General features: G+C 59.8%; 57 protein-coding genes and 1 pseudogene (2 of these 58 running past the window's edge). 38 read left to right on the top strand and 20 right to left on the bottom strand.

All coding sequences use genetic code 11. The annotated features are described in order from the left end of the window. Positions 1-417: the 3' portion of an ATP-dependent Clp protease proteolytic subunit gene (locus BR48_RS0104125; protein WP_027230141.1), read on the top strand. Its footprint begins 198 nt before the window's first position; 417 of the gene's 615 nt are visible here — the last part of the coding sequence; its start codon lies beyond the left edge, outside the window; the stop codon is at positions 415-417. Between the two features lie 210 nt (positions 418-627). Next, entirely contained in the window at positions 628-1,464 is an 837-nt protein-coding gene (locus BR48_RS0104120; protein ID WP_027230140.1) for a bifunctional allantoicase/(S)-ureidoglycine aminohydrolase, read from the top strand. 9 nt (positions 1,465-1,473) lie between these two features. Here the strand turns inward: BR48_RS0104120 and BR48_RS0104115 are convergent, their stop codons facing one another. The 3 genes and pseudogenes from BR48_RS0104115 to BR48_RS23760 all read right to left on the bottom strand — a co-directional run. Further along, a complete protein-coding gene (locus tag BR48_RS0104115; protein ID WP_027230139.1) occupies positions 1,474-1,995 on the bottom strand; it encodes a histidine phosphatase family protein in 522 nt (173 codons plus the stop codon). 14 nt (positions 1,996-2,009) lie between these two features. Continuing rightward, positions 2,010-2,294, bottom strand: coding sequence for an acylphosphatase (locus BR48_RS23765; protein WP_036813851.1), 285 nt, complete (start codon positions 2,292-2,294; stop codon positions 2,010-2,012). A gap of 30 nt (positions 2,295-2,324) precedes the next feature. Further along, positions 2,325-2,642: pseudogene (locus BR48_RS23760) on the bottom strand (hypothetical protein); the annotation flags it as partial. 148 nt (positions 2,643-2,790) lie between these two features. Here BR48_RS23760 and BR48_RS0104100 point away from each other — a divergent pair. The 8 genes from BR48_RS0104100 (at position 2,791) to BR48_RS0104065 (ending at position 12,637) form a co-directional block, all read left to right on the top strand. Beyond that, the gene (locus BR48_RS0104100; RefSeq protein WP_036813843.1) at positions 2,791-3,510 is read left to right on the top strand and encodes a GntR family transcriptional regulator; all 720 of its coding nucleotides are present in this window, start codon (positions 2,791-2,793) and stop codon (positions 3,508-3,510) included. Positions 3,511-3,559: 49 nt separating this feature from the next. After that, entirely contained in the window at positions 3,560-4,666 is a 1,107-nt protein-coding gene (locus BR48_RS0104095; RefSeq protein ID WP_027230137.1) for a mandelate racemase/muconate lactonizing enzyme family protein, read from the top strand. A 2-nt stretch (positions 4,667-4,668) separates the two neighbouring features. Beyond that, positions 4,669-5,853, top strand: coding sequence for a mandelate racemase/muconate lactonizing enzyme family protein (locus tag BR48_RS0104090; RefSeq protein ID WP_027230136.1), 1,185 nt, complete (start codon positions 4,669-4,671; stop codon positions 5,851-5,853). A gap of 173 nt (positions 5,854-6,026) precedes the next feature. After that, positions 6,027-7,688 (top strand): ABC transporter substrate-binding protein, encoded by a 1,662-nt coding sequence (locus BR48_RS0104085; RefSeq protein ID WP_027230135.1) that lies wholly within the window; start codon positions 6,027-6,029, stop codon positions 7,686-7,688. 54 nt (positions 7,689-7,742) lie between these two features. Next, complete coding sequence (locus BR48_RS0104080; RefSeq protein ID WP_197030329.1) at positions 7,743-8,711, top strand: ABC transporter permease; 969 nt, start codon at positions 7,743-7,745, stop codon at positions 8,709-8,711. Continuing rightward, entirely contained in the window at positions 8,708-9,589 is an 882-nt protein-coding gene (locus BR48_RS0104075; protein WP_081815751.1) for an ABC transporter permease, read from the top strand. The genes BR48_RS0104080 and BR48_RS0104075 overlap by 4 nt, the downstream gene beginning before the upstream one ends. Beyond that, positions 9,582-11,612, top strand: a complete 2,031-nt coding sequence (locus BR48_RS0104070; protein ID WP_027230132.1) for an ABC transporter ATP-binding protein — start codon at positions 9,582-9,584, stop codon at positions 11,610-11,612. The genes BR48_RS0104075 and BR48_RS0104070 overlap by 8 nt, the downstream gene beginning before the upstream one ends. After that, complete coding sequence (locus BR48_RS0104065; RefSeq protein WP_027230131.1) at positions 11,609-12,637, top strand: Ldh family oxidoreductase; 1,029 nt, start codon at positions 11,609-11,611, stop codon at positions 12,635-12,637. Before BR48_RS0104070 ends, BR48_RS0104065 begins: the two co-directional genes overlap by 4 nt. A 154-nt stretch (positions 12,638-12,791) precedes the next feature. On the opposite strand, the gene BR48_RS26585 is transcribed toward BR48_RS0104065, so the two are convergent. Continuing rightward, positions 12,792-12,878 carry a LysR family transcriptional regulator gene (locus tag BR48_RS26585; protein ID WP_245273378.1) on the bottom strand — a complete coding sequence of 29 codons (87 nt, stop codon included), beginning with the start codon at positions 12,876-12,878 and terminating at the stop codon, positions 12,792-12,794. Positions 12,879-13,101: 223 nt separating this feature from the next. Here BR48_RS26585 and BR48_RS0104055 point away from each other — a divergent pair, with 223 nt between their 5' ends. Continuing rightward, on the top strand, positions 13,102-13,839 hold the full coding sequence (locus BR48_RS0104055; RefSeq protein WP_036813836.1) for an isochorismatase family protein: 738 nt from the start codon (positions 13,102-13,104) through the stop codon (positions 13,837-13,839). Positions 13,840-13,932: 93 nt separating this feature from the next. Here the strand turns inward: BR48_RS0104055 and BR48_RS0104050 are convergent, their stop codons facing one another. Both BR48_RS0104050 and BR48_RS0104045 read right to left on the bottom strand, forming a co-directional pair. Further along, the gene (locus tag BR48_RS0104050) at positions 13,933-14,412 is read right to left on the bottom strand and encodes an SRPBCC family protein (RefSeq protein WP_027230128.1); all 480 of its coding nucleotides are present in this window, start codon (positions 14,410-14,412) and stop codon (positions 13,933-13,935) included. After that, positions 14,409-14,768 carry a metalloregulator ArsR/SmtB family transcription factor gene (locus BR48_RS0104045; RefSeq protein WP_051614523.1) on the bottom strand — a complete coding sequence of 120 codons (360 nt, stop codon included), beginning with the start codon at positions 14,766-14,768 and terminating at the stop codon, positions 14,409-14,411. The genes BR48_RS0104050 and BR48_RS0104045 overlap by 4 nt, the downstream gene beginning before the upstream one ends. A gap of 140 nt (positions 14,769-14,908) precedes the next feature. Here BR48_RS0104045 and BR48_RS0104040 point away from each other — a divergent pair, with 140 nt between their 5' ends. Continuing rightward, entirely contained in the window at positions 14,909-16,075 is a 1,167-nt protein-coding gene (locus BR48_RS0104040; protein WP_027230126.1) for a YbfB/YjiJ family MFS transporter, read from the top strand. On the opposite strand, the gene BR48_RS0104035 is transcribed toward BR48_RS0104040, so the two are convergent. After that, positions 16,072-16,485, bottom strand: coding sequence for an ACT domain-containing protein (locus BR48_RS0104035; RefSeq protein ID WP_027230125.1), 414 nt, complete (start codon positions 16,483-16,485; stop codon positions 16,072-16,074). The genes BR48_RS0104040 and BR48_RS0104035 overlap by 4 nt on opposite strands. Positions 16,486-16,648: 163 nt before the next feature. Between BR48_RS0104035 and sbmA (BR48_RS0104030) the strand changes: the two genes are divergently transcribed. After that, positions 16,649-17,902, top strand: coding sequence for a peptide antibiotic transporter SbmA (gene sbmA / locus BR48_RS0104030; RefSeq protein WP_027230124.1), 1,254 nt, complete (start codon positions 16,649-16,651; stop codon positions 17,900-17,902). A gap of 185 nt (positions 17,903-18,087) precedes the next feature. Beyond that, a complete protein-coding gene (sbmA, locus tag BR48_RS0104025) occupies positions 18,088-19,341 on the top strand; it encodes a peptide antibiotic transporter SbmA (RefSeq protein WP_027230123.1) in 1,254 nt (417 codons plus the stop codon). 22 nt (positions 19,342-19,363) lie between these two features. Here the strand turns inward: sbmA (BR48_RS0104025) and BR48_RS23755 are convergent, their stop codons facing one another. Further along, the gene (locus tag BR48_RS23755) at positions 19,364-20,401 is read right to left on the bottom strand and encodes a polysaccharide deacetylase (protein WP_081815750.1); all 1,038 of its coding nucleotides are present in this window, start codon (positions 20,399-20,401) and stop codon (positions 19,364-19,366) included. A 146-nt stretch (positions 20,402-20,547) separates the two neighbouring features. Between BR48_RS23755 and BR48_RS0104015 the strand changes: the two genes are divergently transcribed. The 9 genes from BR48_RS0104015 (at position 20,548) to BR48_RS0103975 (ending at position 28,119) form a co-directional block, all read left to right on the top strand. Beyond that, positions 20,548-21,132, top strand: a complete 585-nt coding sequence (locus BR48_RS0104015; protein WP_027230122.1) for an NnrU family protein — start codon at positions 20,548-20,550, stop codon at positions 21,130-21,132. 144 nt (positions 21,133-21,276) lie between these two features. After that, a complete protein-coding gene (locus BR48_RS0104010; protein ID WP_027230121.1) occupies positions 21,277-21,957 on the top strand; it encodes a tetratricopeptide repeat protein in 681 nt (226 codons plus the stop codon). Positions 21,958-21,974: 17 nt separating this feature from the next. After that, positions 21,975-23,444 (top strand): ribosome biogenesis GTPase Der, encoded by a 1,470-nt coding sequence (gene der, locus BR48_RS0104005; protein WP_027230120.1) that lies wholly within the window; start codon positions 21,975-21,977, stop codon positions 23,442-23,444. Between the two features lie 152 nt (positions 23,445-23,596). After that, the gene (locus BR48_RS0104000; protein WP_027230119.1) at positions 23,597-24,760 is read left to right on the top strand and encodes a cell wall hydrolase; all 1,164 of its coding nucleotides are present in this window, start codon (positions 23,597-23,599) and stop codon (positions 24,758-24,760) included. A 592-nt stretch (positions 24,761-25,352) separates the two neighbouring features. After that, positions 25,353-25,769 (top strand): AtpZ/AtpI family protein, encoded by a 417-nt coding sequence (locus tag BR48_RS23750; RefSeq protein WP_036813278.1) that lies wholly within the window; start codon positions 25,353-25,355, stop codon positions 25,767-25,769. 59 nt (positions 25,770-25,828) lie between these two features. After that, on the top strand, positions 25,829-26,581 hold the full coding sequence (locus tag BR48_RS0103990; RefSeq protein ID WP_027230118.1) for a F0F1 ATP synthase subunit A: 753 nt from the start codon (positions 25,829-25,831) through the stop codon (positions 26,579-26,581). Between the two features lie 69 nt (positions 26,582-26,650). Further along, positions 26,651-26,878: a F0F1 ATP synthase subunit C gene (locus tag BR48_RS0103985; protein WP_008125314.1), complete on the top strand. Its 228-nt coding sequence runs from the start codon at positions 26,651-26,653 to the stop codon at positions 26,876-26,878. A gap of 105 nt (positions 26,879-26,983) precedes the next feature. Further along, on the top strand, positions 26,984-27,622 hold the full coding sequence (locus BR48_RS0103980) for a F0F1 ATP synthase subunit B (protein WP_027230117.1): 639 nt from the start codon (positions 26,984-26,986) through the stop codon (positions 27,620-27,622). A gap of 17 nt (positions 27,623-27,639) precedes the next feature. Then, positions 27,640-28,119, top strand: a complete 480-nt coding sequence (locus tag BR48_RS0103975; protein WP_027230116.1) for a F0F1 ATP synthase subunit B — start codon at positions 27,640-27,642, stop codon at positions 28,117-28,119. A gap of 141 nt (positions 28,120-28,260) precedes the next feature. Here BR48_RS0103975 and BR48_RS0103970 read toward each other — a convergent pair whose 3' ends face one another. Next, positions 28,261-28,920: a ribonuclease HII gene (locus BR48_RS0103970; RefSeq protein ID WP_036813274.1), complete on the bottom strand. Its 660-nt coding sequence runs from the start codon at positions 28,918-28,920 to the stop codon at positions 28,261-28,263. A 116-nt stretch (positions 28,921-29,036) separates the two neighbouring features. Next, the gene (locus BR48_RS0103965) at positions 29,037-30,188 is read right to left on the bottom strand and encodes a PA0069 family radical SAM protein (protein WP_027230114.1); all 1,152 of its coding nucleotides are present in this window, start codon (positions 30,186-30,188) and stop codon (positions 29,037-29,039) included. A 173-nt stretch (positions 30,189-30,361) separates the two neighbouring features. Here BR48_RS0103965 and BR48_RS0103960 point away from each other — a divergent pair, with 173 nt between their 5' ends. Next, the gene (locus BR48_RS0103960; RefSeq protein ID WP_027230113.1) at positions 30,362-30,871 is read left to right on the top strand and encodes a glycosyltransferase; all 510 of its coding nucleotides are present in this window, start codon (positions 30,362-30,364) and stop codon (positions 30,869-30,871) included. Positions 30,872-30,891: 20 nt separating this feature from the next. Here the strand turns inward: BR48_RS0103960 and moaB are convergent, their stop codons facing one another. The 6 genes from moaB to BR48_RS0103930 all read right to left on the bottom strand — a co-directional run bounded on the left by moaB (position 30,892) and on the right by BR48_RS0103930 (position 34,528). Continuing rightward, entirely contained in the window at positions 30,892-31,443 is a 552-nt protein-coding gene (gene moaB / locus BR48_RS0103955; protein ID WP_027230112.1) for a molybdenum cofactor biosynthesis protein B, read from the bottom strand. Between the two features lie 2 nt (positions 31,444-31,445). After that, positions 31,446-32,330, bottom strand: coding sequence for a 4-(cytidine 5'-diphospho)-2-C-methyl-D-erythritol kinase (locus tag BR48_RS0103950; protein ID WP_027230111.1), 885 nt, complete (start codon positions 32,328-32,330; stop codon positions 31,446-31,448). A gap of 5 nt (positions 32,331-32,335) precedes the next feature. Beyond that, the gene (locus tag BR48_RS0103945) at positions 32,336-32,521 is read right to left on the bottom strand and encodes a hypothetical protein (protein ID WP_027230110.1); all 186 of its coding nucleotides are present in this window, start codon (positions 32,519-32,521) and stop codon (positions 32,336-32,338) included. Positions 32,522-32,602: 81 nt separating this feature from the next. After that, the gene (locus tag BR48_RS0103940; RefSeq protein ID WP_027230109.1) at positions 32,603-33,460 is read right to left on the bottom strand and encodes a S49 family peptidase; all 858 of its coding nucleotides are present in this window, start codon (positions 33,458-33,460) and stop codon (positions 32,603-32,605) included. Between the two features lie 69 nt (positions 33,461-33,529). After that, a complete protein-coding gene (locus tag BR48_RS0103935) occupies positions 33,530-34,303 on the bottom strand; it encodes a methyltransferase (RefSeq protein ID WP_027230108.1) in 774 nt (257 codons plus the stop codon). 3 nt (positions 34,304-34,306) lie between these two features. Next, positions 34,307-34,528 (bottom strand): DUF2007 domain-containing protein, encoded by a 222-nt coding sequence (locus tag BR48_RS0103930; protein ID WP_027230107.1) that lies wholly within the window; start codon positions 34,526-34,528, stop codon positions 34,307-34,309. 151 nt (positions 34,529-34,679) lie between these two features. On the opposite strand from BR48_RS0103930, the gene BR48_RS0103925 reads away from it, so the two are divergent. The 5 genes from BR48_RS0103925 (at position 34,680) to BR48_RS0103905 (ending at position 41,632) form a co-directional block, all read left to right on the top strand. Next, a complete protein-coding gene (locus tag BR48_RS0103925) occupies positions 34,680-35,696 on the top strand; it encodes a polyprenyl synthetase family protein (protein WP_027230106.1) in 1,017 nt (338 codons plus the stop codon). A gap of 134 nt (positions 35,697-35,830) precedes the next feature. Next, complete coding sequence (locus tag BR48_RS23745; RefSeq protein WP_081815749.1) at positions 35,831-37,651, top strand: tetratricopeptide repeat protein; 1,821 nt, start codon at positions 35,831-35,833, stop codon at positions 37,649-37,651. Positions 37,652-37,729: 78 nt separating this feature from the next. Then, positions 37,730-38,680 (top strand): glycine--tRNA ligase subunit alpha, encoded by a 951-nt coding sequence (locus tag BR48_RS0103915; RefSeq protein WP_081815748.1) that lies wholly within the window; start codon positions 37,730-37,732, stop codon positions 38,678-38,680. After that, positions 38,677-39,231, top strand: coding sequence for a DUF559 domain-containing protein (locus BR48_RS23740; RefSeq protein WP_081815747.1), 555 nt, complete (start codon positions 38,677-38,679; stop codon positions 39,229-39,231). Before BR48_RS0103915 ends, BR48_RS23740 begins: the two co-directional genes overlap by 4 nt. Next, the gene (locus tag BR48_RS0103905; protein WP_027230104.1) at positions 39,224-41,632 is read left to right on the top strand and encodes a glycine--tRNA ligase subunit beta; all 2,409 of its coding nucleotides are present in this window, start codon (positions 39,224-39,226) and stop codon (positions 41,630-41,632) included. The genes BR48_RS23740 and BR48_RS0103905 overlap by 8 nt, the downstream gene beginning before the upstream one ends. A 42-nt stretch (positions 41,633-41,674) precedes the next feature. Here BR48_RS0103905 and BR48_RS25405 read toward each other — a convergent pair whose 3' ends face one another. Continuing rightward, entirely contained in the window at positions 41,675-42,085 is a 411-nt protein-coding gene (locus BR48_RS25405) for a hypothetical protein (protein WP_051614517.1), read from the bottom strand. 186 nt (positions 42,086-42,271) lie between these two features. Here BR48_RS25405 and BR48_RS0103895 point away from each other — a divergent pair, with 186 nt between their 5' ends. From BR48_RS0103895 to BR48_RS0103885, 3 genes are all read left to right on the top strand, one after another. Further along, on the top strand, positions 42,272-43,255 hold the full coding sequence (locus BR48_RS0103895) for an L-threonylcarbamoyladenylate synthase (protein WP_245273377.1): 984 nt from the start codon (positions 42,272-42,274) through the stop codon (positions 43,253-43,255). Further along, complete coding sequence (locus BR48_RS0103890) at positions 43,252-44,667, top strand: FAD-binding oxidoreductase (protein WP_027230102.1); 1,416 nt, start codon at positions 43,252-43,254, stop codon at positions 44,665-44,667. The genes BR48_RS0103895 and BR48_RS0103890 overlap by 4 nt, the downstream gene beginning before the upstream one ends. A 349-nt stretch (positions 44,668-45,016) precedes the next feature. Then, complete coding sequence (locus tag BR48_RS0103885; RefSeq protein WP_027230101.1) at positions 45,017-45,589, top strand: DUF6101 family protein; 573 nt, start codon at positions 45,017-45,019, stop codon at positions 45,587-45,589. Between the two features lie 16 nt (positions 45,590-45,605). On the opposite strand, the gene ubiA is transcribed toward BR48_RS0103885, so the two are convergent. Continuing rightward, positions 45,606-46,601: a 4-hydroxybenzoate octaprenyltransferase gene (gene ubiA / locus BR48_RS0103880; RefSeq protein ID WP_027230100.1), complete on the bottom strand. Its 996-nt coding sequence runs from the start codon at positions 46,599-46,601 to the stop codon at positions 45,606-45,608. 138 nt (positions 46,602-46,739) lie between these two features. On the opposite strand from ubiA, the gene purD reads away from it, so the two are divergent. Beyond that, positions 46,740-48,026: a phosphoribosylamine--glycine ligase gene (gene purD / locus BR48_RS0103875; protein WP_027230099.1), complete on the top strand. Its 1,287-nt coding sequence runs from the start codon at positions 46,740-46,742 to the stop codon at positions 48,024-48,026. Here the strand turns inward: purD and BR48_RS23730 are convergent. After that, on the bottom strand, positions 48,021-49,292 hold the full coding sequence (locus BR48_RS23730) for a GH25 family lysozyme (protein ID WP_081815830.1): 1,272 nt from the start codon (positions 49,290-49,292) through the stop codon (positions 48,021-48,023). The genes purD and BR48_RS23730 overlap by 6 nt on opposite strands. A 221-nt stretch (positions 49,293-49,513) precedes the next feature. On the opposite strand from BR48_RS23730, the gene BR48_RS0103865 reads away from it, so the two are divergent. Together BR48_RS0103865 and BR48_RS0103860 are read left to right on the top strand one after the other, a co-directional pair. Further along, positions 49,514-51,286 (top strand): acyl-CoA dehydrogenase family protein, encoded by a 1,773-nt coding sequence (locus tag BR48_RS0103865; RefSeq protein ID WP_027230098.1) that lies wholly within the window; start codon positions 49,514-49,516, stop codon positions 51,284-51,286. Positions 51,287-51,298: 12 nt separating this feature from the next. Further along, complete coding sequence (locus BR48_RS0103860) at positions 51,299-52,051, top strand: crotonase/enoyl-CoA hydratase family protein (RefSeq protein ID WP_027230097.1); 753 nt, start codon at positions 51,299-51,301, stop codon at positions 52,049-52,051. Between the two features lie 21 nt (positions 52,052-52,072). On the opposite strand, the gene pdxH is transcribed toward BR48_RS0103860, so the two are convergent. Beyond that, positions 52,073-52,681 (bottom strand): pyridoxamine 5'-phosphate oxidase, encoded by a 609-nt coding sequence (gene pdxH, locus BR48_RS0103855; protein ID WP_027230096.1) that lies wholly within the window; start codon positions 52,679-52,681, stop codon positions 52,073-52,075. Positions 52,682-52,984: 303 nt separating this feature from the next. Between pdxH and BR48_RS23725 the strand changes: the two genes are divergently transcribed. The 3 genes from BR48_RS23725 to BR48_RS0103840 all read left to right on the top strand — a co-directional run. Beyond that, entirely contained in the window at positions 52,985-54,058 is a 1,074-nt protein-coding gene (locus tag BR48_RS23725) for a glycosyltransferase family 2 protein (protein ID WP_155810805.1), read from the top strand. A gap of 260 nt (positions 54,059-54,318) precedes the next feature. Then, complete coding sequence (locus BR48_RS0103845; RefSeq protein ID WP_051614516.1) at positions 54,319-54,789, top strand: RT0821/Lpp0805 family surface protein; 471 nt, start codon at positions 54,319-54,321, stop codon at positions 54,787-54,789. A gap of 123 nt (positions 54,790-54,912) precedes the next feature. Next, a protein-coding gene (locus BR48_RS0103840; protein ID WP_027230094.1) for a J domain-containing protein crosses the window boundary here: on the top strand, positions 54,913-55,305 show its start. The gene runs 543 nt beyond the window's last position; the window shows 393 of its 936 coding nt (coding positions 1-393); its start codon is at positions 54,913-54,915; its stop codon lies off the right edge, out of view.

The raw sequence follows: 55,305 nt of genomic DNA, 5'->3' as shown, positions 1-55,305 counted from the left end.
TACATCAATTCCTATGGCGGCGTGATTACCAGCGGGCTTGCCATGTATGACACCATGCAGTTCATCCGCGCTCCCGTACACACATTGTGCATGGGAACTGCGCGATCGATGGGGTCTTTTCTTCTCATGGGCGGCGAGCCGGGGCACAGGGTTGCCTTGCCGAATGCCAGCCTACATGTCCATCAGCCGCTCGGAGGATTTCAGGGCCAAGCGTCCGATGTCCTGATCCATGCCGAGGAAATGGCACAGGTTAAACATCGCATGATCACACTTTACGCCAAGCATTGCGGGCGAACCTACGAAGAGGTGGAACGGACACTTGACCGCGACAAGTTCATGAACGCCGAGCAGGCGGTGGAGTGGGGGTTGGTCGACCGGGTGCTGACGTCACGAAACAACGACATGGAGGCGCGCTAGGGAGGGACGCTCCTCCCTGATCGGCCGATAGGTAGGAGCCGCTGGCCTGCCCTGTCGCATCAACAAATTTTGACCGGCCGTGGCTCGCGTTAAACGTGCAAGCACTTTCAATTTTTTAAGGGGTATGAATCGGCCCTTGTTTGGCTATTGAGGAAGGCGTTATCTGGATTTCGAGGCCCGCCTTCGGCGGGAGACGCAGAGGAAATGGCCATGGCTCAACGAACTTATTCCGCTCCACACGGGGGCGCACCCGCGCAAACGCAGCTTCTGACAGACCGCGCGGTGTTTACCGAAGCCTATGCCTTGATCCCCAAGGGCGTGATGATGGATATCGTCACGAGCCTCCTGCCGTTCTGGGACGACACCCGGCTTTGGGTGCTTTCGCGTCCGCTCTCCGGCTTTGCCGAGACATTTTCGCAATATATCATGGAAGTCGCACCCGGCGGCGGCAGCGAGCGGCCCGAACTCGACGCTGGCGCCGAGGGCGTGCTTTTTATTCTCGAAGGCGAACTGAGCGTCACGCTCGATGGCAAGAAGCAGGTGATGCAGCCCGGCGGCTTTGCCTTCATCCCGCCGGCAAGCAACTGGAAAGTTCGCAACGAGAGCAGCGCCCCGGTCCGCTTCCAGTGGATCCGCAAGGCTTATGAAGCCGTCGAAGGCATCGACATGCCGGAAGCCTTTTTCGCGAATGAAGCGGATATTGCGCCGGCGCCGATGGCGGGCACAGAGGGCAAGTGGGCGACGACGCGTTTTGTCGATCCGTCTGATCTGCGCCACGACATGCACGTGACGATCGTGACTTTCGAGCCTGGCGCCGTCATTCCCTTTGCCGAAACCCACGTCATGGAACATGGTCTCTACGTACTCGAAGGCAAGGCCGTCTACCGGCTCAACCAGGATTGGGTTGAAGTGGAGGCGGGCGATTTCATGTGGCTCCGCGCCTTCTGTCCGCAGGCGTGCTATGCTGGCGGTCCGGGCAAGTTCCGCTATCTGCTCTATAAGGATGTCAACCGCCACATGAAGCTCAGCCTGACGCCGCGGCTCTAGGCTCGGTTTTTAGTTTGTATCTTCGAGCGACTTCGGCGTCCCGAACCGCTTGAGTTCGCCGCGGTCGGTTTCAACAGCTGTCCAGTCCTTGGCATTGAAATCGATCACGGCAATGCCGGCGGTCGGGAATTTTTCGCGCAGCCGCGAAAGATCGGGTTCGGGCCCACCCGCCACATGCTGGCGCGCGAACTCTTCAAGCCCGGGATTGTGGCCGACGAGCATCAGGGTCGAGATGGTGGCGGGTGCCTGCCTGACAACGTCGAGGAGTGCGTTGACGGGTGCATCGTAAAGGCGCGGCTCGGCTTTCCATTCGAGCTTTACTCCAAATTCGGCGGATGCCAGCTCAAACGTCTGCATGGCTCTTCTCGCGGTCGAAACGAGGGTAAGATCGGGAAGCAACTGCTGACGCGCTAGGAACGCACCCATCAATGGCGCCGTCCGCCGGCCACGTTTGGCGAGCGGCCGTTCATGGTCCTCGACGCCCGCCGGCCATTCCGATTTTGCATGCCGAAAGAGAATGAGCCTGCGCATCGAAGTCCTCGCATTTACGACGTTATCCGAAACTCCCCCGACAGATTTTCTGGCTCTGCAATCTCAGACACGACATCCTTTACCGACGCACCGGGCGGCCCCTGCCAGAACCGATCGAGCATCGAGGATACCGCGTTCTCCGGCCCCTCGATAAAGGCCAATACGCTCCCGTCCGGTTCGTTGCGGACCCAACCCCCCAATCCGAGCTTGCGCGCTTCCATGCGCGTCCAGACGCGGTAGCTTACGCCCTGTACGCGGCCCGATACGCGAACCAGCTTCGCCTGATGCTCCTCCGGCATCGCGTCTCCTGCCGATAATTCGGTGGCGGACCCGAATGTTATAAGTCCGACCGCAAGTATAGCAAAGATGATGCCGAAGGATTGAACAATCGACAGCTTCTCGCCAAAGAAAACCAGCGCGATGAGATTGACCGCAATAAGCTGGATGACAGCCGAGAGGCTGAAAGCCGATGCCATGCCGAACTCGCGTACCAGACGCAGCATGATGAGATTGCCGACGGAATAGAGAACAATGGTTAGAACCAGCTTCGCGTTGCTCGGCGCCAGCGCCCATGCCTTTGCGCACGTCGCGGCGAGCAGGAACGTGAATGTCGAAGCGGTGAGCTGCAAAAAGCCCGTCAAGGTCATGTCGATCTCCGGTGGATAGGTACGCGTTACGTCTCGGTCAGTCTGCTGTTAAAGCGGTCAGATCGACATGTCGATGCTAATGCTGCGAGTTCTCGATTGCAATATTGTCGACAATCTGATTTTCTTGCATCGGAACGAGGATCCATCCATGAACGCTACGGATTTTGACCCCATTGTCGATACGACCCGCAGGGCCGAAATCGTCAGCCTACTCAAACGGGCCATCCTCACCGGCAAGCTCGAACCTGGCCAGAAACTCAACGAACTGCGCATCTCCGAACAGATGCGGGTGAGCCGCGCGCCCTTGCGCGAAGCCATGCGCGAGTTGGTCCAGGAGGGCATTCTTACCAGCATTCCCTATGCGGGCACATTCGTGATCGAAGTGACGGCGAAGGATATCGAGGATGCCTATTCGCTCAACCAGGTTCTCGACGAATTTGCCATCGAAAGAACGTGGCCGCTCCGCACCGAGGTCTTCTTTGCCGAACTTGACAGACGTCATGCTGCAGTGAAGCAGGCGACCCTCGACATCGACACGACCAGGCAGATCGAGACGGCGCTGCAGCTGCACGGCCTGATCTATGAATGGGCCGATCACCCGCTCCTGCTCGATACGTGGCAGCGCCTCACCAGCCGCCTGCAGATGTATTTCGCCTTGCATCAACGGGCACGCAACGAACCGGTGCCCTCGCTCGACGTGCACGAGGAATATGTGCGTCTTCTCAAAGGCAAGGACATGAAAGCGGCGCAGCGGCACGCCCGTGAGCACATCGCCCTCGATTTTGAGGAACTTGTTGCTTTTGCGCGCGGGCTTGAGGAGAGGCAGGCCGCCAAGAAGCCGGGGAGCCGCAAACGCCTCGACAATTGAGCGCGGACCGCAGGCGCTCTCCACAGATAATAACACGGGAACGGTTATCGTGCAGGTCAAGTCCATCAAAGCCTACAGTCTTATGCAACCCTTTGTCGGCGGCCGCTACAATATGTCGAAGGGGCGTGGTGCCGACGGTTTCGATGCAATCCTCGTTTCTATTACCTCCGACACCGGGGTGACCGGCTGGGGCGAGATGGCGCCACTTGGAAACTTCTATTCGGCTGCCTTTGCCGCAGGCGCCAGGGCAGGTGTTCCGGAAATCGCGCCACATCTGCTCGGCAGGGACCCGCGCGGGCTCGCGCAGATAAACCGACTGATGGATACTGTCTTCAACGGCCACCCCTATATCAAGGCTGCCTTCGACATGGCCTGCTGCGACCTCACGGCCCGCGCCGCCGAGGTCCCGCTGGTGACGATGCTCGGCGGCCGCGAAAGCGATATGGCCGATCTCTACAAGGTCGTCACCCACGGCTCCGTCGACGCGATGGTTGATCTTGCCAGGCGCATCGTCGGCGAAGGGTTTCATCGCCTGCAGGTCAAGGTGGGCGGCAAGGTCCACGACGATATCGAGCGGGTGACCGCCGTCGCTGCCGCGGTGCCGAAAGGTACGGTGATCTTCTGTGATGCCAATGGCGGCTGGACCGCCTATCAGGCACGCCAGTTCGCCGATGCGACACGCGCCATCGACTACACGATGGAGCAGCCGTGCCTCGCGATCGACGATTGCCTCTCCGTTCGCCGTTCGCTCGACAAGCCGATGGTGCTCGATGAATCGGTCACCTCGCTCGAACAGATGCTCGAAATTCATCGCAAGGGCGCGGCTGACGGACTGACCCTCAAGATCTCGCGGCTCGGCGGCGTCACCAAGACCCGCCAGATCCGCGACGTCGCCGTCGATCTCGGCTTCATGATCACGGTGGAAGACACAGGCGGCGCCGAGGTTGACACGGCTGCCATGGCCCACCTCTCGCTATCGACGCCGGAAGAGCGGCGCTTGCATGCCATCGCCTTTCACGAATGGGTGACGGTCCGCACTGCACGCAACGCGCCCCCGGTTGTCGGCAGCCGCATGGGCGTGCCGGACGGTCCGGGGCTCGGCATCGATGTCGATCCCGATCTGCTCGGCAAGCCGTTTCTCGAATTGAGCCACTAACAATGAAAATCCGCCGCATTACCGCAACCCCAATCAACCTGACGCTCGAAGCGCCCTATGTCTGGGTGTTCGGCGAACTCGACGGCTTTTCGCCAACCATCGTTGAAGTCGAAACCGATGATGGGATTATGGGGCTCGGCGAAGCGCCGAGTTCGGCCGCCGCCGCGATCATCAATGACACGCTGGCGCCTCGCCTGATCGGGCGCGATCCGATCGATATTGCCGGCGCCGAGAACGTTTGCCTGCCGTTCTGGACCGGCGTCCAGAGCATCAACGATCGCACGCGCATCCTCGCCTTTGGCGCAATCGAGATGGCGCTCTGGGACATTCGTGGCAAGGCCTGGAACCAGCCGCTCTATCAATTGCTCGGCGGGGCGGTGCGCAAGGAAATACCTTTCACCGATTATTTCTCCCTGCGCGGCGATGGCGCGGCCACGATTGGCGAGAAGACCCCGGAGGAAGTTGCCGACTATTGCGTCGAGCTCAACGAGCAGTTCGGGACCACGTTTTTCGAGGGAAAGTTCTCGACCGAAGACCCGAAGGTCTCGCTGCGTATGCTCGAACTCATCCGCAAGAAGCTCGGCGACGATGTGATGCTGCGAATCGATTCCAACCAAGCTTATTCACTTGCAACTGCTCGGCAACTTGTGCGAGCCTTGGAGCAGCTGAACGTTCGCAACTGGGAAGATCCTGTCGCGACAATCGAGGAAATGCGTGAATTGCGTCGCCATTGTTCGATACCGTTCTCGACGCACAACATCGACATTGCCCGCGCCATGGAACTGCGGGTGCCGGACGCGATTGTCGGCAACCCCGCGACCCACGGCGGCATCGGCCGCCTCGTCCGCTTCATTGGTGCCTGCGAACACGCCGGCATCGATTTCTGGTGCTATAGCGGCGATTCGGGCGTCGGCAGCGCCGCTTACCTTCACCTCTGCGCGGCGCTCGGCTGGATAAGGGAGCCGAACCAGTCGCTTTTCCGAATGCAAACCACGGACGTCATCGAGGAAGGGCCGTTTTCACCGCGAAACAATGTCGTTCCAGTGCCAGAAGGGCCGGGACTCGGAGTTACACTCGATCGGGACCGCCTTGCTGCCTGCCACAGGGATTTTGCCGAGAACGGCCCGAAGAACAAGTATCACGACTCTGCGAAGCCCGGTACCTACCGGCGCTTGCCGCTGAACTGAAAAGGAGAATTTTCGCTTGCTGCCTGACCCGGCGCCAAGACCGGGCATTACGCGATCGGAGGAAAAGGCATCTTAAGTTTGTCGGTCACGGACGATCCGGCAACTCGGCGACCAGGAGCGCTGCCTAACTCATCGTTCGGTTAAAACATGATCCAGGGGAAAGAGCAGAAGCCATGAAAAATTACAAGTTCCTCGATATGCTCCGGCGCGGCCGGACAGATCTCGAAAACCATCTCATCGACGGACTGGTCGACGGCAGGGTAAGCCGCCGGGAATTCATTCGTCACGGCAGCCTGCTTGGCCTGTCCCTGCCTTTCCTCGGCAGCGTCGGATTCGCCGCCGGCATGGGCGGCATGCCCAGCCTTGCCCGCGCGCAAGGCACGGCCGGCGCCACGATCCGCGTTGCCAGCAGCGTGCCTGCCGCGGCGATCGAACCTGTCAGCGTCGCCGATGCCGGCGGCTTGCTCATGTTGCAGCAATGCGGCGAGTTCCTGTGCCTCGATGGCCCGGATCTTGTCCTGAAGCCGATGCTGGCCGAAAGCTGGAAGCCGAATGACAAGGGTGACGTCTGGACCTTCAATCTGCGCAAGGGCGTCAAGTTCCACAGCGGCGGCGAGATGAAAGCCGACGACGTCGTGGCGAGTATCGATCGCCTCGCCGACCCGGCGAACTCGTCCAATGCGCTTTCGGTCTTTACCGGGTTCCTGCAGAAGGGCGCTACCAAGAAGATCGACGATTACACGGTGGAGTTCCACCTCGACGCGCCAAACGGCAACTTCCCCTACATGGTGTCGTCGGACAACTACAACGCGATCATCATTCCTGCCGATTACAAGGGCGATTTCGAGAAGAACTTCAACGGTACCGGGCCGTTCAAGCTGGAGAAGTACACGCCGAAGGTCGGCGCATCTTTCGTGCGCAATGAGGACTACTGGGGCGAAAAGGCACTCCCGGCACGGACGGAATTCACCTTCTTCGGCGACATCCAGCCGATGATACTTGCGCTTCAGGGCCGTCAGGTCGACGTAATCAACCAGATGCCGGTGCTTGCCGGCGTCGCACTGCTCACAGATCCGAACGTCGAAATCATCAGCTTGAAATCCGTGGCCCATCACCAGGTCCACATGCGCACGGACATGGACCCATTCAAGGATCCACGGGTGCGCCGCGCCGTAGCGCTCAGCATCGACCGCAACAAGCTGCAAAAGGGGCTGATGCGGGGTCGGGCCTCGCTTGGCAATGACAGCCCGTTTGCGCCGGCCTTTCCGTCAACGGATACGACCGTTGCGCAGCGCCAGCAGGATCTGAAGCAGGCAAAGGAACTGATGGAGGCGGCTGGAGCCGGCAAGGGTTTCAAGGTTACGCTCACCACCGAGCGCTATCTGGAAATTCCGGAATATGCCCAGCTCATCCAGAATGCGGTCAAGGAGATCGGCATCGACATCCAGCTCAACATTCTCGATCAGGGCGCCTATTACGGCGATGCGGTGTTCGGCAAGTCCAACTGGCTCGATTCCGTTATGGGCATCACCGACTACGGCCATCGCGGCGTGCCGAATGTTTACCTCTCCGCGCCCTTGAAGAGCGAAGGCACGTGGAACTCGGCGCATTTCAAGAACAAGGACTACGATACGCTCGCTGCCGGATACATCGCTGCGCTCGACCTTGAGGCGCAGAAGGAGACGGCCGGCAAGATACAGCGGCTGCTGCTCGAGGAAACGCCGGTTATCTTCGGCTATTTCTTCGACTACCTCACGGCAACGGCAAAGGGCGTTTCCGGCGTGCAGCCGACGGCAATGTCGCAGAACTATCTCGACCGCGCCTCGAAGGCGTAAGGGAGGAACGGACATCCTGCAACAGCCAGCTCCGCGCAGGTGGGGCTGGCTAACATGGGAGCTAGAGCCATACTTTCCTTTCTGCTGAAGCGCATTGCCCTTTCGATCGTAACCTTGTTCCTGCTCAGTATCATGGTGTTCCTGGGAGGGCAGGTGCTGCCCGGGAATGTCGGGCGCGCCATATTGGGACCGCTCGCCGACCAGCGTGCCGTCGACGCGCTCAACCATTCGCTCGGCCTCGACCGGCCGCTGCTTGTACAATACTGGGACTGGATTTCCCATTTCGTTCAAGGCGATATGGGCACTTCCTATATTTTCCGGGCGCCTGTTGCGCCTTTCGTCATCGATGCGCTCGGCAATTCGATGAAGCTTGCGCTCGTTGCTTTCATCATGGTCGTGCCGCTCGGCATTCTCGGCGGCATCATCGCCGCGCTGAATGTCAATCGGCCCATCGACCGCATCATCAGTCTGGGGGGTCTTTCGGCAACCGTTCTGCCGGAATTCGTCACCGGCATCATCTTCATTTTGCTCTTCGGCGTCTGGCTGAACTGGCTGCCCATCGCAGCCGTCTGGCCGCCGGGTTCGGGCATCTTCACCCAAATCTACTATTTGATCCTTCCGGCATTGCCGCTGTTCCTCGTGCTGTTCGGCTACATCGCGCGCATGGCGCGATCCGGCATGATCGAGGCGCTCGATGCCGACTATACGCGCACTGCCGTCCTTAAGGGCCTGCCCTGGCATACGGTCATCTGGCGGCACGTGCTGCGCAATGCGCTGCTGCCGACGATTACCGTCATCGCCACCCAGACCGGCTACCTCATTGGCGGACTCGTCGTAGTCGAGACCCTCTTCCGGTATCAGGGCATCGGCTCGCTGATCTTCACGGCCGCACGCGGCAAGGATTTCCCGGTGCTTGAAGCCGGTATCCTGACGATCGGCATCGTCTATGCGGTGGCGACGCTGATTGCCGATCTTCTCTATTCCGTCCTCAATCCACGCATCCGACTGGGGATCGATCAATGACGGCGACCGATATCAAACAGCCTGACCTGCCCGCGCCGCCGATCAAGCGTAGTCCCGCAATGGAAGTGGTGGCGGCGCTCGGCCGCTCCGGTTCTTTCATCACGGGTCTCGTCATCGTTGTCTACTGGGTCCTGTGTGCGCTCTTCGGCGAATATTTTACGCCGCACGATCCGCTTGCGGATGACATCATCAACGCGCTCATGCCGCCCTCCGCCGATAACTGGTTTGGCACCGACCAGCTCGGTCGCGACGTGTTCTCGCGGGTCATCGTCGGGTCGCGCGATATATTGACGGTCGCGCCGCTGGCGACGTTGCTGGCCACCATCGCCGGCACAACGCTCGGCCTGTTTACCGGCTATTTCCGCGGACTTGTCGATGACGTGATCAGCCGCGTCCTCGAGGCGTTCATGGCAATCCCGGTCGTGATCGTGGCACTGCTCGCCATTGTTGCGCTCGGAACGTCGAAGACAACGGTCATCATCGTCATTGGCCTCAGCTTTGCGCCGATCATTGCCCGCACCGTGCGTTCGGCCGTTCTGTCGGAGCGCGAACTCGACTATGTCGCGGCGGCGCAATTGCGCCGCGAGAGCGCGCTGCACACGATGTTCGTGGAAATCCTTCCCAACGTCATACCGCCAATCCTCGTCGAGACGACGGTGCGTCTTGGCTATGCCATCTTTGCGGTTGCGACGCTGAGCTTCATGGGCTTCGGCATCCAGCCGCCATCGCCGGACTGGGGTCTGAGCATTTCAAGCAATTACGGGATGATCGGCGGCGGCTTCTGGTGGACCGTGCTCTTCGATGCGTTCGCTATCGCCTCGCTGGTGATCGGCGTCAATCTTGTGGCCGACGGCGTGCAGGGGGCCTTGAATGACTGACTTATCGACACCCAATGCGCTCGAACTGCATCACCTCTCCGTCGCCTATCGGGTTGGCGGCCGCAACCGCGCTGTGCTGCGCGATCTGAGCCTTACGATTCGCCCGGGCGAAGCTTATGGCCTTGTCGGCGAATCCGGCTGCGGTAAATCAACGGTTGCCCTGTCTGTCGTGCGCTATCTTCCCCGCAACGGGGTCATCACAGCCGGCGAAATCGCCTTGGCCGGCCACAATGTCATGAAGCTCGACAACGAGTCGCTGCGCCGCATGCGTGCCGAAAACGTATCGATGGTCTATCAGGATCCCGGCAAGGCGCTGAACCCGTCGATCCGCATAGGGCGGCAAATGACCGAGATTTTCGAACTGCGCGGAATTTCCAGCCAGGCCGCGGTCGACCAGGCCATCTCCATGCTCAACCGCGTCCGTATCTCAGATCCGCTGCGAGTCATGCAGCGCTATCCGCACCAGCTCTCCGGCGGCATGCAGCAGCGCGTCGGCATTGCCATGGCGCTCGCCAGCGATCCGACAATGCTGATCCTCGATGAGCCGACCACCGGCCTTGACGCGACGGTCGAGGCGGAGGTGCTTGACCTCATTGCCAAGCTCAGGCAGGAACTTTCGGCGTCGATCCTGTTCATCAGCCACAACCTCGCGGTGGTCTCGCGCATGTGCGACCGCGTCGGCGTTCTTTACGCCGGCATGCTGGTCGAGGAGGGGACGACCGCCGAAGTTTTCAACAATCCGCGCCATCCCTACACGGTGGCACTGTTGCGCTGCCTGCCGCGGGGGGGCCAGCGCAAGGACCAGATCAGGCTCGACACGATTCCAGGATTTCTCCCGGCGCCGGGCGCAACGATCACCGGCTGTCCCTTTGCCGATCGCTGCGCCCTTGCCGACAGCCGGTGCCATAATGAACTGCCGCCGCTGCACGACCTCGGTGGCCGCCTTTCGCGGTGCCACTATCACGAACGCGCGCAGGACCTGCCGCGTACGACGCCGGGAAGCATTGCGGCAGCGTCGGCGGTCCATGGGGGCGAGCCGGTTTTGCGCATCAAGGATCTCAACAAGACCTATGCTGCCCATGGCCACGCCCTGCGTGCGGTCAACGACGTTTCCCTTGATCTGATGCCGGGACAGACCCTCGGCCTCGTCGGGGAATCGGGAAGCGGCAAGACAACCTTTGCCCGGCTCCTCCTCGGTCTCGTACCGGCCGACTCCGGCGGCTCGATGCAACTCGAGGGCCAGCCGCTCGCGTCGAAACTCGAAAGCCGCAGTGCCGATCAGGTCAAGGCGATGCAGATCGTTTTCCAAAACCCCGATTCAGCGCTCAATCGCGCGCATTCGATCCGCCACATCATGGGCCGTGCCTTGCGGACGCTGGCCGGCCTGAAAGGCGCGGCGCAGCAAAAACGCCTCATCGAGCTGGTCCGATCTGTCCGGCTGACAGAGCGTCATCTTAGCGTCAAGCCGCGCCAGCTTTCGGGTGGCCTCAAACAGCGTGTGGCAATCGCCCGTGCCTTTGCCGGCGATCCGCGCATCGTCGTGTGCGACGAGCCCACCTCGGCGCTCGACGTGTCGGTGCAGGCGGCGATCCTCAATCTCCTTGCCGATCTGCAGACAAAGGAGCATGTCAGCTACATCTTCATCTCGCACGATCTCGCCGTCGTTCGTTACCTGTCCGACCACATCGCGGTGCTCTATCTCGGGCGGATCATGGAGATCGGCCCGTCCGAACGCGTGTTCTCCGGGCCGCACCATCCCTATACCGAAGCGCTGCTTTCGGCCGTACCGAAGCTCGACGAGACCGAACCGAGCCGCGTCCGGCTCGACGGGGAAATTCCAAGCGCCGTCAATCCGCCGTCCGGGTGCGTTTTCCATACGCGCTGCCCGCGCAAGATCGGCGCGATCTGCGAGGAACAGGAGCCGCCGCTCTTCGATTCCGAACCCGAACACAGGATCCGCTGCCACATTCCGTTCGAGGAATTGGCGCGGCTGCAAAAGAAGCAAGAGGTGATACCGGCATGAGCGACGAGAGGGTGATGACCTATGACGAAATCGAAACGCTCGCGGCGAGGGCCCTGATCGCCTCTGACGTTGCTCCGGAGAATGCGGCGGCGGTCGCAAAATCAATTGCGGCGGCCGAACGTGACGGACAGGCGATCGTCGGCCTTTCCTATCTTCCGACCTATTGCGACCATGCCGCCTGCAAGAAGGTGGACGGCCACGCGCAGCCGCGTCTTGAGCAATTGTCGCCTGTCGCGCTTCGCGTTGACGCCGGCACCGGCTTTGCCCATCCGGCGATCGCGCTCGGACTACCGGCGCTCATCGACGCCGCCCGCCAATCGGGTATTGCGGCGCTGTCGGTCACAAATTCCTATGCCTGCGGGTCGCTCGGCTATTTTGTCGAGGATCTGGCAGCCGAGGGGCTCATTGCACTGATGACGGCCAATGCTTCACCCTCGATTGCGCCCTTCGGAGGCAAGACGCCGTTCTTCGGCACCAATCCGCTCGCCTTTGCCGTCCCACGTGACGGGCATGCGCCACTGGTCATCGACCAGTCGTCGAGCGTCGTCGCCAGGGTTGCGGTCATCGACGCCTATAATCGCGGTGTGCCGCTGCCTGACGGCTGGGCCATCGATGCAGAGGGCGTGCCGACCAACGATGCGGCCGCGGCGATGGAGGGTAGTCTTCTGCCGATCGGAGGCTACAAGGGTTTCGGGCTTGCACTGATGGTCGATATTCTTGCTGCCGGTCTTGGCGGCGCGCACTGGTCCTACGAAGCATCATCCTTTGGCGATTGCGAAGGTGGGCCGCCGCGCACGGGCCAGTTCATCATTGCCATTGATCCCGACATGTTTGCCAGGCCCGGCTTTGCCGGTCGGCTCGAGCAGATGCTGACGGCGGTCAAGGAAACGCCTGCCGTGCGGCTTCCGGGCGACCGGCGTCTCGAAGCACGCCGCCAGCATGCCAACGGTGTCGCGCTGCCGGCCGCCGTGGTGGCGACCATCGAGCGCTATGCGCGCGACGGCTCACCGATGCTGACGAAATAGGCAGTGTTGTCAGCGCCGCAGATCGCTGCGAGACCGAACGCGGATGCAGATTGGGCGGCCTAAACGAATACTACCTTTGGAAGCTCGGCAGCCAGATGATCGATGAAGACGCGAACCAATGGCAGCAGGCCTTGTCGGTATGGGATCAGGGCGGTCAGCGTGGAGTCGTGCGGTTGAGCAAGCGAACGCCCAACTCGGACTCAAGCCGCCTGATCCTGTGGCTCAATGTCGATTTGGGCACGCGCAACGTTCGCTGTAAAGCCGCCCCGATCCACAACCTGAAAGAAATAATAAAAGTCGTTGAGATCGAGCATGCCGGCTCCTTCGTCCAAAGAGATGGACGTTAAGTCTGAAATTTGCCCTCTTCTTGGCCGGAAAGCCAGCCCTTAAGTTCGTCCCGTCGCCGCAAAGGTAGCGACTCCGGGCGAGCCATGGTGGCTGTCCGGGAAATTGACGGAGGCATCATGGAACGGCGTCACTTCCTCCAGACAGCAGCAATAGGAGCGGCTGCGACGGCATTCGGCCTCGCTCCCTCGCTTGCCGCCGCAATTCAACCACGCCGACCGCAGGAGTACGAAATGTCCGACCAGGTCCGTCCTTATGAACCGCTCACTTCCGACAATACGGCGCTTGTTCTCGTCGATCATCAGATCGGCCTGATGACTGGTGTGCGGGACTATTCCACCGGGGAGTTGAAGCACAACATTGTCGCTCTGGCAAAGGCGGCCCGCGCCCTCAATCTCCCGATCATCGTCACGACCACGGCGAGCGATAGCATGTGGGGGCCGACGTTTCCCGAACTCGTCGAAGCGCTGCCCGGCACAAAGATAATCGACCGGTCGTCGGTCAATGCCTTTGATGATCCGACCGTGGCGCGCGCCATAGAAGCGACCGGCCGCAAGAAGCTAATCTTCGCGGGCATCTCCCTCGAGGTTTGTGCGGCGTTCCCTGCGATAAGTGCGATCGGCAAGGGCTATGATGCCTATGTTGCAGTCGATGCGTCCGGCACATTCAACCAGACGAAGCGAGAGGCCGGCTTGCTGCGCATGCTTCAAGCCGGTGTTGTCGTCTCGGACTATGCGACCCTGATGGTCGAAATCCTCAAGGACAATGCGCGACCCGAAGCCGGCGCCGTTTATGGGGCTCTCGATATGCCATGGGCAAAACTCGTAGGGCAGATCGCGCTGGCCAACGGCAAATGAATTGATCCGCCGTCGAGGATGTCGCGCGCCGTGGTGGCGACCGTCGAGCGCTATGCACGCGACGGCTCACCGATGCTGACGAAATAGGCCGAGTTACATTTCGCTCTTGATATAAGCGACCATCTGGTCGAGCACGGTGCCCCAGCCATCGTGGAATCCCATCTCCTCGTGCTGCTTCTTGCCCGCACTGTCGCGATGGATCGCGATGGCCCGGTAGCGCGTGCCGTTTCCTTCGGGTTCCAATGTCAGATAGGCGGTGAAAAAGGGCTTTTCCGACGGACGATAGCCGGGGAGCAGCGCATCGGTCCACACGAGCTTCTCATTCGGAACGACTTCGAGATAGCAGCCGACATTCGGAAACGACTGGCCTTCGGGTGAGAGCATGGTCGTCCGGAACACGCCGCCCGGCCGAAGGTCGATCTCGCAATCGGTGGTCTGCCAAGGCTTCGGCGTGAACCATTTGACGATATGTTCGGGCGTCGTCCACGCTTTCCATACAAGTTCGCGCGGCACATCGACGACGCGTTCAAGAACGAGATCGAGTTCCGGATTTATTGCGGGTAGCTGCGTCATTTATCCTGCTCCTTGAGTTGAATGAGATAGTCGTCGAGCTGATCGAGGCGGCGTTCCCAGAGGGAACGTTGCTTCGCGAGCCAATCCTCGATCAATTGCAGCGGCTCCGGTTCGAGCCGGTAGGTTCGCACGCGGCCGGTCTTCGCCGACCGCACAAGGCCGCACCCTTCGAGCACCTTGAGGTGTTCGACGAAGGAGGGCAGCGCCATATCGAATGGCGCTGCAAGTTCGCTGACCGAAGCCGGGCTGCTTCCAAGCCGTTCGAGCACGCGTCGCCGCGTCGGGTCTGAAAGCGCGCGGAAGATGCCGTCAATCGGCGCCATCGCTTGCGCAGCACCATGGGTAGCACCAAACATAATCGCACCTCCTTCCGTGCGGATAAACACTTAGGATATTTCCTAAGTGTTGGCAAGCCGCCTGCAATCGATTACCGCGAATAACCCAACCATCAAATTTATTGGCTTGTCAGTGTGCACTGCAGCGATAATGTCCCGCCATGCAATCGCAGACCTCATCCTCCGTCCGCCTCGCGCTTGGCGGGCTTGTTTCCATGGCCGTCGGCATGGGCATCGGCCGCTTCATCTTCACGCCGATCCTGCCAGGCATGATGAGCGATCTCGGCCTGTCGCCGGGCGATGCGGGCCTTATCGCCTCCGCGAACTATGTGGGATATCTGCTCGGCGCGGTGGTGGCGGGTTTCAGCTGGTGGTCCGGCTATGAACGACCGCTCGTCTACCTCGCGCTGGCGTCGAGTGCCGCCCTCTGCTTCATCATGAGCATCAGCGATGGCGTCATCGTCTTTTCGCTGGTGCGGTTCCTTGCCGGCATGGCCAGCGCCTTCATGCTGGTGTTTGCGGCGACCATCGTCTTCAGCCACCTTGCCGCAGCCAACCGCCAGGACCTGCAGGCGATCCATTTCGGCGGAGTCGGCACCGGCATTGCCGTTTCATCGCTGCTCGTCGCCTTCAGTTCCGCCAATGGTTATGGCTGGCGTGAAGACTGGATCGGCGCTGCGATCCTCTCGCTTCTGGGCCTGCTGGCTGTACTTATGCTCATCAGGACCGGTCCCGTTCGCAGTGGCGCGGCGGTAGAGGAGCCGCCGCTTGCCTGGACGCCCGCTTTCATCAAGATCAATATCGCCTATGGCATATTCGGCTTTGGCTATATCATTACTGCAACCTTTATCATCGCCATCGTGCGCTCCAGCCAGGGTGGGCCGTGGATGGAGGCGCTGGTCTGGCTCCTGACCGGCATCGCCGGGGCAGTTTCGGTCTGGCTGTGGACGCCGCTTCTGCACCGGACCGGCCCCTTCATTGCCCTTGCGCTCGGATGCGCGGTGCAGGCGATCGGCGTTGCGGCAAGCGTCGTCCTGCCGGCGCCCTATGGTCCGATAATCGGCGGTCTCCTGCTCGGACTGACTTTCATCGTCATCACCGCCTTCGGCTTCCAGGCGGGCCGGGTACTCTTGCCGCATTCGCCGCGCAAGGTCATGGCCGTGATGACGGCGGCTTTCGGTATCGGCCAGATCATCGGTCCGCTCGTGGGCGGCTACCTTGCCAATATTACCGGCGACTTCATCTTCGCGACGCTCGCCGCAGCGGCAAGCCTCATCGTTGCCGCGGCCTTTGCCTATTCGGCGCGCCGCGGGCAGGGTGGCCGCTAGCTGGTTCGCCCGGCGTCCTGCGCCAATTGGTGCAGTAAGTTCATGGCCTCCTCGGCGCGATCTTCCGGTACGAACAGGTGGTCGTGGTAATACCCGGCGACCGGATTGACGCCCATGCCGGCCTTCGCAAGGCAGGCTGTAATCGCCGCAAGAAAGCCGACGGCCTCCAGCGAGGAGTGAACGTCGAGCGTTATCATCCGCGAGCGAAATATCGCTGCAAGCCCATATTGCTTAGCGGTGGCTTCATCGACGATCAGCGTCAGGCCTTCCGCCTCGCGAAACATCATCACCGGCTCGACGCCGGCCGGGGCCGAGTCACCCTTGGCAATGGTCGCAAACATATAGACGCCCTCGGCGAGAACCGGACGCATCGTTGCCAAAAGCTTGCCAAGATCCGTTTCACCAACCATCGCGTCCTCCATTGTTTGCTCATTGCAACCAGCAAGCTGGGCAAAAGTAAACGTTGAGCCTTGCCTAACTGCGGACACCGTGCACTAGCTTTGAGAAGAATATTATCTAACCAACTGATTTCACAACCATAAATTGCTAGAGATTGCATAAGGAACGCGCCGCGTGTTTGTATCGTTTTTTCCCAAGCCCAAACTCTTCTTTATTTCTGCCGTGCTCTGGTCGCTTGCTGCCGTGCTTTTCTGGGTATTCGCGGGTGAGCCGTTGGGCGCGCGCTTAGGTATGCCCCCGGCAGACCCGAGCGCGCCACCTGTCCTCGGCGCCGCTGTTTTCATCACCAAGCCGTATTTATGGCTCTATATTTATTTTGGGACCGCCGTCGCCATCTTCGCCGCATTCTGGATGTGGTATGCGCCGCACAGGTGGCAGATGTGGTCGGTTCTCGGCTCCGCCCTTATCCTTTTCACGACTTACTTCGACGTCCAACTGAACCTGGCACTCAATGCCTGGCGCGGCCCGTTTTTTAATCTTTTCCAGAAGGCGATCACAACGCCGGGTTCCGTGGCGGCATCGGAACTTTATTGGTTGCAATGGCAGTTCATGACAATCGGCCTTACCAATGTCGCCCTCGGCGTTGGCTCGATCTTTTTCGTCAGCCACTATGTCTTTCGCTGGCGTACTGCCATGACCGAATATTACACGGCCCATTGGAGCCGGTTACGGCATATCGAAGGCGCATCCCAGCGTGTTCAGGAAGACACGATGCGGTTTTCGCGGACGATCGAAGACTTGGGTGTCAGTTTCATTCAGGCCGCAATGACGCTGATCGCATTCCTTCCATTGCTCGCGCAACTCTCGCTGCAGATCACTGAACTCCCAATCATCGGGCAAGTGCCGTATTCACTTGTGATCGTCGCCGTCGGATGGTCGCTCTTCGGCACTGTGCTGCTCGCGGTCGTCGGTTTCAGGCTGCCGGGCCTTGAATTCCGGAACCAGAGGGTGGAGGCAGCGTATCGCAAGGAACTGGTGCTGGGCGAGGACGACGCTGGCCGTGCACAGCCGATGGCTTTGACGGAACTCTTCGCCAACGTTCGCCGCAACTATTTCCGGCTCTATTTCCATTACGGCTACTTCAATATCGCCCGTTCTCTCTATGGTCAGGCCGATGCAATCTTTCTAAACGTGCTGCTTATTCCAACAATCGCGGCAGGCAAGATCACGCTTGGCCTTTGGCAACAGATGAGCACTGCATTTCTGCAGGTAAGCAATTCCTTCCAGTATCTTTACAGGTCGTGGCCGACCATCGTTGAACTGCTCTCGATCTACAAGCGCCTGCGCGCCTTCGAGGCAGTGATCTATGACGAACCGCTGCCGTCGATCGATCAGGCGTATCTGGAGACGCAGTCGGAGAACAGCTGAGTTATTTCGGTAAGGCGGGCGATTTTCAAATCGCCCGCCTGTAGCCTCGCCATCCCCATTTTCCGATCGCCAGATCATTACAGCAATTTAATCGCTGTTGAGCGATGTTTGACCAATTCGTGCTGTTAAGTGCAATTCAGAACAACTATGAATTGCGCAACTTTTCACACGGAGAACGTGTCGCTGTGTTCGTTTCATTCTTCCCAAGGCCGAAGCTCTTCTTCATTTCGGCAGTGCTCTGGTCGCTTCTCGCCGTCCTTTTCTGGTTTACCATAGGCGAGCAACTTGGCGCCCGGTTCGGCCTGCCGCCTGCGGCGCCCGATGCGCCTCCGATCATCGGCATTGCCAGCTTCTGGTCGACGCCATTCATCTGGTTCTACATCTACTTTGCCATCGTCGTCGTTATCTTCGCCGCATTCTGGGCCTGGTTTTCCCCGCATCGCTGGCAGCGCTGGTCGGTGCTCGGCTCGGCCTTCATCCTGTTTGTCACCTATTTCCAGGTGCAGGTCAGCGTCGCCGTCAACAACTGGTACGGACCGTTCTACAATCTCATCCAGACGGCAGTGTCGAAGTCTGCGCCGGTTACCTACGAACAATTCTATGAGGGCGTCAGCCAGTTCCTCGGCGTCGCCCTTGTCGGGGTCACCGTCAGCGTGCTTCTCGCCTTCTTCGTCAGCCACTACATCTTCCGCTGGCGCACTGCCATGAACGAATTCTACATGTCGCACTGGAGCCAGCTTCGCCATATCGAAGGTGCCTCGCAGCGTGTGCAGGAAGACACGATGCGCTTTGCCGAGACCATGGAAGGGCTCGGCGTCCGGCTCATCGATTCCTTCATGACCTTGATTGCCTTCGTCCCGGTGCTGATCGCACTTTCAGCGAATATCACCGAACTGCCGATCGTCGGCGAAGTGCCGCATCCGCTGGTCTTTGCCGCCGTTTTCTGGTCGATCTTCGGAACGGTGGTGCTCGCCGGCGTTGGCGTCAAATTGCCGGGCCTGCAGTTCCGCAACCAGCGTGTCGAAGCAGCGTACCGCAAGGAGCTCGTCTATGGTGAGGATCACGAGGACCGCGCCCAGCCGCCGGTGGTGAGGGAGCTTTTCGCCAATGTCCGGCGCAACTATTTCCGGCTCTATTTCCACTATATGTACTTCAACGTCGCCCGCTATCTCTACCTGCAGACCGACAATATCTTCTCGCTGATCGTGCTGATCCCTTCGATCGTCGCCGGCAAGATTACGCTCGGCACGATGAACCAGATCAGCGGCGCCTTCTCGCAGGTAACGTCGTCGTTCCAGTACCTCGTCAATTCGTGGACGACCATCGTCGAGCTGATATCGATCTACAAGCGCCTGCGCGCCTTCGAGGCGGTGATCTATGATGAGCCACTGCCGTCGATCGACGAGCACTACCTGCGCACGCAGACCGAAGACGCTTGAGACTGACGAAGTGAGGGGCGGCTCAGATGCCGCCCTTTGCCGCGGGTTGTGAAACTTCCGCCCGGGCAACGGGCATGGCAACACCGCCCGTTTCCTTCAAATATTGGCTGTACGTCGTGCACCGCACATCGGCTTTGTTGCAGACCTCTTCGGTAAAGCGCTCCAGCGCCCGCCAATAGGCATCGCCATTCATCAGCGTGAAGTGCAGCCCGATCTGGAACGGGATGCGCTGGCCTTGATACTGTCGGTCGAAAGCGCCCTTGAAGGCGTCATAGGCGCGGCCCTCGAACACGTTCAACTGGTCGGGACGCTCCACCGCGCCCGAATGGCGGACGTAAAGATTATAGTCCATGGCGATCACAGGGCGATTCTGCGGGCCTTCGCTGATCGTCGGCAGCCCGAACTGATAGATGCCGCCCGAATGCACCGGCAAGGCCGGCCCTCGCGAAACGCCGCTGCCGTCGAAGGCATAGCCCTGAGCGCGGAGCGCCGATATCAGCGCGGGACCCTCGGAAAGATAGGGCGCGCGGAATCCGCGTATCTCGTCGGCGACAAAGTGCTTCCAGCCTTCGGGCTCCGCATCGCTTCCATATTTCGCCCAGGCGCCGGTCAACACCTGCTTGTAGGTGACAAGTTCCCGCTGCCAGTCCGCCTTTGTCCAGTTCTTGCCGTCGAAGTGGCCGCAGGCATGGCTCGCGATTTCATTGCCTTCGTTGCGCGCCCGCCAGATATTGTCGAGGCGCTTTGCGATATCCTGTTTCGATGTGGCGAAGCCGATGTTCGAACGCCCCGGCGCCTGGCCGGGAGCCTGGTAGGACTTCCGGTCGGACTGATCGATCAGGAAGACGCAGGAAAGAAAATAGGTGAACTTCGCATTGCTGCGCTGCGCAAGTGCGCGGCTGCGATCCCAAAGCTCGTTGCTGCCGGAATTGTCAAACGAGATCAACACATATTGCGGCTTTGCGCCCGGCGTATCGCGCGCCGCCACGCCGCCATCGGCCAGGGCCGGCATCGAAAACAACAGGCTCATGGATGCGGCGGCGAGGATGGTCGAACGCATGATGGGGTAACGCGGCTCCGGGAAGGGAAATAACGTCGCTACAGGGCAATTGTGGCGATGATCGGACGCGGCGATCCACCGCAAGCGATCAGCTTGGAACTATTCCAATGCCGCTATAGTCTCAGGCATCTTTCGGGGAGGGCACCATGCTGGTACTGATTCTTGGGATCATTGTTTTTCTCGGCGTTCATTCGGTCCGCATCGTTGCGCCGCAATGGCGGCTCGCCAAGATCGAGCAGTGGGGCGAGAACAAGTGGAAGGGCTTCTATTCGGTACTCTCGCTTGCCGGCTTCTTCCTCCTCGTTTGGGGATACGGCCTTGCCCGTCCAGATGCCCCGATCCTTTACGAACCACCCGTCTTCATGAAGCATATCGCCGGTCTCCTAATGCTGTTTGCCGCGATCTTCCTCGGCGTCTTCATCGCGAAGCCCGGCAGGATGAAACCCGCGCTCAAGCATCCGATGCTTATCGCCATCAAGACATGGGCATTGGCGCATCTTCTTGCCAATGGCGATCTGGCCTCGCTGATCCTGTTCTTGTCGTTCCTCGCCTGGGCGGTGGCCGATAGGATTGCCATCAAGCAGCAGGAGCGCGCCGGCCTCATTAGCTCCCCCAACATTGTGGCAGGCCCGGTGTCCAACGACATTATCGCGGTCGTCATTGGCGTCGTACTCTACGGCCTGTTCGTGTGGAAATTGCACGCTTTGTTGATCGGCGTTCAGCCGATGTAACCGGCGACGATGACCTAATTTTCGTTTGCCACTTACATCCTTTGAGTTTTCCGACTAAAAGCGCCTGAACTCCATGCGCGGGCGGCTCTGCTGCACCGCGTTTTTAACAATTGTACTTTGGCGCAAGCTGAACCAAGAGGCACTATGACTGACGACGGCTTTTTCCGTGAAGTGAATGAGGAACTGCGTTCCGACAAGGTGAAGGCTTTCTGGAAACGCTACGGCTCGCTGCTCATCGGCGGCGTGGTGGCAATCGTCGTCGGCACCGCGGCCTTCTCCTTCTACGAATACTGGACCGAGAGGCAGGCTTCTCAATCGGGCGACAAGTTCCTGGCTGCGCTCAACCTTGTTCGGGACGGCAAGAACGACGACGCACTCAAAACGCTCGATGAACTCGAGAAGGATGGCTATGGAGCCTATCCGGTGCTCGCACGTATGCGCGCTGCTGGCGTTCTGGCCCAGAAGGGCGACAACGCCGGCGCGGTCGCCGCCTTCGACAAGGTCTCCGCCGATAGTTCGATCCCGCAGGCCATTCGCGATCTTGCCAAGCTGCGCGCTGCCTTCATTCTCGTGGACACTGGATCCTATGAGGACGTGGCGAGCCGCGTCGAGACGCTGTCTTCCGATTCAAGCCCGATGCGTCATTCGGCGCGCGAGGCGCTGGGTCTTGCGGCCTGGAAGGCTGGACGCGGCGCCGATTCCGCCAAGCTGTTCCAACAGATCGCCGACGACAAGTCGGCTCCCGCCAATGTTCGCCAGTTCGCCGATACCATGCTGGATATGTTGCGCAGCACCGGTGCGGCGCCTGCTGCAACAGCCGGCTGAGACAGGAAACCGAACGGATGAGTTTCACCCTTGCCATCGTAGGGCGCCCGAACGTCGGCAAGTCCACGCTTTTCAACCGCCTTGTCGGTCGCAAACTGGCACTCGTCGACGATTTGCCGGGCGTGACCCGCGACCGGCGCATTCATTCGGCGAAGCTTTACGATCTGAATTTCGATGTGATCGACACGGCCGGCCTTGAGGAAATGCCGAGCGAATCGCTCGAAGGCCGCATGCGCGCGCAGACCGAAACCGCCATCGGCGAAGCTGATCTCATTCTGTTCCTGGTGGATGCCAAGGCGGGCGTCACGCCCACCGACGTTACCTTCGCCGATCTCGTGCGCCGCTCCGGCAAGCCCGTGGTTCTCGTTGCCAACAAGGCGGAAGCGCGTGGCGCAGAGGCCGGGATGTACGATTCCTGGCAGCTCGGCCTTGGCGAGCCTTGCCCGATATCGGCCGAACACGGCCAAGGCTTTCCCGATCTGCGCGACGCAATTATCGAAGCGATGGGCGAGGAGCGCGTCTTCCCGGACGAACATGCCGAAAAAGACCCTGATGATTCGGTCGCTGTCAGCATTCCGGCTGCGCCTGGGCCATCGGCGGATCTGATCGGCGACGATATTGACGATCCCGATGCCGAGGACGTCCCCGACTACGATTCGTCAAAGCCCTTGCGCATTGCGATTGTCGGCCGTCCGAATGCCGGCAAATCCACGCTGGTCAATACGATGCTTGGCGAAGACCGTCTGCTGACGGGACCGGAAGCCGGCATTACCCGCGACTCCATCTCGGTCGACTGGGAATGGAAGGGCCGCAAGATCAAGCTGTTCGATACGGCTGGCCTGCGCCGCAAGTCCCGCGTCCAGGGCAAGCTCGAAAAGCTCTCGGTCGGCGATGCACTGCGGGCGATTCGCTTCGCCGAAGTCGTTATTATCGTTCTCGATGCGACGATCCCCTTCGAAAAGCAGGATCTGCAGATCGCTGACCTTATCATTCGCGAAGGTCGCGCCCCGGTCATCGCCTTCAACAAGTGGGACCTTGTCGAGAACCGCCAGATGGTGCTCGCCGATCTCCGTGAGAAGACGGAACGGCTGCTGCCGCAGATCCGCGGTATTCGCGCCGTGCCGATTTCGGGCGAGCGCAACCAGGGCATCGACAAGCTTATGGCGGCCGTCGCCACCACCGACGAAATCTGGAACCGGCGCATTTCCACCGGCCGTCTCAATCGTTGGCTCGAGGGTGTGACGACGCATCATCCGCCGCCCGCTGTTGCCGGACGCCGCCTCAAGATCAAGTACATCACACAGGTGAAGACCCGCCCGCCGGGCTTCGTCATCTCGTGTTCGCGTCCGGAAGCCTTTCCGACATCCTATGTGCGCTATCTGTCGAACGGCCTGCGCGAAACATTCGACATGCCGGGTGTTCCGATTCGCGTTGTGTTGCGCGCATCCGACAATCCGTTCGCGGGCCGCGCCAAGAAGAAGCGCTGAGGCATCGCCGGATAAGATCCGGCGTGGGCTCGTTCGCTAAACTTCTGCCTGCGCCGTTAACTCTCCATCAAGGTTAATGCTTCATTTTTTAGCTCGAACTGTTCGGTTTGAGTGGGGTTATCGGCGTGCGTTTCTCGGAGTATGTGCGGGCATTGCGTTCCCTGCGAACCAACCAAACCGGCAAGAGCTATGCGGCGCCTTTGCTCATTGGCGCGGCGCTTTATCTCTTTTCCCCGACCGTGACCGCATACCAGGATATGACGAGCCTCCTTTCCGGATCCGAATCGGGGCAGGGGCGCTGGAGTTCCTATCTCGAAAAATCGCCGGCAGGTTCGATCCAGAAGGCCAACATGTCGTTCGTCGATGAAAAGGCGATCACGGGTTCGATTCCTGCAAGCGGTGTCGATGCGCCCGGCATAGGTCCGATCGCCATCAAAGGTACGCAGAAGTCGCGTGGCGCCACGCCAGACGAGGAGCGGATCAACCGCGCCGAAAAGCAGGGGCGTATCGTTTCGATCAGCAAGAAGGCGCCGCCGAAAGCCTTCAACGCCGGCTCGATCCTTCAGCGCCAGAGCATGCTGGTTCGCCCCTCCAAGGATATTGAAGTCGCAATGGCATTCACCAAGCCGAACATTGCCGGCAAGGAATTCCAGATCGCGCTCGCATTTCACAACCGGGCTGCGGAAAAGCCGGCTTCCGACATGCCGCCAATGCTGGCGAGCCTCGTCAATAATGACAAGCCTGATGTTCTGGCACTCGGCTATGCGCCGGCGACGCCGGATTATTCGAAGACCTCGCCATTCGATTCGATCCTGAACGAGCCGAAATCGCCGGGACGCTTTGTTCCGCAGCTCGGCGCCGGCGACCACTATTGGCTGGCAACGCCTTTGCCTCCCGTCGTTTTCACCAAGGAAGAACAAAAATGCCTGGCGACAGGCATTTATTTTGAGGCGCGCAGCGAGAGTATCAAGGGACAGGCGGCAGTGGCGCAGGTCATTCTCAACCGCGTACGCAACCCGGCCTATCCGAAGACGATTTGCGGCGTCGTCTACCAGAATGATGACTGGATCAATCGCTGCCAGTTCTCATTCGCCTGCGAGGGCCGCAAGCTCCATGTCACGGAACCGAGGGAATGGAAGGTAGCGCAGCAGGTGGCGCAGGCCGTGACATCCGGACAGATTTTCCTGCCTGAAGTTGGGTCCGCCACCCATTACCATGCAGTCTATGTTCGCCCCAACTGGGCGCGAACGATGAAGCGTGTCGACAAGATCGGCGCGCACATCTTCTACCGCACATTTGGCGGCGGCTGGATATGATCCGACTTTCGTCGTCTTGGAATTAGTGCGAGAGCTGCTATATTGCTCTTGGAGTGGGGGACGAGCTTTCGCCCGCCCCCCGTTCCTGATTAGTTGAATTGAACCCGGATCGTGACTTGCCAGCCAGTCCGGGTTCTTTTCATAATCAGGGTGATGCTAAGTGGCTTGAACCACATGCTTCACCTCCAAGTTCGAGGGCAAGGCCTTTGCCATGGTCGAAGCGGCCCATCCTCCTCGATACGCCGGCTGGCTCGGCGCACCTGCTTTCCCTCAAACTGTCGGTGCCGCATTTATCGGAAAGTTCGCTGTTGCCCGCAAGAAACGCAGGGTTGCGAATACCTGTTGCGGGGCGTGTGTCTGGTTGGTGCGTATCAGAACCGATGCTTGACGGACCGCGATCGGCGAGGATTCGAACCCGAATTTTCGCCAAAGAGGTGAGACATAAAGTCATATTTGCCTAACATATTGAATTTTACGGCGAAAATTACCCTTGAGAGTCTCCTTCCAGCGCCTTGACTAGCGCGGATCGGGACAATATGTTGCGCGCGACTTCGAAGCGGGGGTGAAGCCTCGCATTCAGCGTGTAAAGGACATGCCATTGGCCAACGGGAAAGAACCCGATAAGTCAGGTCCTGTCGGTGACACGCCGGGTGCTGGACGCAGACTGACTTCGGATGAACTGGAGAGTCGCAGTCGCTCTCTGGCGGCAAAATTGGCTGCCAGGGGTGTAGGTCTCAAGCCCAGTTCGCAAGACAAGGGGACGGAAACCGCCTCCGGTGTCGCGCAGGCCGTGAAATTGTCGAGCGAGTTCATCGCCGGCGTTCTGGCTGGTGCGGGGTTGGGCTGGTTAGCTGACCGATTTTTGGGTACTTCACCTTGGGGGCTGATCGTGCTGCTCCTCCTTGGTTTTTGTGCTGGAACGCTGAACATCCTGCGCTCGACGGGACGTGTGGCGGAGAACCAAGGTGCGGAGCTCGGCAAGGGTTCGGACACCAAGAAACCGGAATAGGCTTCGGCCAAGGTCGCAAGACTGGACCCGCAAGTAGAGACATTACAGACGAGGTTAGAGTGTCAAACGATCCGATTCATCAATTCCATATCAACAAGTGGATTCCCATTGATGTGGGTGGAGTCGACCTCTCCTTCACCAACTCGTCGGCCTTCATGGTCGCAACGGTTGCTGTCGCTTCGGCATTTCTCTATTTCACCTCGTCCAACCGCGGACTGATCCCGACCCGCCTCCAGTCCGTTTCCGAGATGGCCTACGAGTTCGTGGCCTCGACGCTGCGCGATTCGGCTGGCAGCGCCGGAATGAAGTTCTTCCCGTTCGTTTTCTCGCTTTTCATGTTCGTGCTCGTTGCCAACATGCTGGGCATGTTTCCGTACTTCTTCACGGTCACGAGCCAGATCATCGTCACCTTCTGCCTCGCAATCCTCGTCATCGGTACCGTGCTGGCCTATGGCTTCGCCAAGCATGGCTTCAAGTTCCTCGGCGTCTTCGTGCCATCCGGCGTTCCCAAGCTTCTGCTTCTGCTCGTGGTGCCGATTGAAATCATTTCGTTCCTCTCCCGTCCGATCAGCCTTTCAGTTCGTCTTTTCGCCAACATGCTTGCTGGCCACATTACGCTGAAAGTTTTTGCCGGCTTCGTTGCCTCGATGAGCGCACTCGGCGCTCTCGGCATTGGCGGCTCGATCCTGCCGCTCGCCATGACGGTCGCCCTGACGGGTCTCGAATTCTTGGTGGCTTTCCTTCAGGCCTACGTCTTCACCGTGCTCACCTGCATGTACCTGAACGACGCAGTACATCCTGGCGGTCACTGAGAAAACTTCACCGGCGGTCTCCGCCAAATGCAAATCTATCAATGAGAATTCTATCCAAAGGAGTTTAATATGGATCCGGTAGCAGCAAAGTACATCGGTGCAGGTCTCGCCTGTTTTGGTATGGCCGGCACGGCCCTCGGCCTCGGCAATATCTTCGGCAGCTATCTGTCCGGTGCACTGCGCAACCCGTCGGCAGCTGACGGCCAGTTCGGCCGCCTGGTATTCGGCTTCGCCGTTACCGAAGCTCTGGGCATCTTCTCGCTGCTCATCGCTCTTCTGCTTCTCTTCGCTGTATAATTCACGACAGCGCACTGTTACTGGCTGCGCTGCGCGCGGCCAGTAATCTTATGCAGCAATCCAGTTTGCTGATTTGGGAAACGCCCGAACCCAAGGGGACAACATATGTTTGTGTCTTCGGCGCATGCCGCATCCACAACGGAAACAATCGTCGCTCAGACCGATACGCATGGCGCTGCCGGGACGGCCGCTCCTGCGGCACCTGACGCTCATGCAACCGAAACCCATACCGAAACCGGTGTGGCGCATGAGAAGGCTGTCTTCCCGCCCTTTGATACGACCCACTTCGCCTCCCAGGTACTGTGGCTCGCACTGACATTCGCGGCGTTTTACCTCTTCCTTTCTCGGGTGATCCTGCCTCGCCTCGGCGGTATCATCGAGACGCGCCGCGATCGCATCGCGACCGATCTCGATCAGGCTGCCCGCATGAAGCAGGATTCGGACGAAGCTCTCGCCGCCTATGAGCAGGAACTTGCCGACGCCAAGAAGAAGGCAGGCTCCATCGCCCAGACCGCGCAGGACGAGGCCAAGGCCAAGTCCGATTCGGAAATGGCGAAGATTACCGCCGAACTCGAACAGAAGCTCAGCGAAGCCGAAGCCAGCATTGCCGCCATCAAGGACAAGGCAATGAAGGAAGTCGGAACCATTGCCGAGGACACGGCGACCGAGATCGTCAACAAGATCATCGGTGGCAATGTCGACAAGGCAAGCGTCTCTGCCGCTGTCAAAGCCGTCCGGGGCTGAGGAGAACGAAAATGGAATTGGACGCAACATTTTACGCCCTCGTAGGCCTGGTCATCTTCCTCGCGCTGATCGTCTACCTCAAGGTACCGGGTGTCGTCGGCAAGTCGCTCGACAGCCGCGCCGATCGTATCCGTGACGAGCTTGAGGAAGCACGCCGCCTGCGTGAAGAAGCCCAGTCGCTGCTCGCTGAATTTCAGCGCAAGCGCAAGGACGCCGAAAAGGAAGCCGGTGAGATCGTGGCCATCGCCCAGCGCGAAGCCCATGGCCTGCTTGAGGAAGCCAAGAAGAAGAGCGAAGAATATATCGCGCGCCGCCACAAACTGGCCGAACAGAAGATTGCCCAGGCCCAGGTCGAAGCGGTCAACGAGGTTCGCGCCACGGCTGTCGATGTTGCAGTTGCAGCAGCGAGCAGGGTTCTCGCTGACAAGGTCGATACAAAAACGTCGGCTGACCTCTTCAAGTCTTCGCTGTCCGAGGTAAAGTCACGCCTCAACTAAGTTTGGCTGAATGCCTGTCGAGAAGCCGCCTCCGGGCGGCTTTTTTGTTTGCCGCTACCTGTGGAAGAGCGGTGGATGGTGCGCTGCGATGTGCCAAGCAATCCGGTCCCTTGGACGGACACTGTCCAAACAGGCAGCGCTCTAGACCTGCCGATCCTTGAGCGGCGAGAAACTGAAGCGGTGCAGTCCGACCACCGGGCCATGGGCTTCCATGGCATTGCGATGATATTCGGTGGCATAGCCGACATGCGACTCGAGACCGTACAGCGGCAGATACTTGCCCGTCTGGGTCATCATGCGGTCGCGCGTCACCTTGGCAAGGATCGATGCTGCAGCGATCGACACCGATCGCTGGTCGCCCCGGATCAGGGCCGTTGCAGGGCAGGGCAAGCCGGGCGCCACGTCGCGTCCGTCGATCAGTGCGTGGCCGGGCTGAATGGCGAGCCCGCAAACCGCCCTGCGCATCGCTTCGAGCGCGGCTTTCAGAATATCTGTGGCGTCGATTGCCGGCGCCGAAACGCTGGCCACCGCGCAGGAGAGCGCCGTGGCCGTAATGATATCGAAAAGTTCCTCGCGTCGCTGCGCTGTCAGGCGCTTCGAATCGTCGAGCCCATCGGGAATTTTCTTCGGATTGAGGATCACCGCGGCGGCGACCACCGGGCCGGCCAGCGGACCGCGCCCGGCCTCATCGATGCCGACGATATATTCGACGCCGCTGCGCATGAGCTTACGCTCGCTGGTAAAGTCCGGTTTTACGGGCTCCAGGGGAAGAAGCAGAGAATCAGAACGCGATCGAGCCATGTTGCGACGAAACTCGCATTCGTTCTGATTCTCTGCAAGTCCTCAGGTAGCGATGGGGTAGGCTACCCAAGGTCACATCAGGCCGGGATGGGGGCGCGGCCTGACGGAAACCCCTGTTAAAACAAGGAAAGTTGCTCGCTTCCCGGAGTTGGGGAAAAAAGATCGGTGCGCAAGCGCCGTTTGGCGAGATTCATCCCCAGCCGCTTGGCCGCGATCTCGAAGCGGCGGCCGATCTGCCAGGCATAAGGCCCGTCGCCGCGCATGCGCTTGCCCCATTCGGCATCGTAGTCCTTTCCATCGCGCATGGACCGTACCAGCGAAAGCACGTGGCGGTAGCGGTCTGGATAGTTGCGCAGCAGCCATTCCTTGAAGATCGGGCTGACTTCGAGCGGTAGCCTGAGCAGGACATAACCCGCCTCGAGCGCACCCACTGCCCTCGCGCTGTCGAGGACACGCTCGATCTCATGGTCGTTAAGGCCGGGGATGACCGGCGCAACCATGACCCCGACTGGAACGCCAGCATCGGCGAGGCTGCGCAGTGCCTGCAGGCGGCGCGTCGGCGTCGAGGCCCGGGGCTCCATGGTTCGCGCCAGCTTGCCGTCCAATGTCGTGACCGAAAGGCATACCTTTGCGAGACCCTTTTCCGCCATGCGTGCAAGGATGTCCTGGTCACGCATTACCAGCGCCGACTTCGTCACGATGCCGACCGGATGCTGGTGTGCCTCCAACACCTGGAGTATGTCGCGCATGATGCGCCACTTCTTCTCGATCGGCTGGTAGGGGTCGGTATTCGTACCGATGGCGATCGTCTTCGCCGTATAGCCCGGCTTCGAAAGTTCCTTGTCGAGCATCTTCGCTGCATCAGGTTTGGCGAAAAGTTTCGATTCGAAATCGAGCCCGGCTGAAAGCCCCATATAGCTATGGGTAGGCCGCGCAAAACAGTAAATGCAGCCATGTTCGCAGCCGCGATAGGGGTTGATCGAACGGTCAAAGCTGATGTCGGGCGATTCATTGCGCGTGATGATGACGCGCGGCTTCTCGATCTGAACCTCGGTCTTGAAGGGCGGCAGGTCCTCGATCGTCTCCCACCCATCGTCATAGACATGGCGGCTCTCGGCTTCAAAGCGTCCCGACGGATTCATGCCTGCGCCGCGGCCACGGCGGCGTTCCGAATCGATGCGCAGGCCCGCTTCGTCGATCACGGCATTGGCGTGTTGTGCACGGCCTTGCCCGAAGGCGGCTTTGTCCGCTTGCACCACAATGTTCATTTGCGTTCTCCTTGGACCGAAGCGATTCTCGATTCGCTCATCACAGCCGCAACATGAATCTATTCCTAGCAAAAACCTAGAACAAAGCAAGAACAATATTGACGCGATCCCACCCATCTGTGCGCCGAAAGGACAGATGGATATTCGGCCGATTATGCGATAGAGCGTTCGAAATGATCTCCGTTCTGATTGAAACGCAAAATTCGGATGAACCTCTGGCAAGAACGCTTGCCGGGCTGGTGGGTGGCGCCGTCGAGGGATTGCTCAGCGACGTCGTTGTGGTCGATGAGGGATCCGTCGATCAGACGCACCGGGTCGCTGACCAGGCGGGCTGCATCTTCTTGCAGGACCAGACGCTGCTTGATGGTTTTCGCCGGGCGAGAAGCGAGTGGTTTCTTTTTCTGGAGCCGGGCGCGCGCCTGCTCGACGGCTGGATCGAGCCCGTTGCCATGCATGTGGAGCGCATGCAGGGGCCGGCCTGCTTCACCCGTCCTCATGCGCATCGCAGGCCGTTCCTCAGCCGGGTGTTCAAGCCGGGAAATCCGCTCGCAGACGGATTGCTTATATCCAAGCGCCAGTCGATGGCGCTGTTCAACCCAGGCAAGAAATCAGTGGATATTGCGCGAGGCCTGGCAATGAAGCGGCTGCGCGCAGAAATTATTCCCGCCCCGTTGAAGCGCTAGAACTCCTATAGCAAGCTGCTTTAAGCTTTTCCGGTACGCTTCAGGTGCTCGTCGAGCCTTGGCATGATCTCGACGAAGTTGCACGGCATATGCCGGTAATCGAGTTGATGCTGCAGGATACCGTCCCACGCATCCTTGCAGGCGCCGGGCGAACCCGGCAGCACGAAGACGAAGGTGGCGTTGACGACGCCGCCGGTCGCACGCGACTGGACCGTCGAGGTGCCGATCTTGTCGTAGGAAATGCGATGAAAGACTTCGGAAAATCCGTCCATGCGCTTTTCAAAGATGGGTTCGAGCGCTTCGGGCGTTACATCGCGGCCGGTAAAGCCGGTGCCGCCGGTAGTGATGATGACATCGATACCCGGATCCATCGACCAGGACAGCACCTTCTCGCGGATTTTGTTGACGTCGTCGGTCACGATGGCGCGTTCCGCCAGCGTGTGGCCGGCGGCAAGCAGGCGTTCGGCCAATGTGCTCCCGGATTTGTCGTCCTCGAGCTTGCGCGTGTCTGAGACGGTCAGCACGGCGATCTTCACTGGAACGAAGGGTCTTGTTTCATCAATGCGCGCCACGGTCAGTTTCCCTCCATGGCACTATGCGTTGCAACGACGAACCAGCCAGGATGATCACGACGGAGTTTTGCCGCCGCCGCTTCGGCGTCGCTGTCGCTGTCGTAAATACCAAAGCAGGTTGCGCCTGAACCGGACATGCGCACCAGCCGCGGCGATGTCCGTTCGAGCGCAGCGATCGTATCGTCGATCCCGGGGGTCAGCGCTCGTGTCGCCTGGAACAGGTGATTGTGCGTTGCCTTGAGATAGTCGCAGACGTCATCGAGCGAGCGCATCGCGCGCAGAGCCGGCAAGGGCGGGTTGTCGCGCTTGTCGAGGGCGGCAAAAACCTGTGGTGTCGAGATCGAAGCGCCGCAATTGGCAAGCAGAAGCGGCAGTCGCGGAAATGTCGCCATCGGTTCGATCTCCTCGCCAACCCCGCGCGCAATCAGCGGCTGGCCGTAGAGGCACATCGGAATATCGGCGCCAAGCGGCAGACCGATTGCCGCTAAAGCGTCGATGCCGACATCAAGGGCCCACAGGCTGGAAAGGGCGGTAAGGGCTGCGGCGGCGTCGGTCGACCCACCGCCTATGCCCGATGCGACTGGAAGATGCTTTTCAAGATGGATGGCAACAGGTGTTGCCCGCGCTGGGAACACCGCGCGCAGCGCATCGCGCGCCTTGAGAACGAGGTTGGACGCATCACCGGGCAGGGCGTGACCGTAAGGACCTGATATGGCAAAGTCATCGAGCGCAGCACGCTTGACGCTTATCCTGTCGCCGAAGCCGGCAAAGACGACGAGACTGTCGATAAGGTGATAGCCATCGCTGCGCCTACCGGTCACGTGCAGCGCGAGATTGATCTTGGCCGGAGCCGTCAGAGTGATCGTTCGATCAAGGCTGTCGAGCATTGCGATCAATCTTTGCGCAGTCGATATTCGCCGGTCTCAGGATCCTGCACAAGGGTTCCTTGCGCGTGGTTTTGTACTTCCTTCTCCGCTTCGCGCACGCGCCGGGAAACGCGCTGCGCTTCCTTCTTGAACGAGCGGTAGCCGTAAACGGCAGCGACGCCGACAAGAGCGAAAAAGATCAATTGGGGCATCAAGCGCAAACCTCGAAAAGCAATCCTATCGGCTTCACTCTAGCACGCCGTGGAGGGGATGAAAAACAGTCTCCGCGTCTATCAGAGACCGAATCGCGACCAGAGCGCACGCTCTTCGGCAGCGCTGATGATACCGCCGGCAATATTGGCGCCAAGCTCACCCATTCTGGTCTCGGCAGAAGGCAGCTTGCGCCCGAAGAGACCACGCGGCTGCGCGATCACCCTGAGCCGCGTTTTCGGGCCGTATTGCCCGCGAAGATAGGAGCGCATGTCGCCGAGCCCATCAACGAGACCGAGTTCAAGCCCGCGCAGTCCCGTCCAGAACTGACCGGTGAAAAGGTCCGGATTATCGGTCAGCTTCTCCCCGCGCCGTTCCTTGACGAGGTTGATGAAGGTCTCGTGGATCTCGAGCTGCAGGGACTTCAGATGTTCGACATCTTCCTTGTTCTCGGGCCGGAACGGATCGAGCGTCGCCTTGTTCTTGCCTGCCGTATAGACGCGTCGTTCGACACCGATCTTCTTGATGAGATCGGTAAAACCGAAACTCGCGGAGACGACGCCGATCGAACCGACGATGGACGAGGGGTCGGCGATGATCTCGTCGCCGGCGATGGCGATCATGTAGCCACCGGACGCGGCAACATCCTCGACGAACATATAGACTTTCTTGTTCTTCTCCGCGGCGAGGTCGCGAATGCGCCGGAAGATCAGGCGCGATTGCACGGGCGATCCGCCCGGTGAGTTCACGGAAATCGCAACGGCCGGTGAATCCTTGTCGCCAAATGCCTTTTCGAGAACGGAGGCCGCGGTCGCAAGGGAGAGATTCTGCCGGAATGGGCCGCCACCCGTCATGATTGTGCCATGCAGCCGGACAACCGGGATTTCGACGTGATCGGGCCGCCAGCGGCGTGGCAATAGTTTCCGCACGAATCTCACCAAGCGTGTCTCCTTTGTAAACAATGCTTTCGGAGCATGTAGGCGGTGCGCGACAATTCGCAATGCCGCGATCTAAAAAAGCGCGGCGAGACCGTTATTGATCGCGTCCGCCCGTTCGGTGAAGCCGTTGCCGCTTGCGTGGTGCATGACCAAGGCCGGCTCCAACGTCAGGCCGGCGCGGCTGCCGCGCGTTCCCCTGATCACGATACGGATAGCAGCTTCCTGCGGGCGAGGTTGAACCGGCACGATCATCAATCCGCCGAACCTGCCTTTGAGAGCGTCGAGAAGATCGGCGATCGACGTCGGACGGGCAATGATCCCGATGCCGCCGCCCGGCTTGACGATGGCGGCCGCCGTTCTGATCCATTGCTCCATCATGCCGGGCGTCATGACATGCGCCTCCGCCTTCACCGGGTCCGGTGTCGAGCGATCCGTCGGCAGGTTGAAGGGCGGGTTCATGATGGCGAAGTCGAATTCATTGTCGCCGAGTCCTGCCGAGATTCGCGCTTTTCCGGCAAGGGTGACGTCCGCCTCGATCACCTTGGCGCGCCCCGAAAGCAGTGCGTTTTGCGGCAGATCAAGCGAATTGCGGGCGAAGGCGGCCATGTAGTCGGAACGCTCCACCAGAACGGCGCTGGCATGGGGGCAGCGCGACAGGACGGCAAGGCCGGCGGCGCCGGCTCCTGCCCCGAGATCGGCGACGCGCCCGGAAAAGCCGCTCGGCACGGTGGCTGCAAGTATCATGGCATCGACGCCCGAACGGTGGCCCTTGGCGGCAGGCTGAAGCAGATGGAAGCGGCCGCGGTGGAACGCGTCAATCGTGTGGGGAACGTCCCGGGCGAGCATGGTTCAGCTGCGCAGCTCCTGTTCTACTCCAGCATCTTTCAAAAGCTGCCGGGCTTCCATCTCGCGCTCGCCATCGACCATGATCCGGCGCGCGAGGACGCCAAGCGAGCCTTCCATGATGCTCATGTTCGAATCGGCAATGAAATGGGCGATCCCCGCCTCTTTGAGGAGTGACTCCACGAAGGAAATCACGACGGGGTCGTTGGTGCGCATTATTTCGATCATGGCCATACCGCGTTGGAGCACAGGGTTCAGGCCAGCGCTTATCACGAATTTGTATCCCTTGCTATTTCTGCGCGCCAATTCGCCGCTTGCGGGATATATCCTGTCAAAATAAGGTGTCGCCGCATCAGGCCAGAACCGCAGGAGTTTCGTTTTGGGCGTTGTTGTCAGTCTTGACGAGAAAAAAAATACGACGGGATCAGTGCAGCCATTGGTCGATTTGACCAAGGCGGACATGGGCCGCGTCAACGAACTCATCCTTTCCAAGGCTGGTTCTGACGTCGAGATGATCCCGGAAGTGGCGAACCATCTGATCTCGTCCGGCGGCAAGCGTTTGCGCCCGATGATCACGCTCGCTGCCGCGCGCATGTTCGGCTATCAGGGCGACGGGCACGTAAAGCTCGCCACCAGCGTCGAGTTTATGCACACCGCGACCTTGCTCCACGACGATGTTGTCGATGAAAGCGACCTGCGGCGTGGCAAGAGCACGGCCCGCATGATCTGGGGCAATCAGGCGAGTGTTCTTGTCGGCGATTTCCTGCTTGGACAGGCCTTCAAGATGATGGTGGATGTCGGCTCGCTTGACGCGCTCGACGTCCTCGCAACCTCCGCTTCCATCATCGCCGAGGGCGAAGTGATGCAGCTTGCGGCCGCGAAAAATCTCGAAACGACGGAAGATGAGTATCTTGCCGTGATCAAGGCGAAGACCGCCGCGCTGTTTTCCGCCGCCGCCGAAGTCGGCCCGATCATTGCTGCCGCCTCGCGTACGGATCGCCAGGCCTTGCGCTCCTATGGGCTCAATCTCGGCCTTGCCTTCCAGCTTGTCGACGATGCGCTCGACTATGGCGGCAACGCCAAGGATCTCGGCAAGAACACGGGCGACGATTTCCGTGAAGGCAAGATCACGCTGCCGGTCGTGCTTACCTACCGGCGCGGAACCTCGGAAGAGCGCCACTTCTGGAAGGAAGCGCTCGAAAACGGCGCAAATGACGACAAGGGCCTCGAGAAAGCCAAAGGTTTGATGACGCGATATGGCGCGCTCAATGATACTATACAGCGTGCGCGCCATTTTGGCGGCATTGCCCGCGATGCGCTGGCCCCCCTCGACCGCTCGCCGGAAAAGGATGCGCTTCTCGAAGTCATCGATTTCTGCATCAGCAGGGTCAATTGACACGAAATTGATCAAGCAAAGCCGCTGTGGGGCCATCGCGGCGGTTCTAATCTTTCAATGAATGTTGAGAGAGAACCGTAAAAAGGCCATGGTTGGCTCACTGGATTCGGCCAAACATGCAAACTGGAAAGATAATGAGGTTTTCTGTTATGCGGCGTAGTAAATTGCTCGGCTCCGTTATGGGGGCAACACTCGCCGTCTTGACCGTGGGTGCAGCTGCTGCGGAGGCAGCCACCAGCAAGGCCCCGCCACCTTTGAGCGCAGGCACGCTTTCAGGCGCATTTCTCTCGGCACGTAGCGCCGAGCGCGACAATGATTTCGGGAGCGCGATCAACTTCTACCGGCAGGCGCTGACATTCGATCCGAAGAACACCGAGCTGCGCCAGAGCCTGCTCCTTGTGCTTTTGACCGACGGCCAGTTCAAGCAGGCCCTGCCGATCGCCGAAGAGTTGAAGGCCGTGCCGGAGATCGAACGCTTCTCCCGCCTCGCGCTCGGCATCGATGCGATGAATCGCAAGCAGTATCAGAAGGTCAATACCCTGATGATGCTGTCGCTGCAGTCGGACCTCGACCGGATGATCACCGGGCTGATCTCGGCCTGGGCAAAGGCCGGTGCTGGCAAGCCGAACGAGGCGCTGTCGATGATCGCCAAGCTTGAGGGTCCCGAAGGCTTCAACCTGTTCAAGACATATAATTCGGCGCTGATCGCCGATATGGCCGGGCAAAAGGACAAGGCTGCCAAGTTTTACCAGGACGCGATTGACGACAAGGTCAGTGTCGCTGCGGCGCCCGATACCTATGAGCGGCTGGTTGAGGCGTTTGCCTCGTTCAAATTCAGGAATGGCGATCGCGACGGCGCGGTGGCTCTGATTCAGCAAGCTTCGGAAATGCTGTCGGGACGTATGGTGCTGACCGAATTCGGCAAGGAAATTGGCGATGCCAAGACGGTGAAGCCGCTGATCCAGACGCCGCAGCAGGGCGCTGCCGAAGTGCTTTATACGATTGCGACGGCGATCGATCGCAATGGCGCCGAAGCCTTCTCCAAGCTTTATCTGCAGATGTCGATGCCGCTGCGTCCGGACAACGACGCCACTCTGTTCCAGCTCGGCGATATCAGCGCCAAGCTCGAACAGCCTGAAAAGGCCATCGACTATTTCGGCCGCATTCCCGCCGATTCGCCCTATAGCCGCGACGCGAAGATGCAACTCGCGATCAATCTGGCGATCCTCAAGCGCAATGACGAGGCGATTGCCGAGTTGAACAGCCTGCTCGGAAGCAATCCCCAGGATATGCGCACCTATCTTGCGATCGGCAGCATCTATTCGCAGGACAAGAATTTCCGGCAGGCCGCCGAGACCTATGACAAGGCCGTCGCCGCGCTTGCAAACCCCAAGCGGGAAGACTGGTCGATCTATTACCAGCGTGGCATCGCCTATGAGCGGCTGAAGGAATGGGACAAGGCCGAGCCCAATTTCCTCAAGGCGCTCGATCTTTATCCGGACCAGCCGCAAGTGCTGAACTATCTGGGCTATTCCTGGATCGACATGAACATGAAGCTTGAGCAGGGCCTCGACCTGATCAAGAAGGCCGTCGCGGCGCGTCCCCAGGACGGCTATATCGTCGATTCGCTCGGCTGGGCATACTATCGCCTCGGTCGTTACGACGAGGCGGTTGCACAGCTCGAACAGGCGGTGAAGCTGCGGGCCGAAGATGCGACGATCAACGACCATCTGGGCGATGCCTATTGGCGCGCCGGCCGCAAGCTCGAAGCAACGTTCCAGTGGGCCCATGCGCGCGATTCCAAGCCCGAGCCGGAAGATCTGGCGAAGATCGAGGAAAAGCTCAAAAACGGATTGCCCGATGAAAAGGATCCGGGTGTCGCCAAAAACGGCACCGAGACGCCCAAGCCGCCCGTCGAGCCTGCGCCTGCGCCGGCACCCGACAAGAAGGGCTGATCACGTCGTTTTGCTTGACCGGTAGGAGTGCACGCCTTAGGACGTGCACTCCAATCCTTCTTGCCAAAAGGTCGCCCGGTGTCTTCCTCCTTGCCCGATCACTTGCAGCCGGCCCGCTCGTTCCAGGGTCTCATTCTGACGCTTCACAACTATTGGGCAGAGCACGGCTGCGTGATCCTGCAGCCATACGACATGGAAGTGGGAGCGGGCACGTTCCACCCGGCGACGACGCTGCGCTCGCTCGGACCGAAGCCGTGGAAAGCCGCCTATGTGCAGCCATCGCGCCGCCCGAAGGATGGACGCTACGGCGAGAACCCCAATCGTCTTCAGCATTATTACCAGTATCAGGTGATCATGAAGCCATCGCCGGCGAACCTTCAGGAACTCTACCTCGGTTCCTTGCGCGCCATCGGCCTTGATCCGCTCGTGCACGATATACGGTTCGTCGAAGACGACTGGGAAAGCCCGACGCTCGGTGCCTGGGGCCTCGGCTGGGAATGCTGGTGCGACGGAATGGAGGTCTCTCAGTTCACATATTTCCAGCAGGTTTGCGGTATTGAATGTTCGCCCGTATCCGGCGAATTGACCTATGGTCTCGAGCGTCTCGCCATGTACGTGCAGGGCGTCGACAATGTCTATGATCTCAATTTCAACGGACTTGAAGGCGACGAGAAAGTCACCTACGGCGATGTGTTCCTGCAGGCCGAGCAGGAATATTCGCGCTATAATTTCGAACATGCCAACACGGCCGTGCTGCTTCGCCACTTCGAGGAAGCCGAGGTCGAATGCGAGGCCCTCCTCAAGGCGGGCGCCCCCAGGGAAAGCGACAATTCCGCCATCCATAAGATGGTGCTGCCGGCCTATGACCAGTGCATCAAGGCCTCCCATGCCTTCAACCTTCTCGATGCGCGCGGCGTCATCTCGGTCACCCAGCGGCAGAGCTATATTCTGAGGGTACGCAATCTCGCCCGGCAGTGCGGCGAGGCATTTTTGCTCACGGAAGCCGGTGGAGCTTCGTATCAGAAATGAAGAAGATTTCTTCCTTCAAGATCGCTTCGGCGCGCAAGCTGCGCAGCGATATGACGGACGAGGAGCGCAAGCTTTGGCGCCAACTCTGGCGTATTCCGTTGGAGGGTTCGCATTTCCGCCGGCAGGTCCCCATCGGGCCGTACTGCGCGGATTTCCTTTCGCACCGGTTGAAACTGATCATTGAAGTAGACGGATTTCAGCATGCTCTGGCAGACCGGCGCCGGCACGATATTCGCCGCACGGCATGGCTGGAGGGTGAGGGATATCGCGTCTTGCGCTTCTGGACCCACGAGATCCGGACTGAACTTGAAAGCGTTCTCGATACGATATTCGCGGTCGTCAAAGAACAGATGATTTGTCACCCCACCCCGAACCTGCGGTTCGACCCTCCCCATCAAGGGGAGGGTGGCCCGGGCGCCGACCTTAACACCTCCCCCTTCGATGGGGGAGGTCGCACCGCAGGTGCGGGTGGGGGTGTAAACTCACTTCCCAAAAAGCGCTTAACTTTTGATCTTGGCCCCGTTTTCGAGGGCAGGAGTTACCATGCCTGATCTATTGCTCGAACTCCGCTCGGAAGAAATTCCCGCTCGCATGCAGCGCAAGGCTGCGGGGGATCTAAAAAAGCTTGTCACGGATGGTCTCGTCGAGGCTGGCCTGACCTACGAGGCGGCAGGCGACTACTGGACACCGCGCCGGTTGACGCTGGACGTGCGCGAACTGACCGCGCGCTCCAAAGATATTCACGAGGAACGCAAGGGACCGAGCGTCAAGGCGCCGGAACAGGCAATTGCCGGCTTCCTTCGCTCCGCCGGTCTCTTTGATATCTCCGAGGCGCATGTCCACACCGACCCCAAGAAAGGCGATTTCTACGTTGCTCACTTGAAAAAGCCGGGTCGTCCCGCCGAAGAAATCATCGCCGAGTTGATGCCGAAGATCATCCGTGAGTTCCCCTGGCCCAAATCGATGCGCTGGGGTACCGCCTCGGCGAAGCCCGGAAGCTTGCGATGGGTGCGTCCGCTGCAGTCGATCCTCTGCACTTTCGGTCCGGAAACCGAGGAGCCCGTTGTCGTCGATTTCGAGGTCGACGGGCTGCGGGCCGGCAACGTCACCTATGGTCATCGGTTCCTGAGCGACGGCAAGCCGATAACCGTTCGCCGTTTCGATGACTACGTGGCAAAGCTCGAAAAGGCCAAGGTGGTGCTCGACGCCGACCGGCGGAAGGAAATAATTCTTTCCGACGCCCAGAACATTGCCTTTGCATCCGGCCTTGACCTGGTCGAGGATGAGGGCCTGCTTGAGGAAGTATCCGGGCTTGTTGAATGGCCGGTCGTCCTGATGGGCGAGTTCGAGGAAGAATTCCTCGCGATCCCGCCGGAAGTGGTCCGACTGACGATCAAGACCAACCAGAAATGCTTCGTTACGCGCAAGCAGACGCTTCATCCCACCCCGGATCTAACGTCCGCCCCTTCCCATCACGAGGATAAGAATGGCCGTGAGGCCTCCAACTCGCCTTCAAATGGGGGAGGCCACAGCGAAGGTGCGGGTGCGGGTGAGAATCCCCTGTCGAACAAATTCATCCTCGTTTCGAACATCGAAGCCAAGGATGGCGGACGCGAGATTGCATTTGGTAACGGCAAGGTCGTGCGCGCCCGGCTCTCCGATGCCCTTTACTTCTGGAACACGGACCAGCATGACCTGCCGGACATGCACACGCTGGCCGCCGCTGCGATCAGGTTCGATCTCGATCTTGCTAAGCCGCTCGACCAGCGCATGGCGCGCCTCGACGCCCTCAACGTTACGTTCCACGCCAAGCTCGGCACACAGGGCGAGCGCATTATCCGCATAAGGGCGCTTGCCCGCGAGATCGCACCGCTCGTCGGCGCGGATCCGGCGCTTGCCATGCGCGCTGCCGTTCTCGCCAAGGCGGACCTTACGACCGAGATCGTCGGCGAATTTCCGGAATTGCAGGGCGGTATGGGCCGTGAATATGCGCTCTTGCAGGGCGAGCATCCTTCGGTCGCTGCTGCAATCGAAGAGCATTACAAGCCGCAGGGCCCCTCCGATATCGTGCCGAGCGATCCGGTTTCGGTGGCTGTGGCCCTGGCCGACAAGCTCGACACGCTTGTCGGGTTCTGGGCGATCGATGAAAAGCCGACGGGATCGAAGGACCCGTTTGCCCTTCGCCGGGCGGCACTCGGCGTCGTTCGTCTTTTGCTTTCAAACGACTGGAAGATCGAACTGATGCCGGTCTTCGAAATGGCACTTTCGCAGCTGCGCGAAGACAGTATCGAAAAGCGCGTCGAAGGCTATGAGCAACGTCAGGCCGCTCAGCAGTCGGGCGACGTCGATGGCGAAGAAGACGTCATCAATGCCGTTTCCGGTTTTGAAAAACGCCTTCGCAACGATGTTATCGAAGAGGCGCATCCCGTACTGCTGGATTTGCTCGCCTTCTTCCATGACCGCATGAAGGTTTACCTCCGCGATCTCGGCGCCCGCCATGATCTTATCGATGCGGTGCTTACCGAGCGCGCCGACAACCTGTTGCTGATCGCCCGCCGTGTCGAGGCGCTTGTCGTTTTCCTCAACACCGAGGAAGGTCAAAACCTGCTCGCGGGCACCAAGCGCGCCGCGAACATTCTGAGCGCCGAGGAAAAGAAGGGAACGCAGATCGCCAATGCTGTCGATGCTGCCCTCTTTAATCTGGACGAGGAGAGAGCCTTGTCCGCGGCGGTGAATCAAGCCGAGAAGGAAGCCGCGCAAGCGATTCAAAATGAAGACTTTTCCGGCGCCATGATCGCACTTAGTGCATTGCGCGAACCAGTTGATTCATTCTTTGAGAAGGTGCTCGTCAACGACGAGAACCCGGCTATCCGGGCCAACCGCCTGGCGCTGCTCGCGCGCATCCGCACGGCCACGAATACCGTTGCGGACTTCTCGAAGATCGTTGGGTGACAAAGGGTTAGGCGCTCCCTCTTCAGGTGGAGCGCCCTACGTTCACTGCAGGCCTGTGCGCAGCGGCGTGTCCGCCACATCAGCCAGTGCCCTTTGCGGCACTGGCTCGCCGGGCGCCACGAGTTCGGCGGCATTCGCTGCAATCGGCGAGGCAGATACCGGAGCGGCGGCGGTTGCCGTAGAAGCTGGAACTTCGCGGCCCTGCAGGCGCGCCATATATTGCCGCGACCGTTCGCGCCGCTCGGCATAGGCTTTCAGTCGTGCTGCTTCCGCGAACTGCTGTGCTTCACAAGGCGTGCAGATCGGGTTGCCGGTTGCGTCGAAACTGTCAAAACCCACATAGGAGATCGAGTTCGGCGTTGCCGATCCGCTCACAACGTCGATGGAGCCGCCTGCGTAAGCGGGGGCCATTAGCATGATAATGGCGGTGGCAGCGATGGTCTGGCGCAGCATTTTCGTCCTTACCCCGTGACGTTTCTTTGTTAAAAGCCAGCTTTAACAGCGATTTATTGCCAAGCCTTGATTCGGATCGATACAATTTTACGCATGAACTCATTCGGCGTGTTCATCAGCCGATACTTGCGAGGCGATAGCGGCATCGTGTAGGCAAGTCCGGTATCGGAGAGCGCCTTGGCGACGATTTTGAAGACAGACGATCAGGCAGTGCGAACGGCAGCCAGTGCGCTCGCCGAGGGTAAGCTCGTCGCGATTCCGACCGAGACAGTCTATGGCCTTGCCGCCGATGCCACCAATGGCGACGCTGTCGCCGGCATATTCGAAGCCAAGGGCAGGCCGCACTTCAATCCGCTGATCTGCCATGTTTCGGATATCGACATGGCCGAACGCTACGCTGTGATCGATCCATTGTCGCGGCGACTGATGCATGCTTTCTGGCCGGGGCCACTCACCCTCGTTCTGCCCCTCAAGCCCGATACCGCCATTCACCCCCTCGTTGCCGCCGGTCTCGACACGATTGCGCTGCGCATGCCGCGCGGCGTCGCCGGCAAGATCATCGCGGCGCTCGGCCACCCGCTTGCCGCGCCAAGCGCCAACACCTCCGGCAAGATCAGCGGCACCAGCGCCGAAGCGGTCAACGAGGATCTGGGCGCGCGGATCAGCCTCATTCTCGATGCCGGCCCCTCGGAGGTCGGCCTGGAATCGACCATCGTCAAGGTCGACGGGACGCGCATTGCTCTGCTGCGTCCGGGCGGCCTCGCTGCTGAAGACATCGAGACCGTCATAGGAACCAAGCTCGAACGCATTGATCAGCGTGCGGCGATAGAGGCGCCAGGGATGATGGCTTCGCATTATGCGCCCTCGGCGCGTGTGAGGCTGAACGTGCATGAGGTCAGGGAAGGTGAGGCACTGCTGGCATTCGGGCCGAGCCGTGCCCAAAAGGCTGAAAATGCCAGTGCCACCCTCAATCTCAGCGAGACGGGGAACTTGCGCGAGGCGGCCGCCAACCTCTTCGACTTCATGAAGCGCCTCGATCGCCTGAAACGTCCGGTGATCGCCGTGGAGCCCATACCTTTCGAGGGACTTGGCGAAGCGATCAATGACCGGCTTGTTCGTGCCGCCGCACCCCGTGACGCGGCAATTGCTGAAATGGATGAGATAAAATGAGTTTGACGCCTGATCTTCTTGCGCGCTTTTCCGCCATCGTCGGCGTGGGCAATGCGCTGCGCAACGCCCACGATATCGAGCCCTACCTGATCGAGCCGCGCGAAAAATTTGGCGGCAAGACAGTGCTGGTCCTGCGACCCTCGACCGTCGAGGAAGTCGCGGCGATCCTGAAACTCGCGACCGAAACCGGTACGGCGATCGTGCCGCAAGGTGGCAATACCGGGCTCGTCGGCGGGCAGATGCCCGATGCCAGCGGACAGCAGGTGATCCTTTCGCTTTCGCGGCTCAACCGCATTCGCTCCATCGACCCGGCAGGCAACCTTGCCATCGTCGAAGCCGGCGTTATCCTCCAGACATTGCAGGAGACAGCGGAACGCGAAGGCCGGCTGTTTCCGCTGTCGCTCGGTTCAGAAGGATCGTGCCAGATCGGCGGCAATCTTTCATCGAATGCCGGCGGTACGGCCGTGCTTGCCTATGGCAATACGCGTGAACTCTGCCTCGGCGTCGAAGTCGTGTTGCCGACCGGCGAGATTCTCAACGACCTTCGCTATGTCAAGAAGGACAATACCGGCTACGACCTCAAGGACCTCTTCGTCGGCGCGGAAGGAACGCTTGGCGTGATCACTGCGGCGGTCATGAAGCTCTTTCCCTTGCCGCGCGGCAAGGGCGTCGCCTATGCCGGGATGGCTAGCCCCGAGGATGCATTGAAACTGCTGGCGATAGCGCAAAGCCATGCCGGACCGTCGCTCACCGGTTTTGAGCTGATGCCGCGCATCGGGGTCGAGTTCTCCGTCGCGCATACGGATGGCGTGCGTGATCCGCTGCAGGGCGTCCACCAATGGTATGTCCTCATCGATATATCCTCGTCACGTTCCGCCGAGGATGCGCGCGAGACCATCGAGGCGATCCTCACCGAAGCCTACGAGGCCGGTCTCGTCGAAGATGCGACGATTGCCGACAGCACGGCGCAGGAGAAATCCTTCTGGCACATGCGCGAGGCCATGTCGCTCGCCCAGAAGCCCGAGGGCGGATCGATCAAGCACGATATTTCCGTGCCAGTCGCCCGCATTCCCGAATTCATCGCCGAGGCCGATGCAGCTGTGCTCGATCTTGTTCCTGGCGCGCGCATCGTCTGCTTTGGCCATATGGGCGACGGAAACCTCCACTACAACATTTCGCAGCCGGTTGGTGCGGACAAGGAGGCGTTTCTAGCGCGCTGGGTCGAGGTGAACACACGGGTCCACGATATTGTCCGCGCCTATCGGGGCTCGATTTCCGCCGAGCACGGCGTCGGCCAGTTGAAGCGCAAGGAAATCGCCGAGACGAAATCACCGGTGGCGCTCGACCTGATGCGCCGCATCAAGAAGGCATTCGATCCGGCCGGAATCATGAACCCGGGCAAGGTGCTTTAGCTTCCCAGCGCATTTAAGCTGGGATCGCCCTCGGTGCAGGACCTACCGGGCTTTGGCTTTTAGCCTCAAAGTATCTTCACCCTTGGAATGGGCGGCAGCCCAGGGGGAGACGCCCAGTGCATGGCTGTATCCCTAACCTTTCATTCATCCGCCTTACCAAAATCTTGGAGCCGGTTGGTTTTCGATAACCATCCTTCGCGATGAGAAAGAGTTAACCCCGTTCATTAAGCGGGATTGGCAGAGTCGGCGCCTATTGTTTCCCCATACGAGACCGAAAACGGTCCGCTCTACAGGGAAATAAAACGAGATGACCGGAATACCGGCTCTCAGGATCGACAGAAGGCGTCACATGAACAAAGCCGGAGCCAAGCCGGTTTGGGCAGGTCGGGAGTTCCGGCTTGATCCATTCCACCTGCCACAAACGGTCACCTATGCCACGCGCGATGACCGCGGCGATGTCACTTTCACGCTGCATGAGCGCGGCGCGGTGGTAAAACGCCTGCTGCCGGCGAGCCATTTGCCGGTCTCGCTGGCTTTGCCGGCTTGCGCCTTTCTGGGCGTTACCGCGCGGGCAACCGAAGACGAACTCGGCGATATCACCGTCACGCTCGAACTCATGCACACCGACCCACATCTTTCCGTACCTCTGCTGGTCGCCCACGACCTCAACGACATCGCCGCCGACTGGCGCGCCTGGTCCTCGCTGTTCGCCCTGCCGATGATGCTGGTCGAGGAGGACGGTATTGCGCGGCAGCTCGAACAGAGCATCGGTCCTGTGACCGTTTCCGCGCCGAAGGAGCGCCGGCAGGGCCGCGAGCCTCGTCGCCGCCGGCCAAGGTTCCTCGCCCGGCGCAAGGTCGGCGATCTCGGACTGCGATTGGTCATCGGGGGCCAGGAGGTGATTGCCCAGGGCTCCAGATAGGCCGGAGCCCCGGCAATCAGAACATCGGCTTGACCACGGTCCACAATCCGCCGAAGACGAGGCCGAGGAAGATCAGCCAGCCGACGACGCTATTCGACTTGAAGAGGCGCAGGCACTCTGAAGGGTTTTCGATATCGAGGGTCATGATCTGCCGGTACATATGCGCGCCGGCGGCCAGTAGGCCGGCGACTGCTGGCATCGGCACTTCCGCCATGGCAAAGGCCCAGAGAAACAGCGCCAGCGCTCCTCCGTAAAGGATCATGAGCGCTTCGCGCGTGCGGTTGCCGAAAAGGCGTGCGGTTGAGCGCACACCGACAAGCGCGTCGTCTTCCTTGTCCTGGTGGGCGTAGATCGTATCGTAGCCGATGACCCAGAGGATCGATCCGGCATAAAGCAGGACAGCCGGCCACGCGAGCGCGCCGAAATGCGCCGACCAGCCGACAAGAGCGCCCCAGGAAAAGGCAAGCCCGAGCACGAGTTGCGGCCAATTGGTGATTCGCTTCATGAACGGATAAATCGCGACGATCACCAGCGATGCGATGGCGAGCAGGATTGTGAAGCGATTGAACTGCAGCAGCACCGCCAATCCGACCAGGGTTTGCAGAACGAGGAAAACCTTGGCCTGCTTGCGCGTCACCTGTCCCGAGGGCAGTGGCCGCGAGCGCGTGCGCGTCACCTTGTTGTCGATATCCTCATCGGCAAGGTCATTATAGGTGCAGCCGGCGCCGCGCATGGCGATGGCGCCGACGAGGAACAGAACAAGGTGATAGGGCGAGGGCAGAACCGACCACACCGGGTCGCCCACCTTTGCGCCAGCGCTGGCGGCGAGTGCCGCACCCCACCAGCAAGGCCAAAGCAGAAGCCACCAGCCGATGGGACGGTCCCAACGCGCTAGCTGGGCATAGGGCCACAGCCAGTTCGGAAGCGTGCGATAGACCCAATGGCCCGACGGCGCATCGAATACGCGGCCGCGCGATTGTGTCGACTGGATCGTGTCTTTCTCTGAAGTCATGGCCTGACCTTGCAGTGGGCAGCGATGCAGTCAAGCATTATAGACGTATTTCCGGGCAAATTTGCGCGAGGTGCTTGACCCTCAAGCGTCAAGGCCATACCGACACGGCAACTCGTAAACATGCGGAGCACGATGTCGATGAAAGTCCTGCTTATTGGGTCCGGTGGCCGGGAACACGCGTTGGCATGGAAGATCGCGGCCTCGCCCGTATTGACGAGGCTCTATTGCGCGCCGGGCAATCCCGGCATTGCCAAGGTCGCGGAGTGCGTCGCGCTCGACCCCGCCAACCATGCGCAGATCGTCGCTTTCTGCAAGGAAAACGCCATTGATTTCGTCGTGGTCGGACCCGAAGCGCCTTTGGTTGCCGGCATAGCCGACGAGCTTCGCGCCGCCGGCATTCTGGTTTTCGGTCCGTCCAAGGCTGCGGCTCGGCTTGAAGGCTCGAAGGGATTCACCAAAGACCTTTGCGCCCGTTTCGATATTCCGACCGGCGCCTACCAGCGTTTCACGCAGGCCGATGCCGCCAAGGCTTATGTCCGGCAACAGGGCGTGCCGATCGTCGTCAAGGCTGATGGTCTCGCCGCCGGCAAGGGCGTTGTGGTGGCATTCGAGTTGCAGGAAGCGCTCGACGCTGTTGAAGCCTGTTTTTCCGGAGCCTTTGGCGGTGCCGGCGCCGAGGTCGTGGTGGAGGAATATCTCGATGGCGAGGAGGCAAGCTTCTTCTGCCTTTGTGACGGAAAGACCGCGCTTCCATTCGGCACCGCCCAGGATCACAAGCGCGTCGGCGAAGGCGATACCGGCGTCAACACCGGCGGCATGGGTGCTTATTCGCCCGCCCCGGTTATGCCGCAGGCGATGATCGACCGGACGATGCGCGAACTAATCGAGCCGACTATGCGCGGCATGGCGGAAATCGGCGCGCCGTTCAGCGGCATTCTCTTCGCGGGCCTGATGATCACGAAGGACGGGCCGAAGCTGATCGAGTACAACACGCGGTTTGGCGATCCGGAAACGCAGGTCCTGATGCTGCGCTTGAAGGACGATCTGCTGCTGCTGCTTAAGGCCGCTGCCGACGGCATGCTTGAGCAGGTTTCGGTGCGCTGGAATGATGAACCTGCATTGACTGTTGTCATGGCCGCGCGGGGTTATCCGGCAGCGCCTGAAAAGGGCAGCGTCATAAGGGGGCTCGATTCGGCTGCTGCCGACGGATCCGTCGAGATATTTCATGCCGGAACGGCAGAGAAAGACGGCGAACTCGTCGCCAATGGCGGGCGCGTACTGAACGTAACCGCAAGCGGCCGTACCGTGGCGGAGGCTCAGGCCGCAGCCTACGCTGCCATTGCCAAGATAGACTGGCCGGAGGGCTTCTATAGGCGCGACATCGGCTGGCGAGCCATCGAGCGCGAGAAGACGGTCGCCCTATAGAAAGGGCTCGAGCGCAGCAAGCTGCCCTTCCATCGTTTGCCTGGACTTCGGCACGAAGTATTTGAAGCAGTAATGGGTTACCACGACGCGCTGGTCGGGTGCCGCCGGCTCGGAGGCTTCGCGTAGGCTCGTCCACAACTGCTCCACGGTCGCCTTGCGTGCCGAAAGGCCATTCAGCCTTTCGTCGGTATCCCCCTTCAGCGAGATCGAAGCTGTTATAGACTGGTCGACCTTGCCTGTGCGCGGGTCATTCCTTTCAAGCAGTGTCGAGGCTTCGGCAAGGAAGTTCGCTGCGGCGGCGTGCAACGTTACCGTCATTTCCTTCAGGCGACGGTAATCAATAAGCGGCGGCTGTGCCGCTGCCATCAATATATCGTCGCGCGGCGAAGGGCGATTGCCCGGCGTCGGCAGGTCGTCAGGCGGTATCGCATCAACCAGTTCGCCGAACGGCCACGCCCGCCGCAACTGCGCCACGGTCATATCGGTAATGTTGACGTCGATGTCGCGGTTGGTTCCGGCCGGGCGATAGGGGCACTTCTGCTTGTTGCAGTTGCTCGGCGAGGTAAATTGCCAAAGGGCGTAATCGCGCCAGTTGCCTTTGGGAAAATGCGGCGCGATATCGCTTTCGTAGCGCGCGTACCAGAGCTGCAGGCGAGACAGGATCGGAAGCTCCAGGCGATGGTCGGCGATGTAACGCGCGGTCGTGCCATTCGTATAAAGGACCGGATAGCGCCCGATCCTGAACTTGATGTGCTCGGCGAAAATCTCCGCATCCTGCAGCGACATGAACTTCGACGGATCGTTCTCTTCGATATCGATGGCGACGAGTTCGTCGTCGCTCGGTTCGGCATAATCGACGAAATGGTTTGCCTGCTCGATTGGATTGCCCGGGCGCGCGAGATGATAAGCGCCCCATTTTAACCCCAGCGCCTTCGCCAGAATCCGGCGTGTCTGGTAAAGCTCGCGTGAGACTGCATAGTTGCGCCAGATGCGTTTGCACAGCTCCTGCTGCATGGCATCGGCAATGCGCTTGCACTGGTAGTTTGCCGGCAGGCCGTCCGATCCCTTGTGGATGAACGCCGCAATCCTGGGGTCCTTGGCGATTTCAACGAGATTGAAGGAATTGTGCTCGTAGCCGTCGAGGACGATGGCGCGCGCCTTGTTCGACCATGGGGTGGTGAATTCGGATGCCGCCTGCGCCGGGTCGCCGAGAAACAAGGCCGCGAGGACCGTTGCAATGGCAAATCTGGGCACGCGGATCGTCAAACGGAAATCCTTCACACGGTGCGATCAAACCCATACTAACCAAGGATGGTCGCCGCATCGCGGTTAATATTTGGTTAGTCACCGATTTTGCACCCGCTGCGCCCATCACGAAGCGAAAGCGCCTTCTCCAAATATCTTACGTTTACGTAAAAATACACTTGCTTGCGCCCTGATGCGGTTGCAATGTGCGCCCGCTGCCATCACGCATGAGGAGACGTGACATGTACCGCGCGCCCGTCGAGGAAATTATCTACACGCTCAGAGTAACCGCCGGTCTTGACGCCGCGTTGGAACAGGGCCGCTTCGGCGACCTTTCGGGTGACCTTGTCGATGCCATTGTCGAAGAGGCGGGGCGTTTTGCCTCGACGCGCGTCGCGCCCCTGCTTGAAGTCGGCGACAAGCATGGCACCCCGCTCAAGGATGGCGAAGTGACGACCCCGCCCGGCTGGAAGGAAGTCTATCGCGAGTGGATCGGCGGCGGCTGGAACGCCTTGACCGGCCCCGAAGAGTTCGGCGGGCAGGGCCTGCCGATGATGCTTGCCATTGCAACATTCGAGATGTGGAACTCGGGCTCCATGGCATTCGGGATTGGCCCGACGTTGACCCTTGGCGCCATCGAGGCGCTGGAAGCGCATGCGGCCGACGATCTTAGACAGCTTTATCTGCCGAAGCTCGTCTCCGGCGAATGGATGGGCACGATGAACCTTACGGAGCCGCAGGCCGGCTCCGATGTCGGCGCATTGCGCACGCGCGCCGAACGCGCCGAGGATGGCACCTATCGCATTTTCGGCAGCAAGATTTTCATTACCTATGGCGAGCACGACCTGACCGACAACATCGTCCATCTCGTCCTCGCCCGGCTTCCCGACGCCCCGCAGGGAACGAAAGGTATCTCGCTGTTTCTCGTGCCGAAAATCCTCTTCGACAAGGACGGTTCGCTCGGGGCCCGCAATGATGTTTTCTGTGGCGGCGTCGAGCACAAGATGGGCATCCATGGCTCGCCAACCTGCACGATGATCTACGGGGACGGATTTGCCAAGGGCCGCGAGCCGGGTGCGGTCGGCTGGCTGATCGGTGAGGAAAACCGCGGTCTCGCCTGCATGTTCACCATGATGAACAACGCCCGCCTTGCGGTCGGGATACAGGGGGTCGCTGTTGCCGAGACTGCCTATCAGAAAGCGCTCGCCTTTGCCGAGGACCGCCGCCAGATGCGAGCGCCCGGCTGGAAGGGCGAAGGCATGAGTCCGATCGTCGAGCACCCCGATGTCCAGCGCAATCTATTGACGATGAAGGGCCTGACTGGTGCCGCGCGCGCAATAGCCTACGCCTGTGCTCATGCCATCGACATGGCCAAGACCGGCGAAGGCGATGAGGCGCGGTTTTGGTCCGATCGGGCCAATCTCTTGACCCCCGTCGCCAAGGCTTTCTCGACCGATATAGGCGTAGACGTTGCGTCAATCGGTATCCAGGTTCATGGCGGCATGGGCTATATCGAGGAGACGGGCGCCGCACAGCTGCTGCGTGATGCGCGCATTGCGCCAATCTATGAAGGCACCAACGGCATTCAGGCCATAGACCTTGTCCAGCGCAAACTATCGCTTGCCGGCGGCCAGCATTTCGCCGGCTATATCGCCGAGCTTCGAGAAATCGCCGAAGCCGTCAACGCCTCGAACAGCATCGGGTTTGGCGAGACCGGAAAGCGCCTTCTTGGCGGCCTCGACGATCTTGCCGAAGCGGGTACCTGGCTGCAGGCGGCGATCGCCGAGGGGAGGGTCAGCGACGCCTTTGCGGGGGCGACGCCCTTCCTGCGGCTCTTCGGTCTTGCCGCGGGCGCGGCCTATCTCGCCAAGGCAGCGGTCGGCGGCAACAATGCCGGGCGCTCGGCACTTGCACGATTCTTCGCCGAAAATATTCTCGCCGAAACGGCGGCGCTAAAGGACCGCGTCATTCATGGCGCCGCCAGCCTGCTCGCCGCGCGCACGACGCTTTCTTAACAGGGGACCGATATGTCGGAGCATATACAGATCGAGCGCCACGGCGCGGTTCAAGTCATTCGCATGAATCGACCCGACAAGAAGAACGCGCTGACACGCACAATGTATGCGGCGATGTTGAAGGCAATTGCCGACAGCGACAGCGATCCAGACATCCGCGCCAATGTCTTTTTCGGCGTGCCTGGCGCATTTTCCTCCGGTAACGACCTGCAGGACTTCATGGCCTTCGCCACCACGGGCCAAATGGGCACGGAGGTCATCGACTTTCTCGTAGCGGTCGCCAATGCGAAAAAGCCGCTGCTCGCGGGCGTAGACGGCCTTGCCATCGGTGTCGGATCGACGCTGCAGCTTCATTGCGACTTGAGCTTCGCTACACCACAGTCCTATTTCAAGACGCCGTTTGTCGATCTCGGCCTCGTCCCGGAAGCGGCATCAAGCCTGCTCGGACCGGCTCTGATGGGTCAGCAACGCGCCTTTGCCTTTCTCGCCATGGGTGATGGCCTGAATGCGGTCGAGGCGAAGGAAGCCGGGCTGATCTACCGGTTGGTGGAGACAGACGAACTTGAGGCGACCGTGTTGAAGGCGGCGACCGAAATCGCCGCCAAGCCGCCGCAGGCGATGCAGATTGCCCGCGATCTGTTGCGGATGCCGCGGCAGGAAACCATCGACCGTATCCATCTCGAGGCCAAGCTCTTTGCCGAGCGCCTTCAGTCGGACGAGGCGCGGGCGGCGTTCATGGCCTTCCTCAGCCGCAAGAAAGGCTAGAGCCGAGATCCTGAACGCAGCTCAGGGATAGAGCCGCGTCTTGTTCCAGTCACCGGCTGGCTCGTCGCGGCTGAAGACCACGCGGTCGTGCAGGCGGAATGGCCGGTCGTGCCAGAATTCAATGGATGTCGGGCGAATCCGGAAACCTGACCAATGGTCGGGACGCGGGATTTCGCCGATCGCGTAGCGGGCCGTATATTCTGCCACGGCCTTTTCCAGCGCAAACCGGCTTTCGAGCGGTCGCGACTGCTTAGATGCCCATGCGCCGATGCGGCTGCCACGCGGCCGCGTGGCATAATATGCGTCGGCCTCTTCCTTGCTGACGATTTCGACCGGGCCGCGTACACGCACCTGCCGGCGCAGTGACTTCCAGTGGAAGCACATGGCAGCCTTCATCGATCCGAGGATTTCCTCGCCCTTCCGGCTTTCAAAATTCGTATAAAAAACAAAGCCTTGTGTATCGAACCCTTTCAAGAGAACCATGCGCACGTCCGGCAGACCGTCCGCATCGACGGTCGCAAGCGCGACAGCGTTCGGATCGTTGGGCTCGGTTTTGGTGGCATCCCCCAGCCATTCCGCGAAGAGGGCGAATGGCTCGGAATTCTCAGTGAAGTCATCTGTTGACGTCATGGGTCTTGATCATTCCCTAGGTTTCGAAGACGGGTGCCGAGGTCGCTTGACGGCGTATCCTCAACTCCGGTTAGAGTCTTCGAATTTTGTTACCTTCTCCATGCCCTGCATGGCAAGCGGCACCTGGCTTCCAGCTAAATAAGATGGCACGTGAGCGCGCTTGAGGTCTGCGACGGGACGTTAATGAACCGATTCCTCGGCCTATTTATGAAACATTTTCGAATCAGTTACATTTATTGAGTGTGGCGCCGCAAGTGTTTGCGTGAACCGCCCGCACAACATTCTGGAGTTGAGGACGCCTCGTTGAACAACACATGCTATCCTTCGCGCAACTCCATCGGACTTCGGCACCGTGGTTTTCTGGCGGCGGTCCGCACGTGGCTCAAAGAGCGAAACGCTGCTCCTCTCCTGTCAAGCCAACTTGGAATGCATCAGATCGCGACAGCGACGTCACAGTATACGGACAGTGACATTGCAGTTGTGGTGCCGGTCAGAAACGAAAGGAAGTTTCTAGGTTCGTTTCTGACGCACTACAGAAAGCTCGGGGTGGCGCGTTTTATCGTTATTGACGACCAATCCTGCGATGGAACCGTCGAATATCTAACCGCCCAGAATGACGTCGACCTCTGGCGGTCGACGGTTAGATACGCGGACGCTCAACGCTCGATCCTGTGGAGGGAATGGATTTTCAACCACTATGGTCAGAACCGGTGGTACCTCAATCTGGATGTAGATGAGTATCTTGTTTATCAGGATTGCTATCAGAAACCGATTACTGACGTTGCTGCGCATCTTTCTATCCAGCAACATTTTAGAATGGCCGCCCCCATGATCGACTTATATCCGGGGGAGCATTCATGCGCGAACCTTTCCGATGATGTTCCGCCCTGGGAGATAGCAAACCAGTTTGATGCCACCGGGTATGTTATCAGACAGGCGAGTTCGGGATGGTCGATAAAGGGCGGTTTACGAGGCAGGAAGTTCGGCTTGTCGAACCAGCTGATAAAATACCCGCTTACCTATTGGGATAGTGAGAGTTCGTTGTCTCGTGGAATACACAAGCCCCGGCCGTTCAAGCGCAATTTCGGCCCGATATACGGTGTTCTGCTGCACTTCAAATTTTTCTCTGATCTTAAGCAGAAAGTCGACACAGCCATCAACGACTGCCAATATTTCTCCAACGCTGCGGAATATCAGCTTATCGCCAAAGTCCTTGCCGAAACGCCCGAGCTTCAACTGCATGATATCCAATACTCTGCCGGGTACGAGGGACCTGGCCAACTCATCGGGCTTGGCTTCATGAGGGAGCTATGGGTGATCATGGCCGCCTTCATGGGATTCGCCAGCACGTTTCAATTCCTGCTCGATGGAATATGAGGGGCGTGCAGACACCTCGTTTCGTGGGTTGCTCCTCGCAACCGAGGTCGGTGCACGCCTGTCATGGTTCGCGTCCAGGTGATGCTTCTCTCTCGCTTTCCAAAAGAGCTTTCCACAGAAAACCGGCACGTTTTTCAAAGCTGACTTGGATACCCGAAAGCTAACGATTTGATAACGTTCCATGGGTGGGTAATCCGTTGTTAACTTCATTTAATCCATAGTCCCATAGTCATTTCGAATTGACCCTGTTAGAGAAAGGCATGTTTTTGGCGTTTCCACGTTCCGGTAGCAAGCAATTCCGTGCAGATTGGCGGCGTGCAGGCGGGCTCTTTAAAGGCTCCGCGATCATCGTCGTCTTTGGCTTGCTCCAGGGCTGTGCCATGAAGGGTTTCAGTATCGAGAAGGCGGTTCCGGACCAGACAGCGGTGACCGGTTCGGTCGCTCCGGCGCAAGCCGTCGATGCGAAAGGATCGTCCGATCAGACGACCGTCCGCAATATCGTATCCGCGCTTAATTTCACCCAGTGGGGCAAAAAACCCGTGCCGTGGTCCAACCCGGAAACCGGCAGCCAGGGCACCATCACCGCTATTGCCGAAAAGAAGAACGAGACAGAGCTTTGCCGCGAATTCCAGACATCGCGCGAGTCGTTCGACGGGGTCATGCTCTATAAGGGCGAGACGTGCATGCAAAATGGCGGCCAGTGGACGTTGAAATCGTTCGCCCCTATGTAAGCGGTTGCAAGCTTTGAGCTGTTTTCGTAGTTTTTTGCATCAAACTCTGGAATTTCTTCCTATTCATGAGCATATAGCTGCGGAATCCCAGGACATCTCGCTTGTGCGAGGAAAGGCAGACACATGCGCGATCCCTATAGCGTGTTGGGCGTCGCCAAGACGGCGAAGCCAGAAGAAATAAAATCGGCGTTTCGCAAGCTCGCCAAGAAATACCATCCCGACCAGAATCAGGATGATCCGAAGGCGCAGGCAAATTTCTCCGAGATCAACCAGGCCTATGAAATCGTCGGCGACAAGGAGCGCCGGGGCCAGTTCGATCGCGGCGAGATTGACGCGGAAGGCAAGCAGCGCGCTCCCCATGGTTTTGAAGGTTTTGGTGGCGGCGAGGGCGATCCTTTCGCCGGTTTCGGCGGTGCGCGCCATCGGCCGGGCGGTTTCGAATTCCGCTCGAGCACGGCCGGCAATTCCGGCTTCGGGGCGGAAGACATATTGAGCAGCCTCTTCGGCGAGGGCGCC

It is taken from the genome of Phyllobacterium sp. UNC302MFCol5.2, assembly GCF_000686005.1.
Classification (GTDB): Bacteria; Pseudomonadota; Alphaproteobacteria; order Rhizobiales; family Rhizobiaceae; genus Phyllobacterium; species Phyllobacterium pellucidum.
This window is presented reverse-complemented; position numbering and strand designations above follow the sequence as displayed.

What these genes read in the sequence shown, in the direction of transcription:
- BR48_RS0104045 (WP_051614523.1), bottom strand. Translation starts at nt 14,768, where the DNA reads ATGTTTGGTGCTACCCATGGTGCTGCGCAAGCGATGGCGCCGATTGAC.
- der (WP_027230120.1), top strand. Translation starts at nt 21,975, where the DNA reads ATGAGTTTCACCCTTGCCATCGTAGGGCGCCCGAACGTCGGCAAGTCC.
- BR48_RS0103950 (WP_027230111.1), bottom strand. Translation starts at nt 32,330, where the DNA reads ATGCTCGACAGCCTTGATCGAACGATCACTCTGACGGCTCCGGCCAAG.
- BR48_RS0103865 (WP_027230098.1), top strand. Translation starts at nt 49,514, where the DNA reads ATGTACCGCGCGCCCGTCGAGGAAATTATCTACACGCTCAGAGTAACC.
- BR48_RS0103930 (WP_027230107.1), bottom strand. Translation starts at nt 34,528, where the DNA reads ATGATCGAAATAATGCGCACCAACGACCCCGTCGTGATTTCCTTCGTG.
- BR48_RS0104075 (WP_081815751.1), top strand. Translation starts at nt 8,708, where the DNA reads ATGACGGCGACCGATATCAAACAGCCTGACCTGCCCGCGCCGCCGATC.
- BR48_RS0103980 (WP_027230117.1), top strand. Translation starts at nt 26,984, where the DNA reads ATGTTTGTGTCTTCGGCGCATGCCGCATCCACAACGGAAACAATCGTC.
- BR48_RS23745 (WP_081815749.1), top strand. Translation starts at nt 35,831, where the DNA reads ATGAGGTTTTCTGTTATGCGGCGTAGTAAATTGCTCGGCTCCGTTATG.
- purD (WP_027230099.1), top strand. Translation starts at nt 46,740, where the DNA reads ATGAAAGTCCTGCTTATTGGGTCCGGTGGCCGGGAACACGCGTTGGCA.
- BR48_RS0104065 (WP_027230131.1), top strand. Translation starts at nt 11,609, where the DNA reads ATGAGCGACGAGAGGGTGATGACCTATGACGAAATCGAAACGCTCGCG.
- BR48_RS23740 (WP_081815747.1), top strand. Translation starts at nt 38,677, where the DNA reads ATGAAGAAGATTTCTTCCTTCAAGATCGCTTCGGCGCGCAAGCTGCGC.
- BR48_RS0103945 (WP_027230110.1), bottom strand. Translation starts at nt 32,521, where the DNA reads ATGCCCCAATTGATCTTTTTCGCTCTTGTCGGCGTCGCTGCCGTTTAC.
- BR48_RS23755 (WP_081815750.1), bottom strand. Translation starts at nt 20,401, where the DNA reads ATGCGTTCGACCATCCTCGCCGCCGCATCCATGAGCCTGTTGTTTTCG.
- BR48_RS0103890 (WP_027230102.1), top strand. Translation starts at nt 43,252, where the DNA reads ATGAGTTTGACGCCTGATCTTCTTGCGCGCTTTTCCGCCATCGTCGGC.
- BR48_RS0103905 (WP_027230104.1), top strand. Translation starts at nt 39,224, where the DNA reads ATGCCTGATCTATTGCTCGAACTCCGCTCGGAAGAAATTCCCGCTCGC.
- BR48_RS0104050 (WP_027230128.1), bottom strand. Translation starts at nt 14,412, where the DNA reads ATGACGCAGCTACCCGCAATAAATCCGGAACTCGATCTCGTTCTTGAA.
- BR48_RS0103935 (WP_027230108.1), bottom strand. Translation starts at nt 34,303, where the DNA reads ATGCTCGCCCGGGACGTTCCCCACACGATTGACGCGTTCCACCGCGGC.
- BR48_RS0103960 (WP_027230113.1), top strand. Translation starts at nt 30,362, where the DNA reads ATGATCTCCGTTCTGATTGAAACGCAAAATTCGGATGAACCTCTGGCA.
- BR48_RS0103860 (WP_027230097.1), top strand. Translation starts at nt 51,299, where the DNA reads ATGTCGGAGCATATACAGATCGAGCGCCACGGCGCGGTTCAAGTCATT.
- BR48_RS23750 (WP_036813278.1), top strand. Translation starts at nt 25,353, where the DNA reads ATGCCATTGGCCAACGGGAAAGAACCCGATAAGTCAGGTCCTGTCGGT.
- BR48_RS0103970 (WP_036813274.1), bottom strand. Translation starts at nt 28,920, where the DNA reads ATGGCTCGATCGCGTTCTGATTCTCTGCTTCTTCCCCTGGAGCCCGTA.
- BR48_RS0104015 (WP_027230122.1), top strand. Translation starts at nt 20,548, where the DNA reads ATGCTGGTACTGATTCTTGGGATCATTGTTTTTCTCGGCGTTCATTCG.
- BR48_RS0104010 (WP_027230121.1), top strand. Translation starts at nt 21,277, where the DNA reads ATGACTGACGACGGCTTTTTCCGTGAAGTGAATGAGGAACTGCGTTCC.
- BR48_RS0104035 (WP_027230125.1), bottom strand. Translation starts at nt 16,485, where the DNA reads ATGGTTGGTGAAACGGATCTTGGCAAGCTTTTGGCAACGATGCGTCCG.
- BR48_RS0104115 (WP_027230139.1), bottom strand. Translation starts at nt 1,995, where the DNA reads ATGCGCAGGCTCATTCTCTTTCGGCATGCAAAATCGGAATGGCCGGCG.
- pdxH (WP_027230096.1), bottom strand. Translation starts at nt 52,681, where the DNA reads ATGACGTCAACAGATGACTTCACTGAGAATTCCGAGCCATTCGCCCTC.
- BR48_RS0104070 (WP_027230132.1), top strand. Translation starts at nt 9,582, where the DNA reads ATGACTGACTTATCGACACCCAATGCGCTCGAACTGCATCACCTCTCC.
- BR48_RS0104055 (WP_036813836.1), top strand. Translation starts at nt 13,102, where the DNA reads ATGGAACGGCGTCACTTCCTCCAGACAGCAGCAATAGGAGCGGCTGCG.
- BR48_RS0103985 (WP_008125314.1), top strand. Translation starts at nt 26,651, where the DNA reads ATGGATCCGGTAGCAGCAAAGTACATCGGTGCAGGTCTCGCCTGTTTT.
- BR48_RS23765 (WP_036813851.1), bottom strand. Translation starts at nt 2,294, where the DNA reads ATGCCGGAGGAGCATCAGGCGAAGCTGGTTCGCGTATCGGGCCGCGTA.
- BR48_RS0104040 (WP_027230126.1), top strand. Translation starts at nt 14,909, where the DNA reads ATGCAATCGCAGACCTCATCCTCCGTCCGCCTCGCGCTTGGCGGGCTT.
- BR48_RS0104085 (WP_027230135.1), top strand. Translation starts at nt 6,027, where the DNA reads ATGAAAAATTACAAGTTCCTCGATATGCTCCGGCGCGGCCGGACAGAT.
- BR48_RS25405 (WP_051614517.1), bottom strand. Translation starts at nt 42,085, where the DNA reads ATGCTGCGCCAGACCATCGCTGCCACCGCCATTATCATGCTAATGGCC.
- BR48_RS0104100 (WP_036813843.1), top strand. Translation starts at nt 2,791, where the DNA reads ATGAACGCTACGGATTTTGACCCCATTGTCGATACGACCCGCAGGGCC.
- ubiA (WP_027230100.1), bottom strand. Translation starts at nt 46,601, where the DNA reads ATGACTTCAGAGAAAGACACGATCCAGTCGACACAATCGCGCGGCCGC.
- BR48_RS0103885 (WP_027230101.1), top strand. Translation starts at nt 45,017, where the DNA reads ATGAACAAAGCCGGAGCCAAGCCGGTTTGGGCAGGTCGGGAGTTCCGG.
- BR48_RS0104080 (WP_197030329.1), top strand. Translation starts at nt 7,743, where the DNA reads ATGGGAGCTAGAGCCATACTTTCCTTTCTGCTGAAGCGCATTGCCCTT.
- BR48_RS0104090 (WP_027230136.1), top strand. Translation starts at nt 4,669, where the DNA reads ATGAAAATCCGCCGCATTACCGCAACCCCAATCAACCTGACGCTCGAA.
- BR48_RS0103965 (WP_027230114.1), bottom strand. Translation starts at nt 30,188, where the DNA reads ATGAACATTGTGGTGCAAGCGGACAAAGCCGCCTTCGGGCAAGGCCGT.
- BR48_RS0104120 (WP_027230140.1), top strand. Translation starts at nt 628, where the DNA reads ATGGCTCAACGAACTTATTCCGCTCCACACGGGGGCGCACCCGCGCAA.
- BR48_RS0103845 (WP_051614516.1), top strand. Translation starts at nt 54,319, where the DNA reads ATGTTTTTGGCGTTTCCACGTTCCGGTAGCAAGCAATTCCGTGCAGAT.